Origin of the sequence: Microbacterium testaceum (genome assembly GCF_006539145.1) — a bacterium.
In the GTDB taxonomy this organism is placed as follows: domain Bacteria; phylum Actinomycetota; class Actinomycetes; order Actinomycetales; family Microbacteriaceae; genus Microbacterium; species Microbacterium testaceum.
Genome location: NZ_BJML01000016.1, coordinates 1 through 44,340 on the forward strand (window position 1 = coordinate 1; position 44,340 = coordinate 44,340).

The 44,340-nt window shown below is 71.4% G+C and carries 39 protein-coding genes; 19 read left to right on the forward strand and 20 right to left on the reverse strand.

Annotated elements, in window-relative coordinates; translation table 11 throughout:
• Positions 1–367, forward strand: a 367-nt coding sequence (locus MTE01_RS16090) for a hypothetical protein (RefSeq protein ID WP_218026378.1), incomplete at its 5' end; no start/stop codon positions are given.
• An 88-nt stretch (positions 368–455) separates the two neighbouring features.
• On the forward strand, positions 456–1,034 hold the full coding sequence (locus MTE01_RS16095) for an HhH-GPD-type base excision DNA repair protein (protein ID WP_141378365.1): 579 nt from the start codon (positions 456–458) through the stop codon (positions 1,032–1,034).
• A 12-nt stretch (positions 1,035–1,046) separates the two neighbouring features.
• Here the strand turns inward: MTE01_RS16095 and MTE01_RS16100 are convergent, their stop codons facing one another.
• The 3 genes from MTE01_RS16100 to MTE01_RS16110 all read right to left on the reverse strand — a co-directional run bounded on the left by MTE01_RS16100 (position 1,047) and on the right by MTE01_RS16110 (position 8,504).
• Positions 1,047–5,516 (reverse strand): SCO7613 C-terminal domain-containing membrane protein, encoded by a 4,470-nt coding sequence (locus MTE01_RS16100; protein ID WP_141378366.1) that lies wholly within the window; start codon positions 5,514–5,516, stop codon positions 1,047–1,049.
• A gap of 100 nt (positions 5,517–5,616) precedes the next feature.
• Positions 5,617–7,257 carry an amidohydrolase gene (locus MTE01_RS16105; RefSeq protein WP_141378367.1) on the reverse strand — a complete coding sequence of 547 codons (1,641 nt, stop codon included), beginning with the start codon at positions 7,255–7,257 and terminating at the stop codon, positions 5,617–5,619.
• Positions 7,254–8,504: an MFS transporter gene (locus MTE01_RS16110; RefSeq protein ID WP_141378368.1), complete on the reverse strand. Its 1,251-nt coding sequence runs from the start codon at positions 8,502–8,504 to the stop codon at positions 7,254–7,256. The genes MTE01_RS16105 and MTE01_RS16110 overlap by 4 nt, the downstream gene beginning before the upstream one ends.
• Before the next feature lie 210 nt (positions 8,505–8,714).
• Between MTE01_RS16110 and MTE01_RS16115 the strand changes: the two genes are divergently transcribed.
• Positions 8,715–9,749 (forward strand): LacI family DNA-binding transcriptional regulator, encoded by a 1,035-nt coding sequence (locus MTE01_RS16115; RefSeq protein WP_141378369.1) that lies wholly within the window; start codon positions 8,715–8,717, stop codon positions 9,747–9,749.
• Positions 9,750–9,759: 10 nt separating this feature from the next.
• Positions 9,760–12,612, forward strand: a complete 2,853-nt coding sequence (locus MTE01_RS16120) for an ATP-binding protein (protein ID WP_141378370.1) — start codon at positions 9,760–9,762, stop codon at positions 12,610–12,612.
• Here MTE01_RS16120 and MTE01_RS16125 read toward each other — a convergent pair.
• The 5 genes from MTE01_RS16125 to menC all read right to left on the reverse strand — a co-directional run bounded on the left by MTE01_RS16125 (position 12,609) and on the right by menC (position 17,855).
• Positions 12,609–13,412: an ABC transporter permease gene (locus MTE01_RS16125; RefSeq protein ID WP_116239503.1), complete on the reverse strand. Its 804-nt coding sequence runs from the start codon at positions 13,410–13,412 to the stop codon at positions 12,609–12,611. The genes MTE01_RS16120 and MTE01_RS16125 overlap by 4 nt on opposite strands.
• Positions 13,409–14,419, reverse strand: a complete 1,011-nt coding sequence (locus tag MTE01_RS16130) for an ATP-binding cassette domain-containing protein (RefSeq protein WP_141378371.1) — start codon at positions 14,417–14,419, stop codon at positions 13,409–13,411. The genes MTE01_RS16125 and MTE01_RS16130 overlap by 4 nt, the downstream gene beginning before the upstream one ends.
• Before the next feature lie 145 nt (positions 14,420–14,564).
• Positions 14,565–15,953, reverse strand: a complete 1,389-nt coding sequence (locus MTE01_RS16135) for a glycine--tRNA ligase (protein WP_103208019.1) — start codon at positions 15,951–15,953, stop codon at positions 14,565–14,567.
• Positions 15,954–16,011: 58 nt separating this feature from the next.
• Positions 16,012–16,725, reverse strand: coding sequence for a hypothetical protein (locus tag MTE01_RS16140; protein WP_141378372.1), 714 nt, complete (start codon positions 16,723–16,725; stop codon positions 16,012–16,014).
• The gene (gene menC, locus MTE01_RS16145; RefSeq protein WP_141378373.1) at positions 16,722–17,855 is read right to left on the reverse strand and encodes an o-succinylbenzoate synthase; all 1,134 of its coding nucleotides are present in this window, start codon (positions 17,853–17,855) and stop codon (positions 16,722–16,724) included. The genes MTE01_RS16140 and menC overlap by 4 nt, the downstream gene beginning before the upstream one ends.
• A 221-nt stretch (positions 17,856–18,076) precedes the next feature.
• Between menC and MTE01_RS16150 the strand changes: the two genes are divergently transcribed.
• Entirely contained in the window at positions 18,077–18,889 is an 813-nt protein-coding gene (locus MTE01_RS16150) for an SDR family oxidoreductase (protein WP_141378374.1), read from the forward strand.
• A 5-nt stretch (positions 18,890–18,894) separates the two neighbouring features.
• On the forward strand, positions 18,895–19,104 hold the full coding sequence (locus tag MTE01_RS16155) for a multidrug transporter (protein WP_103208010.1): 210 nt from the start codon (positions 18,895–18,897) through the stop codon (positions 19,102–19,104).
• 3 nt (positions 19,105–19,107) lie between these two features.
• Here the strand turns inward: MTE01_RS16155 and MTE01_RS16160 are convergent, their stop codons facing one another.
• The 3 genes from MTE01_RS16160 to MTE01_RS16170 all read right to left on the reverse strand — a co-directional run bounded on the left by MTE01_RS16160 (position 19,108) and on the right by MTE01_RS16170 (position 21,916).
• Complete coding sequence (locus MTE01_RS16160; RefSeq protein WP_141378375.1) at positions 19,108–19,794, reverse strand: GNAT family N-acetyltransferase; 687 nt, start codon at positions 19,792–19,794, stop codon at positions 19,108–19,110.
• Between the two features lie 32 nt (positions 19,795–19,826).
• The gene (locus MTE01_RS16165) at positions 19,827–21,149 is read right to left on the reverse strand and encodes an MFS transporter (RefSeq protein WP_141378376.1); all 1,323 of its coding nucleotides are present in this window, start codon (positions 21,147–21,149) and stop codon (positions 19,827–19,829) included.
• Positions 21,150–21,355: 206 nt separating this feature from the next.
• A complete protein-coding gene (locus MTE01_RS16170) occupies positions 21,356–21,916 on the reverse strand; it encodes a TetR family transcriptional regulator (RefSeq protein WP_103208001.1) in 561 nt (186 codons plus the stop codon).
• An 80-nt stretch (positions 21,917–21,996) separates the two neighbouring features.
• Here MTE01_RS16170 and MTE01_RS16175 point away from each other — a divergent pair, with 80 nt between their 5' ends.
• Positions 21,997–23,115 carry a zinc-binding alcohol dehydrogenase family protein gene (locus tag MTE01_RS16175; RefSeq protein ID WP_141378377.1) on the forward strand — a complete coding sequence of 373 codons (1,119 nt, stop codon included), beginning with the start codon at positions 21,997–21,999 and terminating at the stop codon, positions 23,113–23,115.
• Between the two features lie 205 nt (positions 23,116–23,320).
• Positions 23,321–24,202, forward strand: coding sequence for a formyltetrahydrofolate deformylase (purU, locus tag MTE01_RS16180; protein ID WP_141378378.1), 882 nt, complete (start codon positions 23,321–23,323; stop codon positions 24,200–24,202).
• A 216-nt stretch (positions 24,203–24,418) separates the two neighbouring features.
• Here purU and MTE01_RS16185 read toward each other — a convergent pair whose 3' ends face one another.
• The 4 genes from MTE01_RS16185 to MTE01_RS16200 form a co-directional block, all read right to left on the reverse strand.
• Entirely contained in the window at positions 24,419–25,312 is an 894-nt protein-coding gene (locus MTE01_RS16185; protein ID WP_246078342.1) for an FHA domain-containing protein, read from the reverse strand.
• A gap of 14 nt (positions 25,313–25,326) precedes the next feature.
• Complete coding sequence (locus MTE01_RS16190; protein WP_094734402.1) at positions 25,327–25,602, reverse strand: hypothetical protein; 276 nt, start codon at positions 25,600–25,602, stop codon at positions 25,327–25,329.
• 111 nt (positions 25,603–25,713) lie between these two features.
• On the reverse strand, positions 25,714–26,679 hold the full coding sequence (locus MTE01_RS16195) for a serine hydrolase (RefSeq protein ID WP_141378379.1): 966 nt from the start codon (positions 26,677–26,679) through the stop codon (positions 25,714–25,716).
• Positions 26,680–26,727: 48 nt separating this feature from the next.
• Positions 26,728–28,707, reverse strand: coding sequence for a M13 family metallopeptidase (locus tag MTE01_RS16200; RefSeq protein WP_141378380.1), 1,980 nt, complete (start codon positions 28,705–28,707; stop codon positions 26,728–26,730).
• Between the two features lie 105 nt (positions 28,708–28,812).
• Between MTE01_RS16200 and MTE01_RS16205 the strand changes: the two genes are divergently transcribed.
• Positions 28,813–30,141 (forward strand): MATE family efflux transporter, encoded by a 1,329-nt coding sequence (locus MTE01_RS16205; RefSeq protein ID WP_141378381.1) that lies wholly within the window; start codon positions 28,813–28,815, stop codon positions 30,139–30,141.
• Between the two features lie 68 nt (positions 30,142–30,209).
• Here the strand turns inward: MTE01_RS16205 and MTE01_RS16210 are convergent, their stop codons facing one another.
• Together MTE01_RS16210 and MTE01_RS16215 are read right to left on the reverse strand one after the other, a co-directional pair.
• Positions 30,210–31,454 (reverse strand): acyl-CoA dehydrogenase family protein, encoded by a 1,245-nt coding sequence (locus tag MTE01_RS16210; RefSeq protein WP_141378382.1) that lies wholly within the window; start codon positions 31,452–31,454, stop codon positions 30,210–30,212.
• A 214-nt stretch (positions 31,455–31,668) separates the two neighbouring features.
• Positions 31,669–32,277, reverse strand: a complete 609-nt coding sequence (locus tag MTE01_RS16215; protein ID WP_141378386.1) for a TrmH family RNA methyltransferase — start codon at positions 32,275–32,277, stop codon at positions 31,669–31,671.
• 256 nt (positions 32,278–32,533) lie between these two features.
• Between MTE01_RS16215 and MTE01_RS16220 the strand changes: the two genes are divergently transcribed.
• Together MTE01_RS16220 and MTE01_RS16225 are read left to right on the forward strand one after the other, a co-directional pair.
• The gene (locus MTE01_RS16220) at positions 32,534–33,994 is read left to right on the forward strand and encodes an Nramp family divalent metal transporter (protein WP_141378383.1); all 1,461 of its coding nucleotides are present in this window, start codon (positions 32,534–32,536) and stop codon (positions 33,992–33,994) included.
• A 9-nt stretch (positions 33,995–34,003) separates the two neighbouring features.
• Positions 34,004–34,639 carry a metal-dependent transcriptional regulator gene (locus MTE01_RS16225; RefSeq protein ID WP_103207981.1) on the forward strand — a complete coding sequence of 212 codons (636 nt, stop codon included), beginning with the start codon at positions 34,004–34,006 and terminating at the stop codon, positions 34,637–34,639.
• A 151-nt stretch (positions 34,640–34,790) separates the two neighbouring features.
• On the opposite strand, the gene MTE01_RS16230 is transcribed toward MTE01_RS16225, so the two are convergent.
• The gene (locus tag MTE01_RS16230) at positions 34,791–35,738 is read right to left on the reverse strand and encodes an SDR family NAD(P)-dependent oxidoreductase (protein WP_103207978.1); all 948 of its coding nucleotides are present in this window, start codon (positions 35,736–35,738) and stop codon (positions 34,791–34,793) included.
• Positions 35,739–35,932: 194 nt separating this feature from the next.
• On the opposite strand from MTE01_RS16230, the gene MTE01_RS16235 reads away from it, so the two are divergent.
• From MTE01_RS16235 to MTE01_RS17130, 3 genes are all read left to right on the forward strand, one after another.
• A complete protein-coding gene (locus MTE01_RS16235; protein ID WP_055832729.1) occupies positions 35,933–36,103 on the forward strand; it encodes a CsbD family protein in 171 nt (56 codons plus the stop codon).
• A gap of 109 nt (positions 36,104–36,212) precedes the next feature.
• Positions 36,213–37,043: an HAD-IIA family hydrolase gene (locus MTE01_RS16240; RefSeq protein WP_103207976.1), complete on the forward strand. Its 831-nt coding sequence runs from the start codon at positions 36,213–36,215 to the stop codon at positions 37,041–37,043.
• A 29-nt stretch (positions 37,044–37,072) separates the two neighbouring features.
• Positions 37,073–37,219: a hypothetical protein gene (locus tag MTE01_RS17130; RefSeq protein ID WP_170210734.1), complete on the forward strand. Its 147-nt coding sequence runs from the start codon at positions 37,073–37,075 to the stop codon at positions 37,217–37,219.
• A 207-nt stretch (positions 37,220–37,426) separates the two neighbouring features.
• Here MTE01_RS17130 and pyrE read toward each other — a convergent pair whose 3' ends face one another.
• Entirely contained in the window at positions 37,427–38,005 is a 579-nt protein-coding gene (gene pyrE / locus MTE01_RS16245) for an orotate phosphoribosyltransferase (RefSeq protein ID WP_103207974.1), read from the reverse strand.
• A gap of 83 nt (positions 38,006–38,088) precedes the next feature.
• On the opposite strand from pyrE, the gene MTE01_RS16250 reads away from it, so the two are divergent.
• A complete protein-coding gene (locus MTE01_RS16250) occupies positions 38,089–38,934 on the forward strand; it encodes an exodeoxyribonuclease III (RefSeq protein ID WP_141378384.1) in 846 nt (281 codons plus the stop codon).
• A 413-nt stretch (positions 38,935–39,347) separates the two neighbouring features.
• On the opposite strand, the gene MTE01_RS16255 is transcribed toward MTE01_RS16250, so the two are convergent.
• Positions 39,348–39,920, reverse strand: coding sequence for an NADPH-dependent FMN reductase (locus tag MTE01_RS16255; RefSeq protein ID WP_103207969.1), 573 nt, complete (start codon positions 39,918–39,920; stop codon positions 39,348–39,350).
• Positions 39,921–40,064: 144 nt separating this feature from the next.
• Between MTE01_RS16255 and MTE01_RS16260 the strand changes: the two genes are divergently transcribed.
• From MTE01_RS16260 to MTE01_RS16275, 4 genes are all read left to right on the forward strand, one after another.
• Positions 40,065–41,324 (forward strand): sensor histidine kinase, encoded by a 1,260-nt coding sequence (locus MTE01_RS16260; protein WP_141378385.1) that lies wholly within the window; start codon positions 40,065–40,067, stop codon positions 41,322–41,324.
• Positions 41,317–41,994: a response regulator gene (locus MTE01_RS16265; protein WP_103207964.1), complete on the forward strand. Its 678-nt coding sequence runs from the start codon at positions 41,317–41,319 to the stop codon at positions 41,992–41,994. The genes MTE01_RS16260 and MTE01_RS16265 overlap by 8 nt, the downstream gene beginning before the upstream one ends.
• Before the next feature lie 267 nt (positions 41,995–42,261).
• Entirely contained in the window at positions 42,262–43,146 is an 885-nt protein-coding gene (locus MTE01_RS16270; protein ID WP_103208582.1) for an ABC transporter ATP-binding protein, read from the forward strand.
• Complete coding sequence (locus MTE01_RS16275) at positions 43,143–44,285, forward strand: ABC transporter permease (RefSeq protein WP_246078343.1); 1,143 nt, start codon at positions 43,143–43,145, stop codon at positions 44,283–44,285. Before MTE01_RS16270 ends, MTE01_RS16275 begins: the two co-directional genes overlap by 4 nt.
• The last annotated feature ends 55 nt before the right edge of the window (positions 44,286–44,340 follow it).

Genomic DNA, 44,340 nt, shown 5'->3' on the forward strand with positions numbered 1-44,340 from the left:
TCCCCCGAGCATGCCCCCCGACTTTCCACGACCGTCGGGCAGGATGGATGCCGTGGGCACACCGGCATCCGAGGTCTATTCCGTCGCGGGAGAACGTCGGCGCGGAAACGCGCCGCGGTGGGCGGCGACGCTCGTGCTGGGGCTGCTGCAGATCGAGGAGGACGCACCGTCGGTGTCGGAGACCGTGATTCGTCGGGTCGACGGATCGCTCGTCAGACGGCTGAAGCCGGGCAGTGTCTCGCATTTCGAGAAGCAGATCTCCGAGGTCACCGCCGACCTCGCATCGATGGATGCCGTGCCCTTCGCGCGGAAGTGGATCGCCGAGCCCGACGCGGCCCCGGTGGGCGACGAGACGGCATCCGGCTGACACCTCGTCGCCGGTCCGACGCCGTCAGCGGCGTGTGGCCCCGCGGGGAACACCGCCCGGACAAGAGCGGACGCGCGAGAATGGTCCCATGAGCCTGCGCATCACCGACGACCCCGCCGCCGACGAGCTGCTGTCGAGCAATCCGCTCGCTCTGCTGATCGGCATGCTGCTCGACCAGCAGGTCGCGATGGAGACGGCGTTCGCGGGGCCCCTCAAGATCCAGGAGCGCACCGGGTCGATGGATGCCGGCACGATCGCGGAACAGGACCCCGACGACTTCGCCGCCGCGTTCTCGCAGTCGCCCGCTGTGCACCGCTACCCGGGTTCGATGGCGGGGCGCGTGCAGGCGCTCTGCGCGGCGATCGTCGAGGACTGGGACGGCAAGGCCGAGAACCTGTGGACGCGCGACGACCCCGACGGCAAGACCGTGCTGAAGCGCCTGAAGGCGCTCCCCGGCTTCGGCGAGCAGAAAGCGAAGATCTTCCTCGCCCTGCTCGGCAAGCAGCGCGGTTTCGACGGCGCCGGCTGGCGCGAGGCGTCGGCCCCCTACGGCGAGGACGGTTCGTTCCGCTCGGTGGCCGACATCGTGGACCCGGAGTCGCTCACCAAGGTGCGCGAGACCAAGCGGGCCGCGAAAGCGGCCGCGAAGGACGCGACGACGACGTAGGCGCTGCCTCCTTCACCGGAGAGACCTGATCGCGAGGGCGACCGCCCTCACCTCACGGATGCGGCGCTCGTACGTGGCCGCGATCACGATGAGGAGCACACCGGCGATGCCGAGCCACAGCCACCACAGGCCGGAGGCGCTCTCGTAGAGCGACGTGATCCACGGCCAGAGCTGGGCGACGGCGTGGACGATCAGCACGATGCCGCCGAGCAGAACCGGGGCCTGCCACCGGAACCGGGCACCGACCAGCAGCGTCGCCAGAGCGATGACGCCGAGAGCGAGGACGCGCCACAGCGCGTTGCCGCTCGAGAAGTCGAACAGCAGCGAGGGGACGAGCAGCAGCGCCAGACCGATACCGAGTGCCGGCCACGTCCGCAACGCTGGACGCTGACGGAGGGTCCGGATGCCGTGGACCAGGAGCGCCGCAGCGAGCGGCGCCGTGGCCGCCTCCACGGGATCGGCACTGCCGAGAACGATCGCCAGGAGCGCGAGGACGGCCGACAGGCCGATCACGGCCCACCGCACGGCCGCATCCCGCCACCACAGACCGACGGCGAGGACGGCGACGAGCGTCACGACCAGACGCAGGGGGCCCTCGCCCGTGGCCGAGAGACGGGTGGCGGTGAGAGCCACCGCGACAGCGGGAGCGGCGATCGCGAGAGCCTGGGACAGCCCGGGCAGGACGTCCGTGCGCCGACGGCGGAGGAGGACGGCCGTGACCACCAGAGGAACGGTCGCGGCGACGAGCCAGAGGTCGAACAGCGCCGTCGCGAGCTGGTGCAGGCCGCGCAGCGACGCGGCCACGATCAGCCCGAGGGAGGCGACGGCGATCAGCGGGGTCGCCAGCGGGGCGAGCGCGCCGCGAAGCAGAACAGCCCCGACCACCAGCACGGCGATCGCCGCCAGCGTCACGCCGATCGCGCGCACCAGCGACGCGTCGGCGAGCGCCGCTGAGGGCAGGAGTCCGACCGCCGCACCGCCGACGGCGAACAGCACCGAGGCCGGGGCGACCGGGCGGCGACGGTCGAAGAGAGCGGCAGCGATCCACACGAGCGCGAGAGGAACGGTCGCCCACTCGATCGGGCGGACATCCGCCCCCACGCCGATGAGGGCGACGAGGCCCGCTCCGGAGTGCGCGGTGATCGCGAGCGGCATTCCCCCGAGCCGGTGGCGCACGCGCAGGGCGGCGACGCCGACGGCACCGAGCAGCACGACCGCGATCACCATGCGCCCGATCGGGCCGCCGTCGACGGCGACCAGCACAGCCGATCCGAGCGCGAGGAGTGCGGCGGCCCCGACCAGAGCGCTGCGCGCGGACGACCCCGCCCACGGGGCCGGGCGTAGCGCGACGCCCGCGGCGGCTGCGCCGATCGCCGCGACCGACACCACGACGACGAGATCCGCGATGCCGATGCCGCCCCGGTCGACGGAGGGGACGAGCTGCGCGACCGTGAGCAGCACGAGCGCGAGCGCCCCGGCGGCGGCGACCGCGACGGGGAGTTCGTCGGGGGTCCGCGGCGGACGTACCCAGGCCCCGACCACCAGGACCGCGGCCGAGAGGACCGCAACCGCCAGCACGTGGGCGAGATCTCCCGGGGCCGAGAGGGCGCTGGGAGCGAGCGCGACGGTGGTTCCCGCGGCGGCGATCACCGCGGGCGTGACCGCGGAACGATCCCCTCCCAGCCGCCGAGCGCGCTCGTGACCGGCCGCGATGCCGAGCAGCGCGATGCCGACCGGCACGGTGAAGAGCTCGACGGTCTCGGTCTGCTGCCAGAACAGTCGCGTCCACAGCGCGAGGGTGCCCAGCACGAGCGCGAGCCAGATGAGGTGCCGGCGCGGACCGCGAGAGCGGAAGAGACCGTCGCCGTCGGTCGCCCACAGCACAGCGGTCACCGCCGCGAGCAGGAGCGGAAGCCACCGGACTCCCTGCGAGGGGACGACGACGATCGACAGGGCGGCCACGAGCGCGGCCCCCGCGTCGAGGCAGGCACGGGTGGACGTGTCCGCGCGGAGGAGGCGCAGGGCCGCCGCGGCGCTGACGAGGGCGATCGCCGCATAGACGATCGCCGGCACCAGCGGCAGCGGCTCGATCAGCCGGAGCGCAGAACCGGCCGCGCCCGCGACGAGCAGGGGCGTCATGACCGCCGCGAAGGGCCGCGCGACGCGCCACGGCCGGTACGGCGTCGTGAGGACAGCCGCCGACGCGACCGCGGCGACCAGCGCGCACACGAGCATCCAGCCGTCGGCCGCGGTGCCCGTGCGGAACCACAGCGCGGGGGCGGCGACCACCACGATCGCCGACAGGGCGGCGACGACGCCGGCGCTGCGTTGCGCGACGTCGAGACCCCGCCGTCGCCAGAGCGGGGCGACGACGGCGACGAGACACAGGGATGCCATCGCGAGAGGAACCGTGGTCGGCGTGGCGCCGGCGATGACGAGGTCGGCTCCGGCGCGCAGCGCCCCGGGAACGAGGACGGCGCTCCCCGACAGGAACAGGACGACCCCGACCGTGGACGGCACCCGGATACCGGGATGCGCGCCGGCGACCGCGGCGAGCACGGCGGCGACCACGACGCTGGACAGCCCCCACGCGAGCGGAGAGGAGAACGACGACAACCACCCCGCGCCGAGGGCGAGGAAACCCCCGACCGCGGCGAGGGAGATGTCGCCGCGACGGCGGCGGAGGACGATGACGGCGACCACGGCGAGCGCCAGGTACCAGGCGACCACGAGGATCACGACACGCAGCTGAGGTCCCGCGAGCAGGGCGACGGCCGCCCCGGCGATCAGCGCGGGAGTGCGGCGCTGCGCCCACGATCCCGACAGACGCCAGACCGCGACCGCGAGCAGGACGATCGCCGCGAGTGCGATCACGGCCGCCGTGCTGACGGCATCCGGGGCATCGAGGTCGAGGGCGGACCGCCCGAAGACGACGATCGACCGACCCACCACGGCTCCGACAGCATTCATCGCGGCGACCAGCGGCAGGATCGCGGCGACGGCGGCGGCGATCGCCGCGGCCAGAGAAGCGACGACGACGGTCGTCCGCCCGAGGCCCGGAGCGGCGCGACGCGCGGCGGCGTCGAGCCCCAGCGCGACGGCCGAGGCGACGAGCACCGGGACGGTGACCGACAGGGTCGCGTCGGCCGCACGGACGACCGTGCCAGCGATCTCCACCCCGAGGACGACGTCCGCGGCCACCGCGGCCGTCGGCGCCAGGCTCGCGGCACCTCGGCGCGCGAACGACCGGGCGTGGAGGGCGAGACCGAGGGCGAGCACCGCACCGAGGACCGCGGGGGTCGCCGTGCTGCGCGGGTCGACGATCAGGGCGGAGGTCATCGCGACGACCGCACCGACGGCGGCGAGACCCCGGACGACCGCGATCTCGATCGTCAACGCCGGGCGAGGAGCCCGAGCGAGGAGCGGCGCGAACGGTGCCGCGAGGGCCAGAAGCAGCAGCACAAGCCCCCACGCGTACCACCCGAGGGCCGCATCGCGCGTGAAGAGACCGGCGACCAGCATCGCGGGCCCGACCGCGAGGGCCGCGACGGCGACCGAGAGCGGAGCGCGCAGGCGCGACAGACGCGACCAGCCCACGAACGCGGCACCCGCGACCACCGTCGTCGCGCCCCAGTACACGCTCGGTTCGAGGCTCGCCGCCCCGCCCAGGTCATTGGCGCGGACGGCCCAGACATCGAGAGCCACGAAAGCGATCCCGAGCAACGCGATGCCCTCGGAGGTGGCGCCGAGACCGCGTCGGCGCAGGAACGACGCGGTGGCGATGATCGCGGCCGTGACGAGTCCGATGATGACGGAGCGCAGGACGAGGCCGCCGCTGATCCACGCGACGGTGAGGAAGAAGGCCGCGGCCACGGCGAGGAGGACCACGCCGACCGACAGGAGGAAGACCTGGACGCTCGAACGCCGGGGCGCGGACGGCCCCGCGGGGACGGGTGAGGACGGCTCCACGGGGGGAACACCGTCGGACGGAGGCACGGCCGGGGAGCCTGGTCCCGACTGGACCAGCGGCCCCGGGGGGATCACCGGCCCCGACGGTGGCGCGAACACCACGTCGGCGGCTGCGACCGGAGCCGATGCCATCGTCGAGAGCGGTGCGGGCGCGGCCGCGATCGAGTCGCCAGGAGGCGCCGCCACCGGGGACGGCAGCACCGGGTGGAGCTCGGGCGCCGGGGGAGCCGGCATCCGCTCGTCTTCTGCGCGGGCTGCCGCAGCCGCGGCCTCCGCATCACGGTGCACCCGCATGAGGACGTCGGCGCGCTCGTCGACGAGCGCGACGATCCGCTGGGACAGTTCGAGCACACGCGCCGTGCGCGCATCGGTCAGGTCGAGACCGCAGGAGGCACACGGGGATGCGGCGATCGGCGTGAAGCACGACGGGCAGCGCGAGGTGTCGACGAGTGCGCCCGGCCCCGGCGGCCACGCGAACCCGGAGAGTTGTGCCCCAGCGTCGACTTCCGTCATCGTGCCCCCTCGGCGTCGGTCGTCGCCCCAGGCTAGCGAAGTGCGAGGGCGGCGCCGAGGTTGTCCACCGCGTCCTTCCTCCCCAACCGGGGCGGCGAGCTCAGTGGCGCGGCGCGGAGCCCCCTGTCGTCTCTTCGAAGACCGTCTCTCCTGCCCGCACGGTCCGCACGACGCGCGCGCTCAGCAGCGTGGCCGCGCCCTCGGCGAAGGGGTCGGCGTCGAGGACGGCGAAGTCCGCCGCGAAACCGGGGGCCAGCCGGCCGCGCCAGTCACCGTCGCCCACCGAGGCCGCCGTGTCGCGCGTGGCGTGGGCGATGCTGTCGGCCAGCGGCAGGGCGAACTGGGGATGCACCGCCGGGACCGACGTGTCCAGCGCCGAGGCCCGGGTCGTCGCGACGTACATGTTCGCGAGAGCGTCGTACGGGGCGGTCGGGGCGTCGGTCGAGAAAGCCAGCAGCGTCCCCGCCTGCTCGTACTCCGGCCACGCGAAGGCTCGGTCGGCGCGCTCGTCGCCCAGCATGGCGGCCCAGTTCGGGTAGATCGCCGGGTCGGCGTGCACGGGCTGCATGGATGCCGTGACCCCGAGGCGTGCCATCCGCTCGGCGGTTCCGGGAGCGGCGTACTCGAGGTGCTCGATGCGGTGGCGCCGGGGCAGCTCGCCGTTGGCGGCGTAGGCGCGCTCGAGCGCGGTGAGGGCGTCGTCGCTCGCGGCGTCGCCGATCGCGTGCATGGCGATCTGCAGGCCCGCGGCGTCGGCGGCGCCCACGACCGGCGCGAGGTCGATGAGGGGCCAGATGGGTGCGGCGTTCGATCCGTCGGCGTAGGGCGCGCCCATCGCCGCCGTGCACGCGTCGATCGTGCCGTCGAGGATGAGCTTGATACCCACCACCCGCACCCACGACGATCGGGTGCGCTCCACCAGCTCGATCACGCGGTCGATCTGCGCGAGGTTCTGTTCGCGATCGCCCGTGTTCTCGACGAGCCAGTGCGCGGCGAGCCGGATCGGGAGCGTGCCACCGTGCCGCTCCGCCGCCCGCTCGAAGGCGGCGAGGCCGTGCTCGTTGAACGCCATGTCCACCACGCCGACCACCCCGGCGCGCACGTATGCGTCGATGACGCGATCGACCGCCGCATCGCGCTCGGCGTCGGTCGTCGAGGAGTCGCGGCGAGCCCAGGCGTACCGGATCGCGGCCGTCTCGAACAGCATGCCGTTCGGCTCCCCGTCGACGTCGCGGCCGATCTCGCCCCCGAGCGGATCGGGAGTGTCCCGAGTGATGCCGAGTTCGGCCAGAGCGGCGGAGTTCACCCAGCACGAGTGGTAGTCGTTGGCATCCAGGTACACGGGGACGTCGGAGACGACGGCGTCGATCATCGCCGCGGTCGGAGCCCCGCCGGGAACCGAGTCGAAGAGCCACCCGCGACCCCAGATCGCCGTCGCATCGGGCGCTGCGTCGCGCGCCTCGCGAAGGAGCGCCTGGATCGCATCGAGCGAACGCGCGTCGGTCAGCGGCACCTGCGCCAGGGCCGCGCCCATCATCAGCAGGTGGGTGTGGGCGTCGGTGAAGCCCGGGAGCACCACGGCTCCCTCCAGGTCGACCACCGTGTCTGCGGCGAACGCCAGCGCCTCGGATCCGACGGCGGCGATCGTCTCGCCGTCGACGGCCATGGCATCCGTCCACTGCCGACTCGGATCGGTGTGGGCGGTGAAGATCCGCCCCCCGCGGTAGAGCGTGCGCGTCATGCTGCCTCCTTCGCGGCGCGCTCGAGCCGTCGGGAGAGCACGCCGATGATGCCGGCCGGAACGGCCAGGACGAAGCTCGCCAGGGCGAGCGTGAGGGCGAAGCCCTGGTATCCCAGGAGCCCCACCAGGGATGCGCCGATCACCGGCGTGAGCGCCGAGCCGACGAGGTAGGTCGCCAGCAACGGACCGGACCACCGACCGTCGACGTCGAGGGCCGAAGCGGTGGCGACGAAGTACATGAAGGCGACCGCGTAGATCGTGTTCCACGCGATGAAGACCACGACGAAAAGGGTCGGGTCGGACACGGAGCCTTCGACGATCTTCAGGATGCCGCCGGCCACCAGCAGCACGACGAGCGGGATGCCTCGACCCAGGCGATCGCCGACCGCGACGAGGGCGATCGTGCCGAGCAGGCCGCCGGCGGTGGCACCGCTGAGCGCGAGACTGAGCCCCTCGGGCGTCAGACCGGCGTTGTCGGCGCCCATGACCCCGGCCATGGCCCACAGCGAATCCTCGCTCGCGGCCCACAGGGCGAAGACCACGAGGAGCACGAAGCCCGCGATCGTGACCACGCGCGAGGGCGGCGCGGCCGTGCGGAGGGTTCCGGTGGGCGGCACCTCGATGGGGACGGCTTCGCCGACCGCCGCCGCCGCGTGCACGCTGGCGGCCGGGGCTGCCGGCATCCACGAGACCGTCAGAAGGGCGATGAGGCTGAACAGTGCCATCGACCCGAAGACGTCGAGCGGGGCGAGACCGATGAGCGGGACGACGGCGAGGATGATCGTGATCAGGCCGCGATTGGCGAGACCGTTCAGGCCCGCCACGCGATCGGGGTTGCGGAACGCGGCGAGCGCGGCACCCGCGGCGGCGACGGCCCCGCCCGCGCCGACACCGCCGACCAGCAGCCCGGTCACGACGAAGGCGGGGAGGAGCGCCGCAGCACCGAAACCCACGATCGCGAGGATCAGGCCGACCCGCGCGACCAGGCGGCGGCGCGGTCCCGCGCACGCGGGGGCGACGGCGAGGCCGACGAGGGCGGTGAGCAGCAGGGTGGCGGTGACGGTCCAGCTCGCGGTGAGCACGTCGGCACCGATACCGGCCTGGACGGCGGCGATCATGTACGGCGACATGTTGACGCCGAGGTAGCCCGCGATACCGACGAGGAACGTCGAGGAGGCGGTGGGGAAACGGATGGGGAGCCGGGCGGCGCCGACGGATGTCGGAGTGGTCTGAACGGGAGTGGACACGGGAACCTCTCGGGGGAGCCGGCGAGCGGCGGACACGGGATGGGCCGGGACGCGTCGTCGTCGAGCGCGTCCGGTGACCCGAGGCTAGGGACCGTGTGTTTCGGTCTCCGTGCTCGTTGTGTTTCCCTGACATTAAACGTTTAAGTACGCGAGCCCGCAAGACGTCGCCGCACGGTCACCCCGATCCCGCGTCCGGTAACGTCACTGCTCGTGACCCCGCGCAAGCCGACGCTCCACGACGTGGCCGCCGGCGCGGGCGTCTCGATCGCCGCCGCGTCCTTCGCACTCCGGGGGAAATCGGGGGTGTCTGCTGAGACACGCGACCGCGTGACGGCCGTCGCCCGCGACCTCGGCTATTCGGTGAACATGCCCGCGCGTAACCTCCGCACCGCCCGATCGGGGGCCGTCGGACTCCACCTCCCGGCGGGAACGACCCACCTCCCGTACTACACCGACTTCGCCTTCGGAGTCGTCGAGGCCGCGGATCGCCGCGGACTGTCGGTGATCCTGCTCCCCCATCGCGACGACGCCGCGAGCGGCGCCCCGGCATCGTTCGTCGACGGATATGTCGTGGTCGACGCCTCGATCGAGGATGCCGGCATCCGAGCCCTGCTCGACTCCGGTCGTCCCGTGGTCAGCGGCGAACACGTCTTCGGCGGGATGGGACGCACGAGTGCGAGCGTCGCCATCGATCACGCCGCCGCCCTGCGACGTCTGCTCGCCCACCTGAGCGAGCGCGGGGCGCAGCGCATCGCGGCGGTCCTCCCTCCCGACGGGACCGCATGGAGCCGGGAACTCGCCGAAACCTACGAGAGCTGGGCCCGCGAGCACGGCCTCGACGGCCTGTCACGAACCGTGTCGTTCGTGCCGACGGCGGCCGAGATCGCCACCGTGGTGACGGAGATCGTCGCCGACCCCACCGTGGACGCCGTCGTCATCGCCCCGAGCGGATCGGCGGCGACCGCCCTCGCCGCCGCCGCCCGCGCGGGGCGCCGGGTCGGCGACGACCTGCTCGTCGCTGCCTGCGTCGACGAGCCCGCCCACGCCCTGCTCTCACCGCCGGTCACCTCGATCGACCTCGCCGCGCGCGAGCTCGGTGCGGCATGCCTCGAGCTGCTCGTCGAGGTCTGGGATGCCGAGACCCTCGCCGATCCCGTCCGAGTCGCCCACCCGCGTCTCGTCGTGCGCGACAGCACGGCCGGACACGGGGGCGATCCGGGCGAGACGCTGCACCCCGCGACCTAGGGTGGACATCGTGCGGGTGCGGTTCTTCGGCGGATTGAGCGTCGACACGGGCGAAGGGCACGTCACGGTGCCCGGCCGCGGGCAGCAGTCGCTCCTGCTGCGCCTCGCCGTCGACGCCGGCACCACGGTGGGCTACCGGGCCCTGGCTGAGGACATCTGGGGCCTCGACACCCCCGACGATCCCCGCGCTGCACTGCAATCCCTCGTCTCGCGCCTGCGTCGGGCCCTCCCCACCGGCACGGTCTCATCGGCCCCCGGCGGCTATCGACTCGACCTGCCGCGGACGGCGATCGACATCACCTGCTTCCAGGATCTCGTCGCCCAGGCTCGCTCCACGGGCGATGCCGCACCGGCGCGGGAAGCATTGGCCCTGTGGAGCGGTGAGGTGTGGACCCCGCACGACGGGTTCGACTGGCTCGTCCGCGACCTGCTCGAGGACCGATCGCACGCCGAGCGCGTGGTCGCCACCGCTCCCCCGCCCGTGGCAGGGTCGTTCTCTGCTGCCGATGTCACGCCCGCCGCCCTCACCGCCCTCGTGGGTCGCGGGGTCGAGCTCGATGCCATCCGCGAACGTCTGACGACGGATCGCCTCGTCACCCTCATCGGTCCCGGCGGTGCGGGCAAGACCACCCTCGCCGTCGAGACGGTGCGCGCGGTCACCGACTCGATCGTCGTCGAGCTCGCCCCGGCCGCCGCGGGAGACGTATGGACGGCGATCGCGGGGGCGGTCGGTCGTCGCATCCGCCTCCCCGAGTCGGCAGGTGCGTCCCTCACCGCAGCCGAGCGCGTGGCCGAGGCCGTCACCGGTCGACGCGTCGTGATCGTGCTCGACAACTGCGAGCACGTCATCCACGAGGCCGCCGAGGCCGCCCTCGCTCTGCTGCGCATGAGCCCGGGAGTGCGCGTGCTGACCACGAGCCGCGAACCCCTCGGCATCCCGGGAGAAGCCTTCGTCGATCTCGGTCCGCTGCCGCCCGAAGACGCGGCCACGCTCTTCGCCCAGCGCGTGCGGTCGGCGCGGGGACGCGTTCCTGACGACGACGAGCGCGAAACCGCGCAGCGCATCGTGCGACGCCTCGACGGATTACCCCTCGCGATCGAGCTCGCCGCCGCCCGCTCCCGCACCCTGTCGCTCGCCGAGATCGACGCGGGACTCGACGACCGATTCGCGCTGCTGTCGAACGGGCCGCGGCTCAGTTCGCAGCGCCACCGCACCCTGCGTGCCCTCATCGACTGGAGCTGGGACACCCTCGGCGGGGGCGAACGCACCGCCCTGCAGGTCGCCGCGGTGTTCCCCGACGGAATCGGAGCGGCCGACGCTGCCGCCGTGGCTCGCGCCTTCGACAGGGATGCCGCCGATTTCGACGCCCTCGTCGACCGCTCGCTGCTCGTCCGACGCGAGGGACGTTTCCGCATGCTCGAAACCGTGCGCGAGTACGGCCTCGAACGCCTGCGCGAGGACGGGAACGAGGTGCCGTTCCGCGCGCGGGCGGCCGCAGTCCTGACCCGTCTCGCCGCACAGCGCGAGCAGACCGTGCGCGGACCGGGGCTGCGAGCGGCCCTCGCCTGGTTCGACGCGAACGACGAGAACCTGGCCGCAGCACTGCGCACCTACGTCGACTCGGGCGATCGGAGAGAGGGCATCCCGCTGCTGCGCAGCCTGCTGTGGCCCTGGGCGGTGCGCGAGCGCGGCGACGACCTGCGCCGCGCGGTCGGAGAGTTCGCCGACGCCGACGCCCCGCTCGACAGCGAGGCCCGGGTGGTGGTCGAGTCTCTCGCCCTCTTCTCCGCGTCGTTCCCCGAAGCCGGACGAACCGCGACCGTGGCCCCCGAAGCATATGCGGTCCGCCGCGCCGAGCTCGAGGCGGCGGCGGCGGCGTACCCCTCCGAGGTGACGGCGCTGGTGGCCCCGCTCCTGCGGCTGGCTGCGACCGTGATTCTCGCCGGAGGCGGCGAGGGCGAGCGCACCTGGCACGTCGAGGTGACCGATGACGAGCTCGCCGAGGCTCCCCCGTGGTCGCGCGCGATTCTGCACGCCCTGCGCGCGGGAGCCGCCCAGAACTCCGGCGACATGGACGCACTCGGGGTCGAGAGCGCGAAGGCGTTGCAGATGTTCGAGATGATCGGCGACCCGTGGGGCACGGGTTTCGCCAGCCAGCTGCGCTCCGAATGGCTCGTGCTCGCCGACCGTCTCGACGAGGCGCTCGCCGTCATCGACCGCTCCGGCGACGCGATCCGCGGCCTCACCTCCGCGCCGGATCTGCTTCAGCAGGAGGCTCAGGCGGTCGGCATCCTCCTCCGCCTCGGCCGCCTCGACCTCGCCCGGCGGCGGGCGGCCGACATCGATCGCGCGGCGGCGGCGGACGGATCCGTTCGCGCGCTGGGGCAGGCGCGCATGACCGCGGCCCAGATCGAGATCGCCGCAGATGACGGCGACGCCGCCCTGCGCCAGATCGAGCGCATCGATCTGGCCGGGCAACCCGGCATCCCGGATCAGTTCCTCGCGTGGATCGACGCGCAGCGGGCCCAGGCTCTGCTGCTCCTGGGGCGTTGCGACGAGGCCCGCGACGTCCTGCGCACGGGGCTCACGCGCGCCGCCGACTCGCGGGACCATCCCATCATCGCCATCGTCCTGCTCACGGTGGCGGGATGGAACGCGGCCGTCGACCGCCTCGACCGCGCCGAGGAGGCACTCGCCCGGGCGGACGCCGTCCGCGGAGGCTCCGACGAACGCGCCCCCTTCGCCGTGTGGGTGCGCGAGCGCATGACAGCGGGCGCCGAGGTGACCCCGGCGCCCGCTGTCGGCATCCGTCCCGCTCTTTCGAAGGTGGATGCCGAGACCCTTCTCGCGTTGCTCGACTAGGCCTTGCGCATGTAGGCGCGCACCGTGAGCGGGGCGAACACCGCCACGATCACCGCCGCCCCGACGAGCGAGATGATCACGTCGGAGCCCGCCGTGCCGGTGTTGACGAGGTCGCGCACCGCGGTGACGAGGTGCGAGACGGGGTTCACGTCGACGAACCACTGCAGCCACGACGGCATGGTGTTCGAGGGCACGAACGCGTTCGACAGGAACGTCAGCGGGAACAGGATCAGCATCGAGATGCCCTGCACGCTCGACGCGCTGCGCGCGATGACACCGAAGAACGCGAAGATCCAGCTGATCGCCCACGAGCAGGCGATGACGAGCAGGCCCGCGGCGACCACGGCCCAGATGCCGCCGGCCGGACGCAGACCCATGATGAAGCCCATCGTGAAGGTCAGCACGGTCGCGATCGCGTACCGCACCGTGTCGGCCAGCAGCGCCCCCGACAGCGGGGCGATACGAGCGATGGGAAGCGAGCGGAACCGGTCGAACACTCCCTTGTCCATGTCTTCGCGCAGCTGCGTGCCGGTGACGACCGAGGTCGTGATGACGGTCTGCACCAAGATGCCGGGGATGATGATCGGCAGGTAGCTCTGCACGTCTCCCGCGATGGCGCCGCCGAAGATGTACGTGAACATCAGGGTGAACAGGATCGGCTGCACCGTGACATCGATCAGCTGCTCGGGCGTGCGGCGGATCTTCAGCAGACCGCGGCCGGCCATCGTGACGGTGTTCTGCAGGGTCTGCGCGAGGCTCGCGGTGCGGGGCAGGTCGCGGGTGGCGGTGAGGGCGCTCATGAGCGGGCTCCTTCCAGGTCGGCGGCGCTCTCGCGCGCGGCGGTGTCGTCGGTCGGCACACCGGTGCCGGTGAGGGTGAGGAAGACCTCGTCGAGGGTGGGCTGCTGCACGCTGAACTCGCTCAGGTGCAGTCCTTCCTCGCGGAACGCCACGAGCAGGTCGGTGACCCGGTCGGGGTCGGACATGGGCACCGTGAGGCGCGCGGCCTCGGGCGAGACGATGGCCGTGGCATCGAGCACCCGTCGGACGGTCGCTCGCGCGGCGTCGAGGTCGGAACCCGGCTGCAACCGCAGGACGAGCGAGGCCTGGCCGACGGAGGCCTTGAGTTCGAGCGCCGTGCCCTCGGCGACGACGCGTCCGCGGTCGATGACGGCGATGCGGTCGGCGAGCTGGTCGGCTTCGTCGAGGTACTGCGTGGTGAGGACGACGGTGGATCCGGATGCCACGAGCCGGCGGATCGTGTCCCACATCTGTCCACGGGTGCGGGGGTCCAGGCCCGTGGTCGGCTCGTCGAGGAAGATGAGCGGCGGCTGCGCGATGAGAGAAGCCGCGAGGTCGAGCCGGCGACGCATGCCGCCGGAGAACTTCGCCAACGGACGGGATGCGGCCTCGGTGAGCCCGAACTCCTCGAGCAGCTCGCTCGCCTTGCGGCGCGCATCACCGCGGGAAAGGCCCAGCAGTCGGCCGAAGATCATCAGGTTCTCGGTCGCGGAGAGCTTCTCGTCGACCGAGGCGAACTGCCCGGTCAGGCCGATGAGCTGACGCACGACGTGCGGCTCGCGGGCCACGTCGTGGCCGAAGATCTCGGCCCGGCCGCCGTCGGGTCGCAGCAGCGTCGTGAGCATGCTGATGGTGGTGGTCTTGCCGGCACCGTTGGGGCCGAGCACGCCGTAGACCGTGCCGGCCTCGACGACGAGATCGACGCCGTCGACGGCCCGGTTGGCGCCGAACGTCTTGACGAGCCCTTCGGCTCGGACCGCGGGAGTGCGGGTGGATGAAGTGGTCATGACGACAGGATGCGCCGGAGGCTCTGCCGCACCGCTGTCACGGCGGCGGGAGCGCTGTCACGGCGCTGTCACGACTCCCCCGAGACGACGAGAGACCGGATGCCACGGCCTCGGGCCACGGCATCCGGTCTCTCGTTCTCGCGGGTCAGGCTCCGCGCAGGCGCTCCGCCAGGTAGCCCTGCAGCGCGTCGAGACCGATGCGCTCCTGGCCCATGGTGTCGCGGTCGCGCACGGTCACGGCGTTGTCGTCGAGCGAGTCGAAGTCGACCGTGACGCAGAACGGGGTACCGATCTCGTCCTGGCGGCGGTAGCGGCGGCCGATGGCGCCGGCGTCGTCGAAGTCGATGTTCCACCCGGCCGAGCGCAGGGTGTCGGCGACCTCGCGGGCCAACGGCGACAGACGCTCGTTGCGCGAGAGCGGCAGCACGGCGACCTTGACGGGCGCGAGGCGCGGGTCGAGCTTGAGCACCGTGCGGGTGTCGGTGCCGCCCTTGGCGTTGGGCACCTCTTCTTCGCGGTACGCGTCGACGAGGAAGGCCATCATCGCGCGCGTCAGACCGAACGAGGGCTCGATCACATAGGGCGTGTACTTCTCGCCCGAGGCCTGGTCGAAGAAGGTGAGCGACTGGCCCGAGGCCTCGGAGTGGCTCTTGAGGTCGTAGTCGGTGCGGTTGGCGACCCCCATGAGCTCGCCCCACTCCTTGCCCGGGAAGCCGAAGCGGTACTCGACGTCGATCGTGCCGGCGGAGTAGTGCGCGCGGTCGTCCTCGGGGACGTCGAAGCGCTTCATGTTCTCGGGGTCGATGCCCAGCTCGATGAACCAGTTCCAGCAGGCCTCGACCCAGTGCTCGAACCACTCGTTCGCCTCGGCCGGCGGGGTGAAGTACTCGATCTCCATCTGCTCGAACTCGCGCGTTCGGAAGATGAAGTTTCCGGGGGTGATCTCGTTGCGGAACGCCTTGCCGACCTGGCCGACGCCGAACGGGGGCTTGCGACGGGATGCCGTGAGCACGTTCGAGAAGTTCACGAAAATGCCCTGCGCGGTCTCGGGGCGCAGGAAGTACAGGCCCGACTCGTCGTCGACGACGCCGAGGTAGGTCTTGACCAGGCCCGAGAACGACTTGGGCTCGGTGTACTGGCCCTTCGTGCCGCAGTTCGGGCAGGGCACGTCGGCGAGGCCGTTCTCGGCCTTGCGGTTCTTGCGCGCCTCGAAGTCCTCGATGAGGGTGTCGGCGCGGAAACGCTTGTGGCAGCTCAGGCACTCGACCAACGGGTCGGTGAAGGTGGCGACGTGGCCCGAGGCCTCCCACACGCGCTTGGGCAGGATGATGCTCGAGTCGAGACCCACCATGTCGCCGCGCCCGCGGACGAAGGTCTGCCACCACTGCCGACGGATGTTCTCCTTCAGCTCGGTCCCGAGGGGGCCGTAGTCCCACGCGGACCGCGAACCGCCGTAGATCTCACCGGCCTGGAAGACGAACCCCCGATGGCGGGCGAGGGCGATGACCTTATCGAGGCGGGATTGTTCGGCCACGGTGGCTCCAATGGTCGGGAAAGTTGTGGGGATCGAGCGCGAGTGCGCGGCATCCAGTTTATCGAAGCGGCCCGTGTTCTTCCGGCCCGCCGGTCAGCGCCCGATCGCGCTCCGCCCGCCAGTTCTGCAGGTACGGCATCGCGGTGTTCGCCGCATGGGCGCCGCGGGTGGCGCGCGCTGCGGCGGCCAGGGCCGCGGGGCTCTCCGCCAGCGTTGACGGCATGTGCGCGATCGGGTAGGGGAAGCGGTTGCGGAACATGTCCATCCACAGCAGCACCAGATCGCCGTCGTGCGCCAGAGTCGCTCGGGTGCGCGAGCCGCGCTCGTGCCGCTCGATCGACCATCCGCCGCGGTGGATGGTCGCCCGATAGTCGGGATCGCCGCCCCACGCCCAGCTCCCCCCTCCCCCTCTCGGGGTGAACGGACCGCGCACGGCGAGGGCGGCGGCGAGGGCCTTCGGCGTCCACGGCGCGGGGAAGAACGTCGACAGGCTCACGCCGAGAGCGAGCGGCGACAACAGCGCAGACACCTCGGCATCGTCCCGGGGTACCTCGGCGGCGAGGGCGGCGAGCAGCGCGACGGTCGTGGGCGCCGGCTCTCCCTCGTCGAGCAGGGCGATGAACGTCTGCAACGACAGCACGTACGACCGGTGCGCCGCGGCATCCCGGAACGGGGGAAGGGGGATGCCGTCGACCGCCGGACGACCCCACGGGACGTCCTCGCCCGAGGTCTCGCTGAGCCCCTCACGGCCCGGCCGGGCGCCCCGGCTCATCGCGTGATCCGCTCGCGCCGCACCGTGAACCGCTCCAGCGCCGCGGTGTCGATCTCGACGCCCACGCCCGGCCCGGTCGGCACGCGCACGTATCCGTCGTCGAGCACGGCCGGTTCGGTGACGATGTCGCGGTCGTAGAAGCGGGCGGATGCCGAGATGTCGCCCGGCAGCGTGAAGCCCGGCAGCGCGGCCAGGGCGGCGTTGGCGGCGCGGCCGATCCCCGTCTCGAGCATGCCCCCGCACCAGACCGGAACACCCGCAGCGAGCGCGCGGTCGTGGATCGCGACGGCCTCGAGATAGCCGCCGACCCGCCCGGCCTTGATGTTGAGGATCGCCGCCGACCCCAGGGCGAGGGCATCGGCCGCCGCCTTGTCGGAGACGATCGACTCGTCGAGGCAGACCGGCGTCGTCAGTCTCTTCGCGAGGGTGGCGTGATCGACCAGGTCGTCTTCCTGCAGGGGCTGCTCGATCAACAGGAGCTCGAAGCGGTCGAGTTCGGCGAGGGTGTCGGCATCCTGAAGCGTGTACGCGGAGTTCGCGTCGACCTGCAGCGGGATCGATCCGAAGGCGGCGCGGACGGCGGCCGTGTCGTCGATATCGCGACCGGGCTTGATCTTGATTTTGATGCGCACGTAGCCCTCGTCAAGGTAGCCGCCGACGGTGTCGACCAGCGCCGCCGGGTCGCTCTGGATGCCGACCGAGACGCCCGAAGGGACCCGGCTCTTCTCGGCACCGAGGTAGCTGCCGAAGCTGCGGCCCTCCGCGCGCAGGGCGGCATCGAGGACCGCGAGTTCGAGACCCGCCTTGGCCATGCGGTGGCCCACGATACGGTGCAGCGCGCCGGTGACCTCCTCGGGCGCGACGATCCGCCGTCCGAGCAGCGCCGGAGCGAGGAACCGGGTCAGCACGTCCCACGCACCCTGCGTGTACTCGCTGGAGTAGGACGGCTCGGACTGTGTCACCACTTCCCCCCAGCCGCGGCCGTCGGGCGTCTCGGCGGTCACGATGATCACCTCGCGCACCGTCTCGGTGCCGAACGAGGTGGTGAAGGGAGACACGAGCGGCATGTGCAGCACACGCAATTCGACCGCATCGAGGGTCACGGGCGCGGCGGGGCGGATCGATGGCATGACGGCAGGCTAGCGGGCGCGTTCGCGAACCGATCGCGCGGTGGGCCACGCTCCCGAGAAACCGGCTCTGCGGGCGTTGTCGTCGGGATCCGGACGGACGGTGCCGCCCATCTCTCAGGAGTTTCGCTCGGGCCCCGTCGGCGGGCGGACGACCGTAACGCCCGCGCGCGCACCTGGCAAGGGACCGTGCCCCCGTCCGACGCGCGCGTAGCGTCGGCCGCATGAGCGCTGACTTCACCCCCCGCCACGCGATCGTCACCGGCTCCGACTCGGGCATCGGCGCGGCGACCGCCCTCGCCCTCGCCGACGCCGGCATGGACGTCGCCGTGACCTACCACTCCGATAAGGACGGCGCCGAAGAGACCGCCGCGGCCGTGCGCGAGCGCGGCGTGCGCGCGATCGTCGCGCAGTTCGACGCCACCGAGTTCAACAAGGTCCCGGATGCCGTGAACGCGATGGCCGACGAGCTCGGCGGCCTCGACGTCTTCGTGAACAACGCCGGCGGCGGTATCGGCGGAAGCTTCCTCGACCTCGACTTCGACACCTGGCGCACCGACATCTCGCTCAACCTCGACGGAGCGTTCCTCGCCCTGCACACCGCGGCCCGGCGCATGGTGAAGACCGGCAACGGCGGTCGACTGATCGTGGTGTCGAGCGTCCACGAGCACCAGCCGCGCGTCGGTTCCGCCCCTTACGTCGCCGCCAAGCACGGCGTCGGCGGCCTCATCAAAACGATGGCGCTGGAGCTCGGGCAGTACGGCATCACCGCCAACGCCGTCGCCCCCGGCGAGATCGCCACCCCCATCAACGACATGTCGGCCGAAGACGCCGAGCGCACCCACCGCCCCGGCATCCCGCTCGGCCGCCCGGGCAAGCCCGACGAGGTCGCCGACGTGATCCGCTTCCTGGCATCGCCGGCGAGCGCTTACGTCACCGGCGCGAGCTGGGTCGTCGACGGCGGGATGCTGCACATGGGCCCGCAGGCGGGATCGCACATGGAGTCGGACGCCTGGCGTTCGGCCGGCGAGGAGTGAGAACGATGAGCGACGAGAAGAGCTTCGAAGAGAACCGTCACGACCAGCTGACGAGCGCGCCGAAGGCGACGGAGGAAGACGCGGCCCCGCGTTTCGACGTCTCGGAGCACGACGGCGTGACCCGCATCGACGTGCGCGACGACGCGGCCGTACGGCCGGGCCCCGGCCCGGGCGACCCGGCGGCCGAGAAGGACACGCCGATCACCGAGCAGTGACGACTACCCGACGATGAGGTAGCCGCGGCGGTCGAAGCCGCCGATCCTGCGACCGGATGCCAGCTGCCCCTGCACCTCTTCGCGCACGCGCCGACGCCATTCGGCGGCTGCCGCCGGGTCGGTCGAGCGCAGAGCCTCGATGTCGTCGGGCACGGGCACGACCGCTGAGATCTCGGCATCCGTCGGGGTGGGCGTGGGAGGTTCGGCGAGCGCCCAGACGGCGAGCAGGCGGTCGGATTCGTCGCCGCGGTTGACGGCGTCGGCCATCTCGCCGTACTGGTTCACGAGGTACTCGGTGGCCCGCGCGCCGAGCACCGCGAGGTTGAAGTGGGCGTTGCGGCCGACGAGCGGGTCGAAGGTCCAGGTGATGCGGCCGACGCCGCGCTCGAGGGCCCACTCGCGCTGGTGATTCTTGAGCTGGCGCCCGAGACCGCGGCCCTGGTAGCCGGGGATGATGCCCGTGATGTGCGAATGCATCGACCGGTCGGCCGGCGGGCCGAAGAACGCCGCCGAGGCGCCGATCATCTCGTCGCCGTCGAAGAGTCCCACGACGTAGTTGCCGGCGTGCTCGAGCGCACGCAGGATGTTGGCCGGCATGGTGCCCGACTCACCCCACACGCGGTCGAGCACGTGCGCGGCCTCGTGAATACCCTCGACCGTGTCGAGCGTGCGGATGTCGATGGCACTCATGCTCTCGATCCTTCCACCGTGACCCGTGCGGGTCAGCGCGGGAGGGTCCCGCCGACGTGACGGATCGTGCGCCCGCGCTCGATGACGATCGCGATCCCGCCCACGAGCCAGAGCGGCACCTGCGTGAGGAAGGCCAGGCGGAACGCGTCGAGCGAGTAGGTCTCGGGGCTGCCCGCCCCCTGCACGTCCATCGCGATACCGATGAAGAGGATCGCCAGGAGTGCCGCCAAGAACCCGCCGCCGTTGACGATTCCGGTCGCGGTGCTGAGGCGGTGACTGGGCGTGAAGGTCCGTGCGTGGTCGAAGGCGATCATCGACGCCGGTCCCCCGGTCGACAGCGCGAACATCAGCACGATGAGCAGCCACACGGGCGCCGGCCCCGGCCAGACGATCACCACGATCCACATGACCGCCTGGAACACGACCGTGGGCAGCACGAGCCAGCGAGAGCGACGGGTGGGATGCCGACTCGACAGCGCCCCGATCACGGGACCGCTCAGGATGCTGAACAGCACGAGCGAGGTCATGATGAGCGACGCGGTGGCCGGCGCCAGGCCCTCGCCCGCCGTGAGGAACGGGAATCCCCAGAGCAGCATGAACGCCGTACCCGCGAAGGGCGTGGCGAAGTGGGACCAGAAGCCGAGGCGCGTGCCGGGGTGCGCCCACGACTCGCGGAAGCCCTGCCGCAGATCGGGCGACGACCGCACCACGCGGATCGCGCCGGTCTGCGTGTCGACCGACGTGTCGACGGGGTCGGCCCGACGTTCGGGCGGGCGGTTGCGGATGATCAGGAACGTGAGGATCGCGAACAGCAGGCCCAGCCCCGCGACGCTGCCGAAGGCGACGCTCCAGCTGGTGGCGTGCAGCAGGGCGGCCAGCGGAACCACGGCGACGATCTGACCGAGCTGCCCGATGATCCCCGTCAGCTGCACGAGCACGGGTGCCCGCTGTGCGGGGAACCACGTCGCGATCACGCGCAGCACGCTCGGGAAGATCGCCGCGTCTCCCGCGCCGATCAGGACACGGGCCAGGATGCCGATCCCCACGGCATCCGCCGACGCCATGACGAGCTGGCCCGCGGCCATCAGGACCATGCCGATCGCGATCATCGGACGCGCGCCGAAGCGGTCGAGCAGGAGACCCACGGGAATCTGCATCGCTCCGTAGACGAATAGCTGGATGACGGCGAACATCGACAGCGCCGAGGCATCCGCACCGAAGCGCACCGCCGCATCGACTCCCACGGCGGACAGGGAGGTGCGGTTGATGATCGACACGACGTAGGCGAGCACGCCCACGCCCCACAGCGTCCAGGTGCGCCACCCCGGCCGATCGAGGCGGAGGGTGCTGGTCACGGGTTCCAGGCTAGTCGCGGCCACCGACATCGGCGGCGTGGATGGGGCGCGCAGGGACGTCGGGACGCGGCCGGGAGGGGCACGGTGGGCTGGGAGGGGGCGGCGGGACGCGAGGTCCGCATCGGGGCGTCAGCCGTGCACCGGGGCGTGCGCCGGCCGCCCCGATGCACGGAAGGCGCCCCGGTGCGACGCGAAGGTGCGGCGCGTCAGGCCAGAACGTCCGCCATCTCGCGGCGGACCCGCTCGAGATGCTCCACGAGCGGGGTGCCCGCCGTGTCGCCCGCCCACTGCTCGAGGGCCGTCTGCAGCAGGTCCACCGCGACCCCCGCGACGACGCGCGCCCGCAGCGCGTCCACACCACGCGCGCGATACCCCTCGGTCAGAACTGCACGCAGATCGGCCTGCTTCTGCAGGTCCCGCTCACGCAGGGCGGGCTCGGACTCGATTACGCGGCGCGCGGCCGCCATCTCGTGGCGGCGGGGCTCGAAGCGCTCGGCGGCGAGGGTCTGGAAGCCGCTCCACGCGATCGCGAAGGGCGGCACGTCGGCGGGGGCTGCCGCGAGCATCTGGTCGGCGAGCCGAGGGATCTCGTCGTCGCCGAAGAAGACCTCGCGCTTGTCGCCGAAGTGCCGGAAGAACGTGCGGCGCGTCACGCCGGCGCGCTCGACGATGTCGGGCACCGTCGTCGCCTCGAAGCCGCGCTCGGCGAACAGCTCCATCGCCGCCGCGCGGAGGCGTTCTCGCGTATCGGGTGCCCATCTGGCCATGTCGAAATCCTATGTGATGACACGTGGTGTCATCACGTCTATAGTGAAGACACTCCGTGTCATCACGCGAAAGGCTCCCCATGCCCGCACACGCCGCCGCAATCCTCCCCGCACCGCGGGCCGCGCTCACCGTCACCACCGTCCAGACCCCCACTCCCGCCGCCGACGAGGTGCTCGTGCGCGTGCGCGCCGTGGCCATCAACCCGGTCGACTGGGTCATCCAGGGCACCAGCCGCGTCACCTACCGATGGCTGAACACGCCGGCCGTCCTCGGCTCCGACGTGGCGGGCGAGGTCGTCGCGATCGGTTCCGCCGTGACCCGCTTCCGCGTGGGCCAACGCGTGTTCGGCCTGGCCACCGGCACCGACCGCGGGCGTGACCCGCTCCGAGAGGGCGCCTTCCAGGAGTACACGACCCTGGTCGAGCGCCTCACGGCCCCCATCCCCGACGACCTCTCCGACGAAGAGGCCGCGGTCTTCCCCCTGGGTATCTCCACGGCCGCGTGCGCGCTGTTCCAACCCCAGCTCCTCGGACTCCGGATGCCGGGCGACCCGGCGCCGGCCGCCAGCCGAAGCGTCGTGGTGATCTGGGGTGGCTCGACGAGTGTGGGGATGAACGCCGTCCAACTGGCGCACGCCGCCGGATACGACGTGGTGACCACGGCATCCGCGAAGAACGCCGAGACCCTGCGCGGGCTCGGCGCGGACGCCGTCGTCGACCACCGGTCACCCACGGCGGTGGCCGACCTCGTCGCGGCCATCGGGGGACGACCCGTCGTCGGGGCGGTGGCTCTCGGCGCGGGTTCGACCGACGCGTGCATCGACGTGCTCGCCCGCACCGGCGGGGAACGCCTGGCCATGGCCAGCACGCCGGTCTCGCTGGACTCGCTGGTCGGTCGGCGCCGCCTGTTCCCCGCAATGCTGCCGGTCTTCACCCGCATCGGCCTCGGAACGCTCCGCTCGACGTTGCGCGCCCGACGCCGTGGCATCCGGGCCGCCTTCGTCTGGGGCAGCAGCCTGCGCGACGACGAGATGGGTCCCCGGCTCTGGGGCGAGGTCGTTCCGCGGATGCTGGCCGAGGGGGCGCTGCGACCGATGCCCGCTCCGCTCGTCGTCGGCGACGGCCTCGCCGCCGTGCAGGATGCCCTCGACCGGCAGCGCGCGGGCGTCTCGGCACAGAAGGTCGTCGTGCGTCTGTAGCCGGCGTGGGGGCCGGGCGGAGACGCGGCCTGTCGGGCGTTGCGGCCCGTGGCCCCGGGGCGGTAGATGCACCCCCGGGGCCACCAGCGCGCCAACGCCCCCGACGCACGCGCCGTCCCACGCGCCCGCACCCCCACAACGCACCCGCCCCGAAACGCGACGGCACGTGGTCGGCGACGCCACCGGCGCACGGCAGAATGGTCCGATGGTCTCCGCGAGCCCCCACCTGCAGCCCGATCACGCGTGCCTCATCGTCCACGGCAGCGACACCCCCGGCATCATCGCCGCGGTCTCGGCGCTCATCGCCCGCCAGGGCGGCAACATCGTCGCCTTCGACCAGTACTCCGACGACCCCCGCGGCGGTGCGTACTTCCAGCGGGTCGTGTTCCACCGCCCCAACCTGTCGGTGGCCCTTCCCGACATCGAGGCCGATCTCGCCACGACCCTCGGCGAGGGCTTCGAGCTCGAGTGGACCCTGACCGACCTGTCGACGCCGAAACGCATGGCGATCCTCGCCTCGAAGCAGGACCACTGCCTGCTCGATCTGCTGTGGCGTCACCGCCGCGGCGACCTGCCCGTCAGCATCCCTATGGTCGTGTCGAACCACACCACGGCCGCCGAAGACGTGCGCTCGTTCGGCGTGCCCTTCTTCCACGTGCCCTCGACGCCCGGTCCCGACAAGTCCGAGTCCGAGGCCCGCATTCTCGAACTGCTCGTCGGCAACGTCGACTTCGTCGTGCTCGCGCGCTACATGCAGATCCTCTCGCCCGACTTCCTCGACAAGATCGGGGTGCCGGTGATCAACATCCACCACTCGTTCCTGCCGGCCTTCATCGGCGCGGAGCCGTACAAGAAGGCGAAGCAGCGCGGTGTGAAGCTCATCGGCGCGACCTCGCACTACGTCACGAGCGATCTCGACGAGGGCCCGATCATCGAGCAGGACACCGTCCGCGTGACGCACGCCGACTCGTCCGCCGAGCTCGCGCGTCGCGGCGCCGACGTCGAGCGCCAGGTGCTCTCTCGGGCCGTGCTCTGGCACGCCGAGGACCGCATCATCCGCCACGGCAACCACACGATCGTCTTCTAGACCCCGGATGCCGGGACGCGGCCGCGGCGCTCGGCTCGCCGCAGGCGGGTCGGCCGACGCGTGCCGCCGAACGCCCGCGCACGCGACTCAGGCGCTCCGACGCATCGCGAGACGGCATCTCGCTGACAGCTGCGTTGCGCGCTGCAACGGTTTCGTCAGCGAGATGCCGTCTCGGCGTCGGGGAGTGCCGCGGGACGGCCCCTCACGCGCCCGCGATCACTCCGGGTCGGTCGCCCGGCTGAGCGGGCCGGTGCCGCCGCGCGGCGGCTGCTTGCGCTGATCCGACAACTCGCCGCCCTGGCGTCCGCCGTACGGACGGCCGTGGTCGGCGAACTCGGCGCGGAAGAACGCCAGGCGCCAGTCGCCGAGCTCGATGCGCGCTCCGGTGCGCAGAATCCGGCCTCCGCGATCGCGTCCGGGGCCCTGCTCGCGCGCCCCACCGCCACCCACGGCGTCGAAGCCGTACAGCACGTACTCGTCGTCGCCCTCGTGCCGGATCTCGGCGTGCACCGGGGCGAGGCCGGGCAACCGCAGGTCGGCGCCCTCGCCCGACCCGATCACGGTGGTGGTGGGCAACAGGTCGAACTCCCGCGGACGCGAGCCGTCCCACGACGAATCGCCCACCGCGAAGATCAGGCGCGGGCGGCCCGATCCCGGCGTGTAGTGCGTCGTCGTGATGCGGCGGCGCACCGTGCGGTTGACGGTGGGCACGAGCGGCAGGGGGGTCTCGGGCGGGATGGGGAAGGTCAACGCCTGCCCCTTGTTCCGCCGCGTCAGCAGCGGCGCGACAGCGGCGACCGAGCCCAACCGGATGTGCGCCGAGCCGGTGATCGCTCGCTGCAGGGCGCTCTTCTTCACGTCGCCGAGGTGCAGGATCGGTCCGTCCGGCCCCTCGAGCCGCACGGAGATGCCCCGGGATGCCAGCGCATCGGCGACCGTGGACAACTCGGTGAGCGTGCGGCGGCCGTTGCCGGGCAACCGAGAGGGGTCGCTCACGACGATGCGCACCTCGGTGCCCGCGGCCGTGATCGTTCCCTCGAACGGCGGGGTGTCGGCATCCTGGCCCTGCTCGTGTTCCGAGAAGGCGAGGTCGATGTCGAGGCGCACCATGATGGCGCCGCCTCTCAGTTGCCGCGGTACGGGTCGGACCCGGCCGCGGTGTCGTCGCTCGTGGTGACGCGGAGGGTGCCGTTGAGCTTCCAGGTCGCGCGCGGCGCGTCGGGGCCGATGTCGCGGGGCACCTCGACGGTCATGTCGACGAAGGAGTAGTTGACGGCGGCGCCGCGGCCGGTCAGGTACGACCACATCTCGCGACCGAGGTCGGTCCAGTCGGTGATGGAGTGACCCTCGGGGCCGCGGGAGTCGGCGAACGGGTCGGTGGGTGAGGAGGAGTCGGACATGGCTTCGGTCCCTTTCTCGGTTCAGAGGAACACCAGCGTCCCAGCGCGTGGGGGGAGCAGAGGAGGGATTGCGCTCGAGCGAGCCGTGCGGGACGATTCTGTCTCCACGCCTCAGTACACGTACTCCATCAACTCGACGCCGAGCACGCGGAAAGCGTCGTGCGCGCGAAGGCGATGGGCGATCGAGAGGTCGTCGAAGTTCACGATCAGCGCGTACGAGATCCCCGCGCGGGGCCCGCCGAGCACCCCCGCCTCGGCGCGGACACCCGGGGCACGCCCGGTCTTGTTGATGAACAGCAGCCCGTGCTGGTCGTTCTCGTGCGCGAAAGGATCGAGGCCGGTGGCGGATGCCACGAGCGACAGGTCGTGGTTCAGACTCAGCCACTCCGCGACCTGCGCGCTGACCTGCGGCGAGATGATCGTGGAGTTCACGAGCCCCGCGAACACCTGCGCCATCTCGCGAGCCGTCGACAGTGCCAGGTGGGGGGCGTCGTCGGGGCCGCGGTCGTCGCGGAAACGGTCGAGCAGGGCCGTGCGGCGAAGCCCCAGCTGCTCGACGCGCGCCCGCACCGATTGCAGGCCCACCCGGTGCAGCAGGGCGTTGACGGCGAGGGCGTCGCCGGAGGAGGCCGCGAGCATCGCCACGTCGGCCAGGGGCAGCGCCGGAGCCTTCAGGTGCTGCCAGATACCGCCGTGGGCCGCGCCGTGAACGGACGCGCGGTCGATGATCTCGAGCGGGTCGAGACGGCCCGTCTCGAAGGCGGCCGCCGCCTCGATGAGCAGCGGCACGACGCCGAGCCCGCCCACCGGCAGCGTGATGAAGTCGTCGCCCGCCAGAACCTCGGTCGAGCCCCCGTCGAGGTCGTCGATGCGCACCGAGACCCTGGCGCCCGACGCGGCCAGCTCGTCGAGCGAGCGCAGGGTCGCCGTGAACGATCGCCGACCCGCAGCCGCGCGACGGGGCAGGCGTTTCGGCCCCTTCCGTCCGGCTCCGCGGAGGGCCGGGGCGTCGCGTCTCGACGACTCCACCGGCCCGCCGACGGGGTCGGGCGTACTGGGCTCGGGAACCGGGGGCATGCCCACGAGCGTGGCTCCTTCCGCGTCAGCAGAGCAACAAACAGGACCTCACCAAATGGTGACGCGCTGGTCGGCGTCGAGCCAGAGGGCGTCGCCCTCGGTCACCTCGAACGCGTCGTAGAACGCGTCGATGTTACGCACGATCTGGTTGCAGCGAAACTCGTTCGGCGAGTGCGGGTCGATCGTGAGCAGGCGGATCGTCTCGGCATCCCGACCCTTCTGCTGCCAGATCTGCGCCCAGCTGAGCAGGAGCCGCTGGATGCCGGTGTACCCGTCGACGACCGGTCCGTTCAGATCGGTCTCGCCCTGGCTCTCGAGGAAGAGGCGGTAGGCGGCGATCGCGATACCGAGCCCCCCGAGATCGCCGATGTTCTCGCCGATGGTGAGGGCGCCGTTGACGTGGTGCTCCTCGCCGAGTCCCAGGGGAACGAGGGCCTCGTACTGGGCGATCAGGGCCTTGGTGCGCTCCTCGAACGCCGAGCGGTCGGCATCCGTCCACCAGTCGCGAAGCGACCCGTCGGCGTCGAAGCGGCTGCCCTGATCGTCGAAGCCGTGCCCGATCTCGTGCCCGATGACCGCGCCGATGCCGCCGTAGTTGGCCGCGGCGTCGCGGTCGGCGTCGAAGAAGGGGTACTGCAGGATGGCCGCGGGGAACACGATCTCGTTCATGAGCGGGTTGTAGTACGCGTTGACGGTCTGCGGCGTCATGTACCACTCGTCGCGATCGATCGGCTGTCCCACCTTGGCGAGCTGGCGGTCGTGCTCCCACACGTGCGCCCGGCGGACGTTGCCGACGAGGTCGTCGGCGACGATCTTGAGCTCGGAGTAGTCCTTCCAGCGGACCGGGTAACCGATCTTGGGCACGAAGGTGTCGAGCTTGGCGAGGGCGCGCTCGCGCGTCTCGTCGGTCATCCACGACAGGCCCTGGATCGAGCGACGGTAGGCCTCGATGAGGTTCGCGACGAGGCCGTCCATCGCGTCCTTGGCCGCGGGCTGGAAGTGGCGCTCGACGTACACCTTGCCGATCGCCTCGCCCAGGGCCGCCTCGACGAGGCTCACACCGCGCTTCCAGCGCTCGCGGTTGACGGGGACGCCCGTGAGCTGCGTGCCGTAGAACGCGAAGTTCTCGGCGACGAAGACCTCGGAGAGGAAGGCGGCGGCCGCGTGCACGATCTTGAACCGCAGCCAGGCCTTCCAGTCGTCGAGGCGCTCCTCGACGAGGAGGGCGCCGAGGGATTCGACGAAGCTCGGCTGATAGACGACGACTTCGGCGAGCGCGTCCTCGTGACCCGGGGCGACCCCCGCACGCCACGGCTCGAGGTCGAGTCCGGCGAGGGCGAGGGTATCGTCCCACGTCTTCAGGTTGTAGGTCTTCACCGAATCGCGACTGTCTTCGCGCGACCAGTGGTGCGCGGCGATGTCGGTCTCGAGGGCGAAGGTGCGGTCGGCGGATGCCGCGGGCTCGGCGACTCCGGCGAGCTCCAGGACGCGCTCGATGTGCGCGCGGTAGGCGGTGCGCGTCTCGTCGAAGTTGTCGAGGCGGTAGTAGCTCTCGTCGGGCAGGGAGATGCCGCCCTGGTAGACGACGGGGACGTAGCGGGTGGGATCGCCCGGATCGGGCTCGACGAAGAGCGTCAGCAGTCCGCTCACCCCGTCGCGCTCGAGCTCGCCGATGAGCCGGAGCAGGGAGGGGATGTCGGTGACGCCGTCGACGCGCTCGAACTGCGGTGCGAGCGGCTCGCGGCCGGCGAACTCGATGCGGTCGGTGTCCATGAAGCTCGCGAACAGGTCGCCGATCTTGCGGGCTTCGCTGCCCGGCTCGGCATCCTGCGACTCCTGGACGATGGTGCGCACGTCCGCCTCGGCCTGCTCGGCGATGAGGTGGAACGAGCCCCAGCGGGCCTTGTCGTCGGGGATCTCGGTGCGCTCGAGCCAGCTGCCGTTCACGTGGCGGAACAGGTCGTCCTGCGGGCGGATCTCGTCGCTGAGCTCGTCGAGCGCGAGACCGGAGCGGGGGGTGTCGGTCATGCAGACAGGATATGTGCCTCACATCCGAGAGGGCTCGAAACGGGGCGAGCCCACCGTTGGGTGCGCCGCCACGGCGGTGTCGGAGGCCCACCCTAGGCTCGGACCGTGACCGCTCCTGCGCCCGCGACGCTGAACCGCTCGATCCTGCGGCTCGCCCTGCCGGCGCTGGGCGCGCTCATCGCCGAGCCGCTGTTCCTCATCGTCGACGCCGCCATGGTGGGCCACCTGGGCGTCGCTCCCCTCGCGGGGCTCGGTATCGCCGGGGCGGTGCTGCAGACGATCGTCGGGCTCATGGTGTTCCTCGCCTATTCGACGACGCCCGCTGTCGCTCGGCGCTACGGCGCCGGCGAGTACGGCCGGGCCGTGCGGGTCGGCATCGACGGCATGTGGCTCGCGCTGTGCCTCGGCGCCCTGCTGGCGGCGGCCGGCTCTCTCGCGGCCCCCGGCATCGTCGACCTCTTCGGCGCTGCTCCCGACGTCGCCGAGAACGCACGCACCTACCTCGCGATCTCGATGTGGGGTCTGCCCGCCATGCTCGTGGTGTTCGCCGCCACCGGCCTGCTGCGCGGGATGCAGAACACGGTGACCCCGCTCTGGATCGCCGGCCTCGGCTTCGGCGCCAATGCGCTGCTCAACGCCCTGTTCATCTACGGCTTCTGCTGGGGGATCGCGGGGTCGGCGATCGGCACGGTCGTGGCGCAGTGGGGAATGGTCGGTGCATACGTCCTGGTCGCGCGGCGCTTGGCGCAGGTGCACACGGCATCCCTCCGCCTCGAGCGCGAGAGTCTGGGCGGCACCGTCCGCTCGGGCGGCTGGCTGTTCCTGCGCACCGTCAGCCTGCGGGCGGCGTTCCTCGCGACGGTCGCCGTGGCGACGGGTCTGGGCTCGGCCGAGCTTGCGGGATGGCAGATCGCCTTCACCATCTTCTCGACGGCGGCATTCGCCCTCGACGCCCTCGCCATCGCGGCGCAGGCGCTGATCGGCAGTTCGCTCGGCGCCGCCGACACCGACACGGTCGGCCGGGTGCTCCAACGCACGAGCGCCTGGGGCGTCTGGTTCGGTGTCGCGGTGGGGGCGGTGCTGGCCGCCGCGTCCGGTGTGATCGGCCTGGTCTTCACGGGGGATGCCGAGATCGCCGCGCTCATCCAGCCGGCGCTGCTGGTGCTCGCCGTCGCGCAGCCTCTGGCGGGGTTCGTCTTCGTGCTCGACGGCGTACTGATCGGGGCCGGCGATGCGCGCTACCTCGCCCTCGCGGGGCTGCTCAATCTCGTGCCGTACGCTCCGGCACTCGTTCTCGTGGCGCTCTTCGCCGGCGGCGGTGCCACCGGCCTCGCGTGGCTGGCGGCGGCGTTCTTCGGTGTCTACATGGTGGCGCGCGCGCTCACGCTCGGGCTCCGTGTGCGCGGACAGCGGTGGATGACGGCCGGAGCCTGACGTCCCCCGATCCACCGGTCTGGACGGAGTGCGGGGCGGGACCCTCGTCGGCGCCCCGCCCCGGCGTCTCACGTGTACCAGGTGGGTACCGGCACCTGACTGAGCAGCACGTACTCCCCCACCTCGCGCTTCTTGTACGCGATGGGATCGTGCAGGCTGTGCGTACGGAGGTTTCGCCAGAAGATGTCGAGCCCCACGGCGTTCGACGTCGCACGTGCTCCGGTCAGCTCGTAGATCTTGGATGCCACCTCGAGGCCGTCGTCGACGATGCGGAGCTTGCCAGCCGCGATTCGCACCGCGATCTCTCCGCGCCGACGCTCGGTCAGCTCCTCGCGCGGGGCGTGCAACACGGCACTGATCTCCGCACCCACGGCATCCAGGAGCGCCTCGTCGGCCCAGAGTTTCGACTGCAGGGTGCCGTAGCCTTCGAGCACGTACCACTCCTCGGTGGCGCGCTGCTTGTCGTCACCGCCGTAGGGCCAGGGCCGGGTGCGCTCACGGGTGTATGCCGACGCGGTCTCCAGCGCGCCCTCGGCGATGCCGAGGTAGAAGTTCGCGAACACGAGCTGGATCGCGGGCACGTTGAGGGTGTTGTAGACCAGCGACTGGAACTGCTTGTCGACGAAGCCCGCGGCATCCGACCAGGGCACCCGGACATCGCGGATCTCGACCGAACCCGACTCGGTCAGACGCTGGCCGAGGTTGTCCCAGTCTCCGGCGAAGACGATCCCCTCCTGCGCCGTGGGGACGATCGCGAAGATGTGCGTCTCGGTGCCCTCGAGCACGCCCTCGAGCACCGTCAGGTCGGACACCCGGCCGCCGGTCGAGAACGACTTGCGGCCCGAGAAGATCAGGTCGTCGCCGTCTTCACGGATGACGAGGTCGGAGTCGCGCGGATTGACTGCGCCACCGAAGAGGAACGCGTTCGAGGTGTACAACTCCTCGACCGCGGCGACCTGCGCGTCGGTCGCCACCAGGCGAGCCGCCCACGCCCACAGGTAGTGGTACCCGAGCACCTGCCCGATCGATCCGTCGCCGCGGGCCACCGCGCGGATGACCTTGTACGCCGTGTCCCACGTCTCTCCGGCGCCGCCGTGCTCGCGGGGACCGAGCAGCGTGACCAGACCCGACGCCTTGAGGAGCTCAACCTCACCGTACGGGGCCTGATTGGCCCGATCGCGCTCGACCGCGTCGACGGCGAGGATGTCGGCCACCTCGCGAGCGCGGGCGATCCAGCCGGCGCTATCGTGTGGAGGGGCTGCGTCCCGCCAGCGGTCGGCAAGGCTCGTCGTCGCTGAATCCGTGATCGTCATGATCGTTCCTTCCCAGGTGTGTGATTCGGTGTCGCGCCCCTCACCGGCTGCCACCGGAGAAGGGCCGGCTGCTCGACTCGCGGCGGGGCGCATCCTCGTCCCCGCGTGTCGGTCAACCGCGTGCGGCCAGTAAACCTCCGCTCGCGCGCACAGCGACAGCGTTGTTACCGACAAAGACCCCGCGTTTCACACGGTGGCGTCACGAAGGCGCAGCTCACGCCCAGCGGCGGCACCACTCGTGCATGATCACGGCGGCAGCCGACGCGGCGTTGATCGAGCGCGTGGAACCGTACTGGGTGATCTCGACCACGCCGGTGGCCGCCTCGATCGCCTCGGGCGAGAGCCCCGGACCCTCCTGACCGAACAGCAGGACGCACGCCTCGGGGAGCTCGGCACGGTCGACCGGCACCGACCCCTCGACGTTGTCGACGGCGATCACCGGGAGTCCCGCATCCCGCGCCCAGGCGGCGAAGGCGTCGACGTCTTCGTGGTGCCGCACGTGCTGATAGCGGTCGGTCACCATGGCACCGCGCCGGTTCCAGCGGCGCTTGCCGATGATGTGCACCTCGGCCGCGAGGAACGCGTTGGCGCTGCGCACGATCGAGCCGATGTTGAGGTCGTGCTGCCAGTTCTCGATCGCGACGTGGAACGGATGCCGCTTCTCGTCGAGGTCGGCGACGATCGCGTCCATGCTCCAGTAGCGGTAGCCGTCGACCACGTTGCGGGTGTCGCCGTTCTCGAGCAGCTCGCGGTCGTAGCGGGGATCGTCGGGCCAGGCGTCCGGGCCGCCGGGCCAGGGACCGACGCCGTGGGTGGCGGTCACGGCCGCCTCCCCCTGTCGGGGCTCTGCCCCGTCGGCATCCGTCGGGGGCTGGGCCGCGTCGCCCTGCGACGGCGTGGGGGTCTCGGCATCCGTCACCGTTTCAGGCTACCCGCGCGGCCTGCCGACGCCCGGGCGAGATCGGACGATCGGCTCGAGATCACGGGGCGCACCTTTCGTCGTCTCGTGCCGCCCCGCGACCTGGACGCCTCTGGATTCATCACTTTTCGGTGGCCCGAAAAATTGGTACGGTTTCGGGATGCCGAAAAAAGCCGATCTCGTGGGTCGCCGTCGCACATCGGGGCGGGCGCTCTGGCTCCTCGGCCCGGCGATGGTCGCCGGCGTCGCCTACCTCGACCCCGGCAACGTCGCGAGCAACATGACCGCGGGCGCGACCTTCGGCTACCTGCTCGTGTGGGTCGTGGTGCTCGGCAACGTGATGGCGTGGCTGATCCAGTACCTCTCGGCGAAGCTCGGGATCGTCACGGGTGAGAGCCTCCCCCAAGTGCTCGGCCGCCGCATCCGCCGGCCCTGGGCGCGCCGGGCCTATTGGCTGCAGGCCGAGCTCGTCGCGATGGCCACCGACGTCGCCGAGGTCATCGGCGGCGCCGTCGCGCTGCACCTGCTCTTCGGCATCCCTCTCGTGTGGGGCGGGGTGATCACGGGCGTCGTCTCGATGGGCCTCCTGCTCGTGCAGACGCGGCGCGGGGCGCGGGCGTTCGAGACGGTACTGATCGGATTGCTGCTCGTCATCGCCGTCGGCTTCACCTTCGGGCTGTTGTTCGCCCCGCCCGAGCCCGCCGGGGTGATCGGGGGCCTCGTGCCGCGGTTCGAGGGCAGCACCTCCGTGCTCCTCGCGGCCTCCATCCTCGGGGCGACGATCATGCCGCACGCGATCTATGCGCACTCCGCTCTCGCGCGCGATCGGTTCGCGCCGGCGGCGGCGAGCGCAGCCGCACGCGTCGAGACGACGTCCACGCGCCCGGCACCGACTCCCGACCGCGTCACAGCCGCCGGAACAGACATCGCGCCCGGAACGACCGATCGAGCCACGGCGACGCCCTCTCCCGCGCCGAGCGGCCTCGGCGCGAACGCGGGCGAGAACGCGGGCGGGACTCCGGGCGCTCAAAGCCGCGCCGACGCCCTCGCCGACGCCCGCGGCATCTCGACCCCGCGTCTGCTGCGGGCGACGCGGTGGGACGTCACGATCGCGCTCGCTGTGGCGGGCACCGTGAATCTCGCGATCCTTCTGCTCGCCGCCGCCACCCTCGCCGGGGTCGAGGGCACCGACAGCCTCGAGGGCGCGTACGCGGCGCTACGCGAGGGCCTCGGCCCGCTCGTCGCCACCCTCTTCGCGGTGGGCCTGCTCGCCAGCGGTCTCGCGTCGACCTCCGTCGGCGCCTATGCGGGCGCCGAGATCATGCAGGGGCTCCTCCACGCGCGCATCCCCCTGCTCGTCCGCCGCCTCGTCACCCTCGTGCCCGCCCTCGTGATCCTCGGCCTCGGCGTCGACCCCACGCTCGCGCTGGTGCTCAGCCAGGTCGTGCTGTCGTTCGGGATCCCGTTCGCGCTCGTCCCCCTCGTGGCCCTGACCCGTCGACGCGATGTGCTCGGCGACTACCGCAACCGCGGGGCGACCACGGCGGCCGGGGTGCTGGCATCCGTGTTCCTCATCGCCCTCAACGCTCTGCTCCTGTGGTTGGTCTTCACCGGAGGTTAGGCTGACGCTGTGGACTCGCCCGTGGCCGACGACTATCTCAAGGCGATCTATCACCACACCGAGTGGCAGGACAGCCCGATCACGCCCTCGCAGCTCGCGGCCGTGCTGGGCCTCGCCCCCTCGAGCGTGACCGAGATGGTCAAGAAGCTCGCCGCGCAGGGACTCGTCACGCATCGGCCGTACGGACCGGTGTCGCTGACCCCCGCGGGTCGACACCGCGCGGCGGGCGTGATCCGCCGCCACCGCCTCATCGAGACGTGGCTCGTGCGCGAGTTCGCGTACTCCTGGGACGAGGTGCACGACGAAGCCGAGGTCCTCGAGCATTCGCTGAGCGACCGACTGCTCGAGGGCATCGACGAGCGACTCGGTCGCCCGCGTTTCGATCCCCACGGAGACGCCATCCCGGATGCCGACGGCTCGGTGCACCGCGAACCCTTCGTGCTCCTCGCCGAGGCGTCGATCGGCCACGCGGGGCGCGTCCTGCGCGTCAGCGATCGCGATCCCGAGCTGCTGAGGGCGCTCGTCGAGAACGGCATCGACGTCGGGCACGAGCTCGAGGTGCTGAGCGACGATGTCGTGCGCGCGGACGGCACCGAGGTGGCGCTGCCGACCGGCGCGAGCAGTTCGGTCTGGCTCACGCGCTGAAAGGGAGTCTCCGCTGGCGTGCGCGCCGGAGACCGTCGCGCGAGCCACTGTCGGTGCACGGGAGGAGACCCGTCGAGGGGAGGGCCCGGGCGAGGTTCTGCTTCCTCCGCTCGCGGATTCTCCTCCGCTCAGCCGTGCCGGGATACCGGATTCAGGATGCCGCGCGCCGAGCTCGATCGAAGGGCCACCGCACGTGGGTCGCCGTCTCACACGCGCGCCAGAGGTCGGCGCCGAGTTCGCTGCCCCGTGTGCGGCGGGCGGGGGTCGCCACGCGCGGGACTCCCCGGGCGACGAGCGCCGGTCCGTACATCGTGCCGCCCTCGGCGTGCGGGTCGACGAGCGCGCGGACGAGAGCCCAGGCCCCCTGCTCCTTGGACTGGGTGATCGGCGCCTGGAGATTGTCGAAGAAGCGCGTGAGCCGGCTCGGCTCGTTGACGCCGCGCACCCCGCGCGTGCGACCGCTGGTCGAGTAGCCGGGGTGGGCCACGAGGCTCTGGATCGGAACGCCGTGGGCGAGCAGCCTCTTCTGCGCCTCGAGCGCCAGCGCGGTCGTCGCCGCCTTCGACTGCACGTAGGCGCGCCACGGCGAGTAGCCCTCGCGCAGTTCGGGGTCGGTGGGCACATGTCGCCAGAGCGACGTCGACATACTGCCCACCCAGACCATGCGTCCGCGAGCTGCGGCGAGGGGCTTGAGCAGCTCACCGGCCAGGGCGAAGTGGCCCAGCACGTTGGTGGCGAACACGAGTTCGTGACCGCCGGCGGTCTCGCGCTCCTTGGGCGGGTGGACGATACCGGCGTTCAGCAGGAGCCCGTCGAGCCGTCCGCGCGCACGGGCGGTGGCGGCCGCCGCTCGCACCGAACCCATGTTGCTGGTGTCGAGCAGGAGCGTCTCGATGCTGGCATCCGGGGTCGAGCGCATGATGGCGGCCTTGGCCGCGGACATCTTGTTGGGATTCCGACCGGTGAGCAGCACGTGGGCGCCGGCGGCGGCGAGCTGCTCGCACGCGAAGAAGCCGAGCCCGCGGGTCGCGCCCGTGACGAGATACGACCGCCCGGAGAGGTCCGGCAGGTTCTCGGGATCCCATTCGGTTCGCGTCACCCTTCGACCCTAACGAGATCCGGTGCGTCCGTCACGGGTGCATTCCGGCAACGGAATACCGTCCGGTAAAAAGTTTTCTACGACTTCGCGTGACGAATCGTGCCCGAGACCCGTCTTCTTCGTGAGCCACCCGCTCCGTCGCGACGAGATAGCTTTCGCCGCCGACGCCGACACGAGAAAGAAGGAGTCAGATCATGGGTCTCGACGACAAGATCAAGAACGCCGCTCAGGACATCGTGGGCAAGGCGAAGGAAGCGATCGGCAACGCGACCGACAACGACAAGCTCGCCGCCGAGGGCAAGGCCGACCAGGTCAAGGCCGACGCGAAGAAGGCCGGCGAGAACGTGAAGGACACCTTCAAGTAAGTCGGCATCCGCGGACGGGCGGGCCACGACTCCGGTCGGGTCCGCCCGCGCTCTTTCAAGCCCCCCCTCTTTTCGAGGCGGTGTCGGGGCCCGGGTTTAGGCTGGCCCCATGCGGACCCGAGGCGACATAGAGTGCTGGCTCACCGACATGGACGGTGTGCTCGTTCACGAGAACACCCCCATCGCCGGCGCGTCGGAGCTGCTCGCGCAGTGGCGGTCCGAGGGCACACCGTTCCTGGTGCTGACGAACAATTCGATCTACACGCCCCGCGATCTCAGCGCACGACTGCGGGCCTCCGGCCTGGTGGTCCCCGAGTCCGCGATCTGGACCTCCGCGCTCGCCACCGCCGATTTCCTCCAGTCGCAGATGCCCGGTGGATCCGCCTTCGTCATCGGCGAGGCGGGTCTCACGACCGCCCTCCACGAGGCGGGCTTCATCATGACCGAGACCGCCCCCGACTACGTCGTCGTGGGCGAGACTCGCAACTACTCGTTCGAGGCGATTACCAAGGCGATCCGCTTCATCCGCGGGGGAGCGCGTTTCATCGCCACGAACCCGGATGCCACGGGCCCCTCGACCGAGGGCGTCCTGCCCGCGACGGGAGCCATCGCCGCCCTCATCACCAAGGCCACCGGCAAAGAGCCGTACATCGTCGGCAAGCCGAATCCGATGATGTTCCGCTCCGCCCTCAACCGCATCGGGGCGCACAGCGAAAACACCGGCATGATCGGCGACCGCATGGACACCGACATCGTCGCCGGCATCGAGGCGGGGCTGCACACCGTGCTCGTCATGACCGGCATCAGCGACCAGCGAGAGATCGAGCGCTACCCCTTCCGCCCCGACGAGATCCTCGGCTCGGTCGCCGAGCTCGTGCGCCAGGAACCCCTCGAGTCCGACCTCGCCGACGGCGAAGAGGGCCTCGAAGCGGGTCTCTGACCCGACCCCGACCCCGACGAGGAGACACCGTGGACGACCGTACGCTCTGGCTGATCGTCGCCTTCTTCATCACGGCGGGAACGCTCGTGGCCTTCATCGTGCAGTGGCGCCGCTCGCGGCGCGGCGGCGGGGGGCGTCGCGACCCGTTCGACGGGCCGGGGGACGGGTCGCCCTGAGGCGGGCCCCGCCGCCGCGGGGAGCATCGACGCACCCGGCGGCTGCGCGCTGGCATCCGTCACGCCGTCACCGAAACAGGGGATGCCACCAGAACACGACGAAACGCCCTGTCTCCGTCGCACCGCCCTGTTCTCGTCACAGCGCGGCGACGCACCGACGCACCCCGGCGGCGCGCGCAGGCCGAGGGTCCGGCAGGGCGGGACTGCTTACTGCGGGGCGAGGCCCAGGTCGTCGAGGTCGATGGATGCCAGCCACTGCAGGCCCGCGGCCTCGATCGCAGCCTGCGCTCCGGTCTTGCGGTCGACGATGACGGCGACAGCGACGACCTCGGCACCCGCGCGGCGCAGCGCCTCGACGGCCTTGAGGGCGGACTGGCCGGTGGTCGAGGTGTCTTCGACGACGACGACGCGCTTGCCCTCGACATCGGCGCCCTCGATCTGGCGACCGCGGCCGTGGTCCTTGGGCTCTTTGCGCACGACGAACGCGTCGAGCGGGGTTCCGGCGTGCACCGACTCGTGCATCACGGCGTTGGCGATGGGGTCGGCCCCCAGCGTGAGGCCGCCGACGGCGACGACGCCGTCGAGGTCTTTCACCAGGTCGAGCACCAGCCGACCGATCGCGGGGGCGGCGCGGTGGTCGAGGGTGAGCTTGCGCATGTCGACGTAGTACGTCGCCTTCTTGCCGCTCGAGAGGGTGAAGTCGCCGTGGAACACCGCCTCGTCCTTGATGAGGCCGATGAGGGCCTGACGGTCGGCTTCGAGCTCGGGCGTGGAGGCGGTGGTCACGGCGTCGAGTTTAGTGCTCCGTCCTGATCACGCCGGGGCTGCTCCGCACGGCGATGTCGGCGCACGAAAGTAGGCTGGATGCCATGCGCCTGGCCACCTGGAACGTCAACTCCATCCGCGCCCGCGTCACCCGCACCATCGAGTTCTGCGTGCGCGAGCACATCGACGTGCTGGCGATGCAGGAGATCAAGTGCAAGACGGAGCAGTTCCCGTACGCCGCCTTCGAGGAGGCGGGGTATCACGTCGCCGCGCACGGTCTCAATCAGTGGAACGGCGTCGCGATCGCCAGCCGCGAGCCACTCGAGGACGTCGAGATCGGCTTCCCCGGCATGCCCGGCTTCGAGAAGGGCAAAGAGGGGCCCGACCTCCCCCAGGAGGCCCGCGCGATCGGCGCCACCGTCGACGGCGTGCGCGTGTGGAGCCTCTACGTGCCGAACGGTCGCGGGCTCGACGACCCGCATTTCACCTACAAGCTCGACTGGCTCGACAAGCTGCGGCAGTACACGGCCGACGCCCTCGCCGCCGACCCCGATCTGCCCCTCGCGCTGACGGGCGACTTCAACATCGCCCCGACCGATGCCGACAACGGCGACCCCACGATCGTTCAGGGCGCGAGCACGCACGTCTCGCCCGTCGAGCGGGAGGCGTTCGCCGCGTTCGAGACGGCCGGGCTCACCGACGTCGTGCGCCCGCTCATCCCCACCGGCTACACGTACTGGGACTACAAGCAGCTGCGCTTCCCCCGCAACGAGGGTCTGCGCATCGACTTCATCCTCGGCTCGCGCGCCTTCGCCGACGCCGTGCACGGCGCCGAGATCCACCGGAACGAGCGCAAGGGCGAGGTCCCCAGCGACCACGTCCCCGTCGTCGCCGACCTCGACCTGTCGGGGGCCGACGACGATGACGACCTGCCGATGATCTTCGGCTGAGCGCCGAGGACACCGGGCCGGGGCGTCGCGCGGTCGAACGACCTCGTCAGAATCGGATGACCTCGTCGAAATCGGACGCCGTGCGCGCTGCCGTCCGATTCTGGTGCGATTCTCCGATTTCGGCGCCGTTACGCGGGCTCCGGGGCGGCGCGCCGCGATTGAGCGCACGGCATCCCGGGACATCGGGCCCGCGGCATCCGGACCCGTTCGGGTGACACCTGCGGGCCTCTTCGTTCGTGCGCAGCGCAGCAGAATCGGACCGCCGCAACAGAATCGGACCGACTCCGCGGCGGTATCCGGATCCGACGTACCCATCCGGATCCGCGGCCGGGCACCTGCCGTCGCATTCGACCGCGGAGGGGATCGCACGACGGCGGGGCCGAGGCGAACCCCGACCCCGCCGTGCGGGAGCGTCAGACCGCGGGCACCTCGGCCGGTGCGGTGCGCGCGATGAGCGTCACCAGCGCCTCGATGATCGAGCGGAGGAACGCCGCGGTGCCCTCGTCGGTCACGGTTCCGTCGTCCTCGAAGAGGCCGGGGGTCGACTGGATGTAGCCCTCGGGCTGGCCGAGGACGAGAGCGTTGTAGTGCAGGAGCACCGAGCGCAGGTGCTGCTGGCCGGCGGCCGTGGCGATACCGCCCTGCGAGGTGCCGATGACGGCGGTGGGCTTGTCGTTGAACGACGCCTCGCCGTAGGGGCGCGCCGACCAGTCGAGCGCGTTCTTGAGCACGCCCGGGATCGAGCGGCTGTACTCGGGGGTCACGACGAAGACGCCGTCGGCGTCTTCGATGGCCTTCTTGAATTCTGTCGCGACCTCGGGGAAGTTCCCGTCGTAGTCGGGTGAGTAGAAGGGCAGGTCCTTGATCGGGATCTCCTTCAGGGTCACGCCCTCGGGGGCGACCTTCTCGAGTGCCTTCGCCAGACGGCGGTTGATCGAGGTGCTGGAGATGCTGCCGACGATGTAGCCGATCGTGTAGTCGGTCACGATGATCCTCTTTCCGGACGACGGGGGCGCCGGGCGCCCTGGTTCATTCACGTGCAAGCATCGCGGTCGAACCTGTATTCCCCCTCTTCTTGACTCCGCCTCACGGGGGATGCAGGTGTCGGCGGTCGCCTCTAGCGTGGAGGGATGCCACGGATCACGCGCGCGCAGCAGCGGAACGACGCCGTGCTCGCCGTGGTGCTGCTGCTCGGGGGGCTGCTGAGCGCGGTGCTGTCGTCTGTCGCGGGGATCTACGGCGAGCAGCAGGGTTCGCTGGCCATCGCCGTGGGGTACGTCGTCGTGCTGGCCGTCCCCGTCGCCTTCCGCCGGCGCTGGCCCTCGGTCGCCGCCGTTCTCGTCTCGCTCGCGTACTTCCTCGCCGTGACGTTCCGCATCCCCGAGATCTACGCCGGCAACATCGCCATGTTCATCGCGCTGTACACGGTCGGAGCATGGGAGCCGAACCGTCGCCGGGCGACGATCGTGCGCGTCGCGCTGATCGCGGGCATGTTCGTGTGGCTGTTCGTCGTGATGTTCCAGGCGGCGACCCAGCCGGTGGATCCGGACGTCGGGGGCGCCTTCTCTCGCGCCGGCGCTTTCTCACCGTTCGTCGCTTCCCAGCTCCTGGCGCTCGGCCTCAACGCCCTCTTCTTCGGTGGCGCCTACTACTTCGGCGACCGCTCGCACCAGCAGATGCGCGAACGCGCGGCCCTCGAGGAACGCACCGCAGAACTCGAGTCCGAGCGCGAGGTGACCGCGGCGCAGGCCGTCGCTCTCGACCGCGTCCGCATCGCGCGCGAGCTGCACGACGTGGTCGCCCACCACGTCTCGCTCATGGGCGTTCAAGCGGGTGTCGCCCGCTCGCTCCTCACTCGCGACCCCGACGCCGCTCGCGAGACGCTGTCGAGTGTCGAGAGCTCCGCGCGCACCTCGCTGCACGAGCTGCGCCAGCTGCTCGAGACCCTGCGCACGCCGGACGCCGACGCGGCCCCCGACACCGCGCCCACCACCCACGGACTCAGCACGATCCAGGCCCTCGTCGACGACGCCACCGCCGCAGGCCTCCCTGCGACCTTCACCGTCATCGGAGACCCCGCGTGCGATCCCCCGCCCCTCGTGCAGGTGAACCTGTACCGCATCGCGCAGGAGGCGTTGACGAACGCGCGCCGCCACGCGGGGCCGGGCGCCACCGCCGACGTGCGCCTGCGGTTCGAGACGGATGCCGTCGAGCTCGAGATCTCGAACACGGGACGCCGGGGCTCGTCGACGCCGGGGCTCGGACAGCTCGGCATGCGCGAGCGCGCGGCCGTGTCGGGCGGAACGATCGAGATCGGACCGCGCCCGCGCGGCGGCTACCTCGTGCGTGTGCGCGTACCGCTGATCACCGTGGAGGGGGCGCATGTCTGAGTTGCGTGTCCTGCTGGTCGACGACCACGCCATGATGCGGGCGGGGTTCCGCACGATCCTCTCGCTGGAGCCCGACATCGAGGTCGTGGGAGAGGCGGCATCCGGACTCGAAGCCCTCTCCGCGGCGGCGAGCTTGCGGCCCGACGTGATCTGCATGGACGTGCAGATGCCCGACATGGACGGCCTCGAAGCCACCCGCCGGTTGACCGCCGACCCCGCATCCGACGCGGCCGTGCTCATCGTCACGACCTTCGACCGCGACGACTACCTCTTCTCGGCGCTGGCGGCCGGAGCCAGCGGGTTCCTCCTCAAGAACGCGGGACCCGAAGAACTCGTCTCGGCCGTCCGCGTCGTCGGGGCCGGAGACGCGCTGCTCGCCCCCGAGGTCACGCGCCGGGTCATCGAACGTTTCGCATCGCCGGGTGCCGAGATGGCGGCATCCGCCCCCTCCGCCACGATCGAGCCGCTGCGCCTGACCGAGCCCCTCACCGAGCGCGAGGGCGAAGTGCTGCGGCTGGTGGCCGAGGCGCTCAGCAACGCCGAGATCGCCGCGCGCCTGTTCATCGGCGAGGCGACGGTCAAGACGCACGTGTCGAACCTGCTGCAGAAGCTCGGGGCGCGCGACCGCGTGCAGGCCGTGGTGCTCGCCCACCGGCACGGCCTGGCCTGACGGCGACGAGGGCCGCGCACCGGCCCGGGCAGCGCCCGAGACGACCGGACGGTCACGAGGTACCCCGCGATTCGGCACCGTTGCGTGTCCTTTCGAGCATCGAGGGCGATGTCGACGACGCGCGGCGCCCCGACCGGGAGCCCCCGCCGCGACCCCTCGGCCGTAGCGCCCTCCCCCGTGCGGTGGAGACGCAGAACCGTCCCGGGGCGGAGGTGGTGCGGCATCCGGGTCCCTAGCGTGGGAGGCATCGAGAAGAAGGGATGCATCGTGCTCCATCTGGACGGCATCACCAAGAGCTACGGCGGACGCCGCGTGCTCGACGGCGTGGGCTTCGACGTCGCCCCCGGGCGCCTCACGGGCTTCGTCGGCGGCAACGGGGCCGGGAAGACGACGACGATGCGCATCGCGCTGGGTGTGCTCGGCAAGGACGCGGGCACGGTCGAGCTGAACGGCGCCGCGGTCACCACCGCCGACCGCCGTCGATTCGGCTACATGCCCGAGGAGCGGGGGCTGTACCCCAAGATGAAGGTGGCCGAGCACATCGCCTACCTCGCACGGCTGCACGGCTTCGGCAAGGCCGACGCGACCGCCAAGGCCGCGGCCCTGCTCGAGCGGCTCGGACTCGGCGAGCGCCTCGGCGACCTCATCGAGACCCTCTCGCTCGGCAATCAGCAGCGCGCGCAGATCGCCGCCTCGCTGGTCCACGAGCCCGAGGTGCTCATCCTCGACGAGCCGTTCTCGGGGCTCGACCCCCTGGCGGTCGACGTGGTCGCGGGCGTGCTGCAAGAGAAGGCCGCCGAGGGCGCCGCCGTGCTGTTCTCGTCGCACCAGCTCGACGTGGTCGAGCGTCTCTGCGACGACCTCGTCATCATCGCCGACGGCACGATCCGCGCGGCCGGCAGTCGCGAGGGCCTTCGCGCCGAGCACGCGACCCACCGTTACGAGTTGGTCTCGCGCGGCGACACCGGGTGGCTCCGCGACGAACCCGGCGTTCGCGTCATCGATTTCGACGGCGGCTACGCCCTCTTCGACGCCGACGACGACGGCACCGCCCAACGTGTGCTGCGCGAGGCCACCGGCCGCGGCGACGTCACCAGCTTCTCCCCCCAGCGTCCGACCCTGGCCGAGATCTTCAAGGAGGTCATCCAGTGAGTACCCCGATCACCGCTGCGGTCCCGGCCCGTACGACGACACCGCACCGCGCGCCGAGCGAGCTGCAGAGCATCTGGCTGGTCGCCGAGCGCGAGATCGGCTCGAAACTCCGCAGCAAGGCCTTCGTCATCTCCACCGCGATCCTCATCGTCGCGGCCCTCGCGTCGGTGCTGTGGGGCGGTTTCACGGCCGCGAACACCACCGCCAGCGGCATCCCGGTCGCCGTCACCGCTCAGACGCAGGGCGAAGTCTCGGGGCTGGACGGCCTCGAGGTGACCGTCGTCGACAGCGACGACGCCGCCCGCGCTCTCGTGGCGGACGGGACGGCGGATGCCGCCCTGGTCTCGGGTGCGTCGGACTCGGCGTTCGACTTCACCGTCGTGGTGAAGGACAGCGTCCCCTCGACCCTGCTGCAGATGCTCAGCGACACTCCACCGGTGGACCGGCTCGAGCCGGGCTCGAGCGCCGCCGACGTGCTGCGCTACTTCATCGCGTTGGCATTCGGGATCGTGTTCCTCATCGCCGCGACGACCTTCGGCGGCACCATCGCGCAGAGCGTGGTCGAAGAGAAGCAGACGCGCGTGGTCGAGATCCTCATCTCGGCGATCCCGGTGCGGGCGCTGCTCGCGGGCAAGGTACTCGGCAACACGATCCTCGCGATGGCCCAGATCGTGCTGCTCGCGGCCGTCGCGGTGGTGGGGCTCGCCGTCACCGGTCAGGCCGGCGTGCTCGACGCGCTCGGTGCACCGATCACCTGGTTCGCCATCTTCTTCCTCTTCGGCTTCGTGCTGCTCGCCGCCCTGTTCGCCGCGGCCGCCGCGATGGTCTCCCGCCAGGAGGACATCGGGGCGACCACGACCCCGATCACGATGCTGATCATGGCGCCGTACTTCCTGGTGATCTTCTTCAACGACAACCCCGTCGTGCTGACGATCATGTCGTACGTGCCGTTCTCGGCTCCGGTGGGGATGCCGCTGCGCCTGTACCTCGGCGACGCGCAGTGGTGGGAGCCCGTACTCTCCCTCCTCGTGCTGCTCGCCTCGTGCGTGCTCGCGATCGGTGTCGCCGCTCGCATCTACCGCAACTCGCTGCTGCGCATGGGGGCGCGCGTGAAGCTCGGCGAGGCTCTGCGGGGCTGATCGGTTCGGGTCCGGTCAGCGGGCGGGTGGATGCCGGGGGCACCGGCATCCACCC

Bases quoted from the DNA above. Each gene is read 5' to 3' on its own strand.
- MTE01_RS16095 (WP_141378365.1), top strand. From the start codon at position 456: ATGAGCCTGCGCATCACCGACGACCCCGCCGCCGACGAGCTGCTGTCG.
- MTE01_RS16100 (WP_141378366.1), bottom strand. From the start codon at position 5,516: ATGACGGAAGTCGACGCTGGGGCACAACTCTCCGGGTTCGCGTGGCCG.
- MTE01_RS16105 (WP_141378367.1), bottom strand. From the start codon at position 7,257: ATGACGCGCACGCTCTACCGCGGGGGGCGGATCTTCACCGCCCACACC.
- MTE01_RS16125 (WP_116239503.1), bottom strand. From the start codon at position 13,412: ATGAGCGCCCTCACCGCCACCCGCGACCTGCCCCGCACCGCGAGCCTC.
- MTE01_RS16130 (WP_141378371.1), bottom strand. From the start codon at position 14,419: ATGACCACTTCATCCACCCGCACTCCCGCGGTCCGAGCCGAAGGGCTC.
- MTE01_RS16140 (WP_141378372.1), bottom strand. From the start codon at position 16,725: ATGAGCCGGGGCGCCCGGCCGGGCCGTGAGGGGCTCAGCGAGACCTCG.
- menC (WP_141378373.1), bottom strand. From the start codon at position 17,855: ATGCCATCGATCCGCCCCGCCGCGCCCGTGACCCTCGATGCGGTCGAA.
- MTE01_RS16150 (WP_141378374.1), top strand. From the start codon at position 18,077: ATGAGCGCTGACTTCACCCCCCGCCACGCGATCGTCACCGGCTCCGAC.
- MTE01_RS16155 (WP_103208010.1), top strand. From the start codon at position 18,895: ATGAGCGACGAGAAGAGCTTCGAAGAGAACCGTCACGACCAGCTGACG.
- MTE01_RS16160 (WP_141378375.1), bottom strand. From the start codon at position 19,794: ATGAGTGCCATCGACATCCGCACGCTCGACACGGTCGAGGGTATTCAC.
- MTE01_RS16170 (WP_103208001.1), bottom strand. From the start codon at position 21,916: ATGGCCAGATGGGCACCCGATACGCGAGAACGCCTCCGCGCGGCGGCG.
- MTE01_RS16175 (WP_141378377.1), top strand. From the start codon at position 21,997: ATGCCCGCACACGCCGCCGCAATCCTCCCCGCACCGCGGGCCGCGCTC.
- purU (WP_141378378.1), top strand. From the start codon at position 23,321: ATGGTCTCCGCGAGCCCCCACCTGCAGCCCGATCACGCGTGCCTCATC.
- MTE01_RS16185 (WP_246078342.1), bottom strand. From the start codon at position 25,312: ATGGTGCGCCTCGACATCGACCTCGCCTTCTCGGAACACGAGCAGGGC.
- MTE01_RS16190 (WP_094734402.1), bottom strand. From the start codon at position 25,602: ATGTCCGACTCCTCCTCACCCACCGACCCGTTCGCCGACTCCCGCGGC.
- MTE01_RS16195 (WP_141378379.1), bottom strand. From the start codon at position 26,679: ATGCCCCCGGTTCCCGAGCCCAGTACGCCCGACCCCGTCGGCGGGCCG.
- MTE01_RS16200 (WP_141378380.1), bottom strand. From the start codon at position 28,707: ATGACCGACACCCCCCGCTCCGGTCTCGCGCTCGACGAGCTCAGCGAC.
- MTE01_RS16210 (WP_141378382.1), bottom strand. From the start codon at position 31,454: ATGACGATCACGGATTCAGCGACGACGAGCCTTGCCGACCGCTGGCGG.
- MTE01_RS16220 (WP_141378383.1), top strand. From the start codon at position 32,534: ATGCCGAAAAAAGCCGATCTCGTGGGTCGCCGTCGCACATCGGGGCGG.
- MTE01_RS16235 (WP_055832729.1), top strand. From the start codon at position 35,933: ATGGGTCTCGACGACAAGATCAAGAACGCCGCTCAGGACATCGTGGGC.
- MTE01_RS16240 (WP_103207976.1), top strand. From the start codon at position 36,213: ATGCGGACCCGAGGCGACATAGAGTGCTGGCTCACCGACATGGACGGT.
- MTE01_RS16250 (WP_141378384.1), top strand. From the start codon at position 38,089: ATGCGCCTGGCCACCTGGAACGTCAACTCCATCCGCGCCCGCGTCACC.
- MTE01_RS16260 (WP_141378385.1), top strand. From the start codon at position 40,065: ATGCCACGGATCACGCGCGCGCAGCAGCGGAACGACGCCGTGCTCGCC.
- MTE01_RS16265 (WP_103207964.1), top strand. From the start codon at position 41,317: ATGTCTGAGTTGCGTGTCCTGCTGGTCGACGACCACGCCATGATGCGG.